58 protein-coding genes (1 of these 58 cut by a window edge) are annotated in these 54,901 nt (G+C 64.1%); 38 read left to right on the top strand and 20 right to left on the bottom strand.

The features are described 5' to 3' along the window. The first annotated feature begins 94 nt into the window (after positions 1–94). The 7 genes from UNPA324_RS16855 (at position 95) to UNPA324_RS16825 (ending at position 6,339) form a co-directional block, all read left to right on the top strand. Positions 95–580 carry a (2Fe-2S)-binding protein gene (locus UNPA324_RS16855; RefSeq protein WP_014494194.1) on the top strand — a complete coding sequence of 162 codons (486 nt, stop codon included), beginning with the start codon at positions 95–97 and terminating at the stop codon, positions 578–580. A gap of 27 nt (positions 581–607) precedes the next feature. Next, positions 608–1,414, top strand: coding sequence for an FAD binding domain-containing protein (locus tag UNPA324_RS16850; RefSeq protein ID WP_128920871.1), 807 nt, complete (start codon positions 608–610; stop codon positions 1,412–1,414). Positions 1,415–1,473: 59 nt separating this feature from the next. Continuing rightward, a complete protein-coding gene (locus UNPA324_RS16845) occupies positions 1,474–2,397 on the top strand; it encodes an AAA family ATPase (protein ID WP_128920872.1) in 924 nt (307 codons plus the stop codon). Between the two features lie 100 nt (positions 2,398–2,497). Then, the gene (locus UNPA324_RS16840; protein ID WP_128920873.1) at positions 2,498–3,700 is read left to right on the top strand and encodes a vWA domain-containing protein; all 1,203 of its coding nucleotides are present in this window, start codon (positions 2,498–2,500) and stop codon (positions 3,698–3,700) included. A 10-nt stretch (positions 3,701–3,710) separates the two neighbouring features. Beyond that, positions 3,711–4,034 (top strand): XdhC family protein, encoded by a 324-nt coding sequence (locus UNPA324_RS16835; protein WP_128920874.1) that lies wholly within the window; start codon positions 3,711–3,713, stop codon positions 4,032–4,034. Between the two features lie 2 nt (positions 4,035–4,036). Further along, on the top strand, positions 4,037–4,738 hold the full coding sequence (locus UNPA324_RS16830; RefSeq protein WP_128920875.1) for an XdhC family protein: 702 nt from the start codon (positions 4,037–4,039) through the stop codon (positions 4,736–4,738). Further along, positions 4,735–6,339, top strand: coding sequence for an NTP transferase domain-containing protein (locus UNPA324_RS16825; RefSeq protein ID WP_128920876.1), 1,605 nt, complete (start codon positions 4,735–4,737; stop codon positions 6,337–6,339). Before UNPA324_RS16830 ends, UNPA324_RS16825 begins: the two co-directional genes overlap by 4 nt. Before the next feature lie 138 nt (positions 6,340–6,477). Here the strand turns inward: UNPA324_RS16825 and UNPA324_RS16820 are convergent, their stop codons facing one another. Next, positions 6,478–6,972 (bottom strand): avidin/streptavidin family protein, encoded by a 495-nt coding sequence (locus UNPA324_RS16820; RefSeq protein ID WP_128920877.1) that lies wholly within the window; start codon positions 6,970–6,972, stop codon positions 6,478–6,480. Between the two features lie 185 nt (positions 6,973–7,157). Here UNPA324_RS16820 and UNPA324_RS16815 point away from each other — a divergent pair, with 185 nt between their 5' ends. The 3 genes from UNPA324_RS16815 to adhP all read left to right on the top strand — a co-directional run bounded on the left by UNPA324_RS16815 (position 7,158) and on the right by adhP (position 9,276). Continuing rightward, the gene (locus tag UNPA324_RS16815) at positions 7,158–7,547 is read left to right on the top strand and encodes a DUF4189 domain-containing protein (protein ID WP_128920878.1); all 390 of its coding nucleotides are present in this window, start codon (positions 7,158–7,160) and stop codon (positions 7,545–7,547) included. A 153-nt stretch (positions 7,548–7,700) separates the two neighbouring features. Next, positions 7,701–8,111, top strand: coding sequence for a DUF2000 family protein (locus UNPA324_RS16810; RefSeq protein WP_128920879.1), 411 nt, complete (start codon positions 7,701–7,703; stop codon positions 8,109–8,111). A gap of 139 nt (positions 8,112–8,250) precedes the next feature. Further along, positions 8,251–9,276 carry an alcohol dehydrogenase AdhP gene (gene adhP, locus UNPA324_RS16805; RefSeq protein ID WP_128920880.1) on the top strand — a complete coding sequence of 342 codons (1,026 nt, stop codon included), beginning with the start codon at positions 8,251–8,253 and terminating at the stop codon, positions 9,274–9,276. 4 nt (positions 9,277–9,280) lie between these two features. Here the strand turns inward: adhP and UNPA324_RS16800 are convergent, their stop codons facing one another. The 3 genes from UNPA324_RS16800 to UNPA324_RS16790 are packed head-to-tail and all read right to left on the bottom strand — an operon-like array spanning position 9,281 to position 10,503. Then, a complete protein-coding gene (locus UNPA324_RS16800; protein ID WP_128920881.1) occupies positions 9,281–9,694 on the bottom strand; it encodes a GFA family protein in 414 nt (137 codons plus the stop codon). Between the two features lie 12 nt (positions 9,695–9,706). Further along, positions 9,707–10,171 carry an SRPBCC family protein gene (locus UNPA324_RS16795; RefSeq protein WP_128920882.1) on the bottom strand — a complete coding sequence of 155 codons (465 nt, stop codon included), beginning with the start codon at positions 10,169–10,171 and terminating at the stop codon, positions 9,707–9,709. Next, the gene (locus tag UNPA324_RS16790; RefSeq protein ID WP_011088398.1) at positions 10,168–10,503 is read right to left on the bottom strand and encodes an ArsR/SmtB family transcription factor; all 336 of its coding nucleotides are present in this window, start codon (positions 10,501–10,503) and stop codon (positions 10,168–10,170) included. The genes UNPA324_RS16795 and UNPA324_RS16790 overlap by 4 nt, the downstream gene beginning before the upstream one ends. A 108-nt stretch (positions 10,504–10,611) precedes the next feature. Between UNPA324_RS16790 and UNPA324_RS16785 the strand changes: the two genes are divergently transcribed. The 10 genes from UNPA324_RS16785 (at position 10,612) to UNPA324_RS16740 (ending at position 19,960) form a co-directional block, all read left to right on the top strand. After that, entirely contained in the window at positions 10,612–11,298 is a 687-nt protein-coding gene (locus tag UNPA324_RS16785) for a TetR/AcrR family transcriptional regulator (RefSeq protein ID WP_430641894.1), read from the top strand. Continuing rightward, the gene (locus UNPA324_RS16780) at positions 11,295–12,083 is read left to right on the top strand and encodes an HlyD family secretion protein (protein WP_128920883.1); all 789 of its coding nucleotides are present in this window, start codon (positions 11,295–11,297) and stop codon (positions 12,081–12,083) included. Before UNPA324_RS16785 ends, UNPA324_RS16780 begins: the two co-directional genes overlap by 4 nt. Continuing rightward, complete coding sequence (locus UNPA324_RS16775; RefSeq protein ID WP_128920884.1) at positions 12,080–13,009, top strand: ABC transporter ATP-binding protein; 930 nt, start codon at positions 12,080–12,082, stop codon at positions 13,007–13,009. Before UNPA324_RS16780 ends, UNPA324_RS16775 begins: the two co-directional genes overlap by 4 nt. After that, on the top strand, positions 13,006–14,169 hold the full coding sequence (locus tag UNPA324_RS16770; protein ID WP_128920885.1) for an ABC transporter permease: 1,164 nt from the start codon (positions 13,006–13,008) through the stop codon (positions 14,167–14,169). Before UNPA324_RS16775 ends, UNPA324_RS16770 begins: the two co-directional genes overlap by 4 nt. 30 nt (positions 14,170–14,199) lie before the next feature. Next, a complete protein-coding gene (locus UNPA324_RS16765; protein WP_128920886.1) occupies positions 14,200–15,507 on the top strand; it encodes an adenylate/guanylate cyclase domain-containing protein in 1,308 nt (435 codons plus the stop codon). A 143-nt stretch (positions 15,508–15,650) separates the two neighbouring features. Further along, entirely contained in the window at positions 15,651–15,860 is a 210-nt protein-coding gene (locus UNPA324_RS16760; protein ID WP_128920887.1) for a hypothetical protein, read from the top strand. Positions 15,861–15,985: 125 nt separating this feature from the next. Beyond that, complete coding sequence (locus tag UNPA324_RS16755) at positions 15,986–16,717, top strand: GntR family transcriptional regulator (RefSeq protein WP_141935173.1); 732 nt, start codon at positions 15,986–15,988, stop codon at positions 16,715–16,717. Between the two features lie 49 nt (positions 16,718–16,766). Continuing rightward, a complete protein-coding gene (locus tag UNPA324_RS16750) occupies positions 16,767–18,008 on the top strand; it encodes an MFS transporter (RefSeq protein WP_128920889.1) in 1,242 nt (413 codons plus the stop codon). A gap of 22 nt (positions 18,009–18,030) precedes the next feature. Continuing rightward, entirely contained in the window at positions 18,031–18,924 is an 894-nt protein-coding gene (locus tag UNPA324_RS16745; protein WP_128920890.1) for an amidohydrolase family protein, read from the top strand. Between the two features lie 121 nt (positions 18,925–19,045). After that, positions 19,046–19,960, top strand: a complete 915-nt coding sequence (locus tag UNPA324_RS16740; protein WP_128920891.1) for a PhzF family phenazine biosynthesis protein — start codon at positions 19,046–19,048, stop codon at positions 19,958–19,960. Positions 19,961–20,114: 154 nt separating this feature from the next. Here UNPA324_RS16740 and UNPA324_RS16735 read toward each other — a convergent pair whose 3' ends face one another. Together UNPA324_RS16735 and UNPA324_RS16730 are read right to left on the bottom strand one after the other, a co-directional pair. Beyond that, positions 20,115–20,576 carry a DUF488 domain-containing protein gene (locus UNPA324_RS16735; protein WP_128920892.1) on the bottom strand — a complete coding sequence of 154 codons (462 nt, stop codon included), beginning with the start codon at positions 20,574–20,576 and terminating at the stop codon, positions 20,115–20,117. Between the two features lie 8 nt (positions 20,577–20,584). Further along, complete coding sequence (locus UNPA324_RS16730) at positions 20,585–21,421, bottom strand: DUF72 domain-containing protein (RefSeq protein ID WP_128920893.1); 837 nt, start codon at positions 21,419–21,421, stop codon at positions 20,585–20,587. Positions 21,422–21,523: 102 nt separating this feature from the next. Between UNPA324_RS16730 and UNPA324_RS16725 the strand changes: the two genes are divergently transcribed. From UNPA324_RS16725 to UNPA324_RS16710, 4 genes are all read left to right on the top strand, one after another. Beyond that, positions 21,524–21,904 carry a hypothetical protein gene (locus UNPA324_RS16725; protein WP_128920979.1) on the top strand — a complete coding sequence of 127 codons (381 nt, stop codon included), beginning with the start codon at positions 21,524–21,526 and terminating at the stop codon, positions 21,902–21,904. A 74-nt stretch (positions 21,905–21,978) separates the two neighbouring features. Beyond that, positions 21,979–22,182: a hypothetical protein gene (locus UNPA324_RS16720; RefSeq protein WP_128920894.1), complete on the top strand. Its 204-nt coding sequence runs from the start codon at positions 21,979–21,981 to the stop codon at positions 22,180–22,182. A 242-nt stretch (positions 22,183–22,424) separates the two neighbouring features. After that, on the top strand, positions 22,425–23,558 hold the full coding sequence (locus tag UNPA324_RS16715; RefSeq protein WP_128920895.1) for a glycosyltransferase family 2 protein: 1,134 nt from the start codon (positions 22,425–22,427) through the stop codon (positions 23,556–23,558). Positions 23,559–23,564: 6 nt separating this feature from the next. Further along, positions 23,565–25,067, top strand: a complete 1,503-nt coding sequence (locus UNPA324_RS16710) for a glycosyltransferase family 39 protein (protein ID WP_128920896.1) — start codon at positions 23,565–23,567, stop codon at positions 25,065–25,067. A gap of 6 nt (positions 25,068–25,073) precedes the next feature. Here UNPA324_RS16710 and UNPA324_RS16705 read toward each other — a convergent pair whose 3' ends face one another. Both UNPA324_RS16705 and UNPA324_RS16700 read right to left on the bottom strand, forming a co-directional pair. Continuing rightward, positions 25,074–26,960, bottom strand: coding sequence for a CHASE2 domain-containing protein (locus UNPA324_RS16705; protein ID WP_128920897.1), 1,887 nt, complete (start codon positions 26,958–26,960; stop codon positions 25,074–25,076). Between the two features lie 44 nt (positions 26,961–27,004). Beyond that, positions 27,005–27,529 (bottom strand): FecR domain-containing protein, encoded by a 525-nt coding sequence (locus tag UNPA324_RS16700; protein WP_164936442.1) that lies wholly within the window; start codon positions 27,527–27,529, stop codon positions 27,005–27,007. 653 nt (positions 27,530–28,182) lie between these two features. Between UNPA324_RS16700 and UNPA324_RS16695 the strand changes: the two genes are divergently transcribed. Beyond that, positions 28,183–29,262, top strand: a complete 1,080-nt coding sequence (locus UNPA324_RS16695) for a DUF2778 domain-containing protein (RefSeq protein ID WP_164936443.1) — start codon at positions 28,183–28,185, stop codon at positions 29,260–29,262. Between the two features lie 7 nt (positions 29,263–29,269). Here UNPA324_RS16695 and UNPA324_RS16690 read toward each other — a convergent pair whose 3' ends face one another. Next, the gene (locus UNPA324_RS16690) at positions 29,270–29,899 is read right to left on the bottom strand and encodes a glutathione binding-like protein (protein ID WP_128920900.1); all 630 of its coding nucleotides are present in this window, start codon (positions 29,897–29,899) and stop codon (positions 29,270–29,272) included. Between the two features lie 12 nt (positions 29,900–29,911). Continuing rightward, on the bottom strand, positions 29,912–30,505 hold the full coding sequence (locus UNPA324_RS16685; RefSeq protein WP_164936444.1) for a cysteine hydrolase family protein: 594 nt from the start codon (positions 30,503–30,505) through the stop codon (positions 29,912–29,914). Between the two features lie 128 nt (positions 30,506–30,633). On the opposite strand from UNPA324_RS16685, the gene UNPA324_RS16680 reads away from it, so the two are divergent. Next, positions 30,634–31,467 (top strand): LysR family transcriptional regulator, encoded by an 834-nt coding sequence (locus UNPA324_RS16680; RefSeq protein WP_128920902.1) that lies wholly within the window; start codon positions 30,634–30,636, stop codon positions 31,465–31,467. 131 nt (positions 31,468–31,598) lie between these two features. Next, complete coding sequence (lepB, locus tag UNPA324_RS16675; RefSeq protein WP_141935172.1) at positions 31,599–32,345, top strand: signal peptidase I; 747 nt, start codon at positions 31,599–31,601, stop codon at positions 32,343–32,345. A 121-nt stretch (positions 32,346–32,466) separates the two neighbouring features. On the opposite strand, the gene groL is transcribed toward lepB, so the two are convergent. After that, positions 32,467–34,107, bottom strand: coding sequence for a chaperonin GroEL (gene groL, locus UNPA324_RS16670; protein ID WP_141935171.1), 1,641 nt, complete (start codon positions 34,105–34,107; stop codon positions 32,467–32,469). Between the two features lie 72 nt (positions 34,108–34,179). Beyond that, positions 34,180–34,497 carry a co-chaperone GroES gene (locus tag UNPA324_RS16665; protein ID WP_141935170.1) on the bottom strand — a complete coding sequence of 106 codons (318 nt, stop codon included), beginning with the start codon at positions 34,495–34,497 and terminating at the stop codon, positions 34,180–34,182. A 777-nt stretch (positions 34,498–35,274) separates the two neighbouring features. On the opposite strand from UNPA324_RS16665, the gene UNPA324_RS16660 reads away from it, so the two are divergent. Continuing rightward, on the top strand, positions 35,275–36,552 hold the full coding sequence (locus tag UNPA324_RS16660) for an APC family permease (RefSeq protein ID WP_128919069.1): 1,278 nt from the start codon (positions 35,275–35,277) through the stop codon (positions 36,550–36,552). A gap of 42 nt (positions 36,553–36,594) precedes the next feature. On the opposite strand, the gene UNPA324_RS16655 is transcribed toward UNPA324_RS16660, so the two are convergent. Next, the gene (locus UNPA324_RS16655) at positions 36,595–37,656 is read right to left on the bottom strand and encodes a DUF3182 family protein (protein ID WP_181769417.1); all 1,062 of its coding nucleotides are present in this window, start codon (positions 37,654–37,656) and stop codon (positions 36,595–36,597) included. 265 nt (positions 37,657–37,921) lie between these two features. Between UNPA324_RS16655 and UNPA324_RS16650 the strand changes: the two genes are divergently transcribed. Together UNPA324_RS16650 and UNPA324_RS16645 are read left to right on the top strand one after the other, a co-directional pair. Beyond that, entirely contained in the window at positions 37,922–38,515 is a 594-nt protein-coding gene (locus UNPA324_RS16650) for an ABC transporter ATP-binding protein (protein ID WP_128919071.1), read from the top strand. Next, the gene (locus tag UNPA324_RS16645; RefSeq protein ID WP_141935168.1) at positions 38,512–39,312 is read left to right on the top strand and encodes an ABC transporter permease; all 801 of its coding nucleotides are present in this window, start codon (positions 38,512–38,514) and stop codon (positions 39,310–39,312) included. The genes UNPA324_RS16650 and UNPA324_RS16645 overlap by 4 nt, the downstream gene beginning before the upstream one ends. A gap of 6 nt (positions 39,313–39,318) precedes the next feature. On the opposite strand, the gene UNPA324_RS16640 is transcribed toward UNPA324_RS16645, so the two are convergent. From UNPA324_RS16640 to UNPA324_RS16625, 4 genes are all read right to left on the bottom strand, one after another. Continuing rightward, entirely contained in the window at positions 39,319–40,383 is a 1,065-nt protein-coding gene (locus UNPA324_RS16640) for a glutamate-cysteine ligase family protein (protein WP_141935167.1), read from the bottom strand. Positions 40,384–40,583: 200 nt separating this feature from the next. Beyond that, positions 40,584–41,648, bottom strand: a complete 1,065-nt coding sequence (locus UNPA324_RS16635) for a glycoside hydrolase family 3 N-terminal domain-containing protein (protein WP_246667181.1) — start codon at positions 41,646–41,648, stop codon at positions 40,584–40,586. 59 nt (positions 41,649–41,707) lie between these two features. Continuing rightward, a complete protein-coding gene (locus UNPA324_RS16630; RefSeq protein WP_210246762.1) occupies positions 41,708–41,977 on the bottom strand; it encodes a M12 family metallopeptidase in 270 nt (89 codons plus the stop codon). A 135-nt stretch (positions 41,978–42,112) separates the two neighbouring features. Then, positions 42,113–42,313 (bottom strand): hypothetical protein, encoded by a 201-nt coding sequence (locus tag UNPA324_RS16625; RefSeq protein ID WP_141935164.1) that lies wholly within the window; start codon positions 42,311–42,313, stop codon positions 42,113–42,115. 353 nt (positions 42,314–42,666) lie between these two features. Between UNPA324_RS16625 and UNPA324_RS16620 the strand changes: the two genes are divergently transcribed. From UNPA324_RS16620 to recQ, 5 genes are all read left to right on the top strand, one after another. Next, on the top strand, positions 42,667–44,229 hold the full coding sequence (locus tag UNPA324_RS16620) for an amidase family protein (RefSeq protein ID WP_141935163.1): 1,563 nt from the start codon (positions 42,667–42,669) through the stop codon (positions 44,227–44,229). Positions 44,230–44,485: 256 nt separating this feature from the next. Then, a complete protein-coding gene (locus UNPA324_RS16615) occupies positions 44,486–45,787 on the top strand; it encodes an O-acetylhomoserine aminocarboxypropyltransferase/cysteine synthase family protein (protein ID WP_141935162.1) in 1,302 nt (433 codons plus the stop codon). Positions 45,788–45,800: 13 nt separating this feature from the next. Next, entirely contained in the window at positions 45,801–46,829 is a 1,029-nt protein-coding gene (gene metA, locus UNPA324_RS16610) for a homoserine O-succinyltransferase MetA (protein ID WP_141935161.1), read from the top strand. Between the two features lie 64 nt (positions 46,830–46,893). Next, the gene (locus UNPA324_RS16605) at positions 46,894–47,637 is read left to right on the top strand and encodes a polysaccharide deacetylase family protein (RefSeq protein ID WP_141935160.1); all 744 of its coding nucleotides are present in this window, start codon (positions 46,894–46,896) and stop codon (positions 47,635–47,637) included. 334 nt (positions 47,638–47,971) lie between these two features. Next, complete coding sequence (recQ, locus tag UNPA324_RS16600; RefSeq protein ID WP_128919079.1) at positions 47,972–49,837, top strand: DNA helicase RecQ; 1,866 nt, start codon at positions 47,972–47,974, stop codon at positions 49,835–49,837. A gap of 224 nt (positions 49,838–50,061) precedes the next feature. On the opposite strand, the gene UNPA324_RS16595 is transcribed toward recQ, so the two are convergent. Beyond that, positions 50,062–51,078 carry a 1-aminocyclopropane-1-carboxylate deaminase gene (locus UNPA324_RS16595; RefSeq protein WP_141935159.1) on the bottom strand — a complete coding sequence of 339 codons (1,017 nt, stop codon included), beginning with the start codon at positions 51,076–51,078 and terminating at the stop codon, positions 50,062–50,064. A 158-nt stretch (positions 51,079–51,236) separates the two neighbouring features. On the opposite strand from UNPA324_RS16595, the gene UNPA324_RS16590 reads away from it, so the two are divergent. Beyond that, positions 51,237–51,701 carry an Lrp/AsnC family transcriptional regulator gene (locus UNPA324_RS16590; protein WP_141935158.1) on the top strand — a complete coding sequence of 155 codons (465 nt, stop codon included), beginning with the start codon at positions 51,237–51,239 and terminating at the stop codon, positions 51,699–51,701. A gap of 67 nt (positions 51,702–51,768) precedes the next feature. Next, the gene (locus UNPA324_RS16585; RefSeq protein ID WP_181769666.1) at positions 51,769–52,938 is read left to right on the top strand and encodes a PLP-dependent cysteine synthase family protein; all 1,170 of its coding nucleotides are present in this window, start codon (positions 51,769–51,771) and stop codon (positions 52,936–52,938) included. 84 nt (positions 52,939–53,022) lie between these two features. Here the strand turns inward: UNPA324_RS16585 and UNPA324_RS16580 are convergent, their stop codons facing one another. Next, positions 53,023–53,895: a hypothetical protein gene (locus tag UNPA324_RS16580; protein ID WP_141938896.1), complete on the bottom strand. Its 873-nt coding sequence runs from the start codon at positions 53,893–53,895 to the stop codon at positions 53,023–53,025. 213 nt (positions 53,896–54,108) lie between these two features. On the opposite strand from UNPA324_RS16580, the gene UNPA324_RS16575 reads away from it, so the two are divergent. Continuing rightward, positions 54,109–54,354, top strand: coding sequence for a hypothetical protein (locus UNPA324_RS16575; RefSeq protein WP_128919083.1), 246 nt, complete (start codon positions 54,109–54,111; stop codon positions 54,352–54,354). Positions 54,355–54,360: 6 nt separating this feature from the next. Here UNPA324_RS16575 and UNPA324_RS16570 read toward each other — a convergent pair whose 3' ends face one another. Continuing rightward, a protein-coding gene (locus tag UNPA324_RS16570; protein ID WP_141935156.1) for an alpha/beta hydrolase crosses the window boundary here: on the bottom strand, positions 54,361–54,901 show its 3' portion. Its footprint extends 395 nt past the window's final position; 541 of the gene's 936 nt are visible here — the last part of the coding sequence; the start codon falls outside the window, past its right edge; the stop codon is at positions 54,361–54,363.

Genomic DNA, 54,901 nt, shown 5'->3' with positions numbered 1-54,901 from the left:
TGTTGCCCCGGCGCATAATGGCCCATATGATGGGTTGGAATAATTATAAGAACCGCTTCGATGGGACCCGTCGGGGCGCTGATAGAGAGTGCTTATGGCAAAAATCTCCCTCATCGTGAACGGCAATCCTGTTACGGCCAACGTCGATCCTCGCACCCTGCTGGTGCAGTTCCTGCGCGAGAATCTGCGCCTGACCGGCACCCATGTCGGCTGTGATACCTCGCAGTGCGGCGCCTGTGTCGTGCATCTCGACGGCAAGGCCGTGAAGTCCTGCACCACGCTTGCGGTGATGGCCGATGGCCACGAAGTGAAGACGATCGAGGGACTGGCCGCGGACGGCGCGCCGCTGCATCCGATGCAGGAGGCCTTCCGCGAGCACCATGGCCTGCAGTGCGGTTTCTGCACGCCGGGCATGATCATGACTGCGATCGACATCGTGCACCGCAAGGGCCACGAGCTCGACGACCATACGATCCGGGAAGAACTAGAAGGCAATCTCTGCCGCTGCACCGGCTACCAGAACATCGTCGCCTCGATCTCCGCCGGCGCCAAGGCGATGGCGAAATCCGACCTCGCGTAACGCGCATCCCGCGATCAGGACATTCAGATGTACGAATTCAAATATCATCGCCCCGGGACCGTTCGGCAGGCCGCCAACCTCCTGGTGAAGAACGAAGACGCCAAGGTGATCGCCGGCGGCCACACGCTGATTCCCGTCATGAAGCAGCGTCTGGCGAGCCCCCCGCATCTGGTCGACCTCTCCCATATCGAGGGGCTCGACACGATCGAGATGAAGGGCCGTTCGCTGGTGATCGGCGCCACCGCCAAGCACGCCGAGGTCGCCAGCTCTGCGATCGTCGGCGAGGCGATCCCGGCGTTGGCCAATCTCGCGAGCCAGATCGGCGATCCGGCCGTGCGTCACAAGGGTACGATCGGCGGCTCGCTCGCCAACAACGATCCGACCGCGGACTATCCGGCTGCCGTGCTGGCGCTGGGCGCGACCATCGTCACCAACAAGCGCCGCCTCAAGGCCGAAGAGTATTTCCAGGGACTGTTCACGACGGCGCTCGAAGCCGACGAGATCATCACCAAGGTGATGTTCCCGCTGCCGAAGAAGGCGGCCTACATCAAGTTCCGCAACCAGGCCTCCCGTTATGCGCTGGTCGGCGTGTTCGTGGCGCGGCGTCCGTCGGACGTGCGGGTGGCCGTGACCGGCGCCGGCTCCGAAGGCGTGTTCCGGGTTACCGCGTTCGAGGAAGCGCTGAAGAAGCGCTTCTCGGCGAAGGCGCTTGATGGCATCAACGTGCCGGCGGAAGGCCTCAACAGCGACATCCACGGCAGTGCCGAATACCGCGCGCATCTCATCGGCGTGCTGACACGGCGCGCCGTCGATGCGGCCAACGCCAAGGAATGAGCGGGCCACCGACGGGCCCGATGCTTGCCCTGTGAGGGCGTAACAGAGACTGGCCTTTCATGACTTCAGTGGCCAATACTTCCGGTGCCATGCCGGCATCGGTCGATGCGATGCTCGAACTCTTGACCTCGCGCGGCTATCTCGCCGAGCGCTCGCTGGCGACGGTGACGTACCTGTCGCTGCGGATGGGCCGGCCGCTGTTCCTGGAAGGCGAAGCCGGCGTCGGCAAGACCGAGATCGCAAAGGTGCTGTCGGCGGCGCTGGGACGGAAGCTGATCCGCCTGCAGTGCTACGAAGGCCTCGACGTCTCCTCGGCGGTCTACGAGTGGAATAGCGCCGCGCAGATGATCGCGATCCGGATGGCGGAAGCCGCCGGCGACACCGATCGCGATCAGCTCTCCTCTGACATCTTCGCCGACCGCTACATGATCAAGCGGCCGCTGCTCCAGGCACTGGAGCCCGACGTCGCGGGGCCACCGGTGCTGTTGATCGACGAGCTCGACCGGGCCGACGAGGCATTCGAGGCGTACTTGCTCGAAATCCTCAGCGACTTCCAGGTGACCATCCCCGAATTCGGCACCGTGAAGGCGCCAAACCCGCCGATCGTCATCATCACCTCCAACCGCACCCGCGAGATTCACGACGCGCTGAAGCGGCGCTGCCTCTATCACTGGGTCGATTATCCCGCCGCCGAGCGCGAGCTTGCGATCGTCAAGTCGCGCGTGCCCGGCATCTCCGCAAAGCTGTCGCAGCAAGTCGTGCGCTTCGTGCAGGCGCTACGGGACCAGGACTTCTACAAGTCGCCAGGCGTCGCCGAGACCATCGACTGGGCCACCGCTTTGTCCGAGCTCGATGCCCGCTCGCTGACCCCGCAAGTGGTCGGCGACACGCTGGGCGCGTTACTCAAATATCAAGACGACATCACCCGGATGCAGGGCGACACCTTGCAGAAGGTGCTGAAGGACGCGACGAGCGAGAATTAGTTGGGTCGTTCCGGGGCGATGCGCAGCATCGAACCCGGAACCTCGAGATTCCGAGTTCACGCTTCGCGTGCCCCGGAATGACGGCAGGGCGACACACACCATGGCCATCAACCACCTGGCGCCCGACAAGACCGAGCAGTTCGCCGACAACATCGTCGGCTTCGCCCGCGCGCTGCGCGCTGCGGGCATGCCGGTCGGGCCGGGCGCGGTCATCGATGCCATGAGCGCGCTCCAGGCGATCGACATCGGCAACCGCGCCGACGTCTTCACCACGCTGGAGGCGATCTTCGTCAAGCGCCATGAGCATGCGCTGATTTTCAAGCAAGCCTTCAATTTGTTCTTCCGCGCCTCCGAGGAGTGGAAGCACATGCTGGATTCGGTACCGCTGCCGGACGAGGCCAAGAAGAAGCCGCAGGCAGGCTCCCGCCGCGTCCAGGAGGCGATGTCGCAGCCGCGCATGACAGAGACGCCGCAGCACCAGGAGCAGGATCTGCGCCTGTCGGTTTCCGACAGGGAAATCCTCCAGAAGAAGGATTTTGCGCAGATGAGTGCAGCCGAGATCACCGAGGCGCTGCGTGCCGTCGAGCGGATGAGGTTGCCGCAGGCCGAGCTTTTGACGCGCCGCTACCTGCCCGATTCGCGCGGGCTTCGCCTCGACCTGCGCCGCACGCTGCGCGCATCCTTACGCACCGGGGGCGACATCATCGACATCCATCGCCTCGGGCGGATCGAGAAGCCGGCGCCGATCGTGGCGCTGCTCGATATCTCGGGCTCGATGAGCGAGTACACCCGCCTGTTCCTGCATTTCCTCCATGCCATCGGAGATGCGCGCAAGCGCGTCTCGGTGTTCCTGTTCGGCACCCGTCTCACCAACGTCACCCGCGCGCTGCGCCAGCGCGATCCTGACGAGGCGCTGGCGAGCTGCTCGGCCTCGGTCGAGGACTGGGCCGGCGGTACGCGGATCTCGGCCTCGCTGCACAACTTCAACAAATTGTGGGCGCGCCGCGTTCTGAGCCAGGGTGCCATCGTGCTCTTGATCTCCGACGGGCTGGAGCGGGAGGCCGATTCCAGGCTTGCCTTCGAGATGGACCGGCTGCACCGCTCCTGCCGCCGGCTGATCTGGCTCAACCCGCTCTTGCGGTTCGGCGGCTTCGAGGCCAAGGCGCAGGGCATCAAAATGATGCTCCCGCACGTTGACGAATTCCGCCCCGTGCATAATTTGAGTTCGATCCAGGAGCTGATCACGACGCTCTCCCGGCCGCTGCCGCCGCATCACCGCAGCCTGATCCGCTCCGCAGCTTGAGAGGCTACCCATGCTCGATCGCGACGAGGATATCCTGAAGGCGGCGGAGGACTGGCAGAAGGCCGGCCATGGCGTCGCGCTGGCTACCGTGGTGGAGACCTGGGGCTCGGCGCCGCGCCCGGCGGGCTCGAGCCTCGTCATCAATGACGAGGGCACCTTCCTGGGCTCGGTCTCCGGCGGCTGCGTCGAGGGGGCCGTGGTCACCGAGGCCATGGATGTGATCCAGAGCGGCAAGCCCAGGATGCTGGAGTTCGGCGTCGCGGACGAAGCCGCCTGGAATGTCGGGCTGTCCTGCGGCGGCACCATCCGCGTCTTCGTCGAGAAGGTCGGCTAGCCGTGAAGCTCGAGATCCTGCACGAACTCAATGCCGAGCGGGCCGCCCGCCGGCCGGCGATCCTGGTGACGGACACCGAGAGCGGCGAGCAGCGCCTGGTGAAGGCGAAGGATTTTGCCAGAGATCCGCTGCGTGCGGAGCTGGAGAAACAGCTTCGCATGGGCAAGAGCGCCAGTGTCGAAGCCGGCGGCAAGAAGCTGTTCCTCAACGTCTACGCCCCGACCGCAAAGCTCGTCATCGTCGGCGCGGTCCATATCAGCCAGGCCCTCGCGCCGCTGGCGCGCTCGCTCGGCTACGACGTCACCGTGGTCGATCCGCGCACGGCGTTTGCCAGCCCCGAGCGCTTCCCCGATATTCCGCTGGTGGCCGAATGGCCTGATACCGCGCTGCCGCCGCTCAATGTCGATGCTTACACTGCGTTCGTCGCGGTGACGCACGATCCCAAGATCGACGACCCCGCGCTGCTGCACGCTTTCGAACGCGGCTGCTTCTATATCGGCGCGCTCGGCTCACGGAAAACGCACGCCAAGCGCGGCGACCGGCTGCGGGCGCAGGGTGCGAAGGAGAGCGACATCGCGCGCATTCACGCGCCGATCGGGCTCGCGATCGGCGCGGTCTCTCCGTCCGAGATCGCGGTCGCGATCATGGCGGAGATCACGGCGGTGCTCCGCCTGCCTCCCAAAGAAAAAGAAGAAGCCGCATGAAATTCGGACCGGCGAGCCCCAAGGATGCGATCGGCGGGGTGACCGTCCACACCCTGCGGCAGGGACCGTTGGTGCTGAAGAAAGGCACGACGATCGGCCCCGCCGAGGTCGAGCAGCTGACGCGCGCCGGCATCAAGGACATCGTCGTGGTGCGCATGGAGGCGGGTGACGTCTCCGAGGACGTCGCGGCCGCGAGCATCGCGCTTGCCGTCGGCGGCGAGGGCATCCATGTCGAGCGCGCCTTCACCGGCCGCGCCAACCTGTTCGCCGCGCGTCCGGGCGTGCTGGTGATCGACCGCGCCGCGGTCGACCGCATCAACAATGTCGACGAGGCCATCACCTTTGCGACGCTCTCCGCCTACAAGCCGGTGGTCGAGGGCGAGATGGTCGGCACCGTCAAGATCATTCCGTTCGGCATCGAAGGGAGCTTGCGCGATGCCGCCGTGAAGGCGGCGGGCAAGGACGTGCTGAAGATCGCGCCTTACGTGATCCAGCGCGTCGGCGTGGTCTCGACCCTGCTGCCGGGGCTGTCCTCCAAGGTGATCGACAAGACCCTGCGCGTCACCGCCGAGCGGCTCGCGCCCGCGGGCGCCAGCATCATCGCCGAGCGGCGTGTCCAGCACGATGAACGCGAGCTGTCGGCCGCGATCAAGGAATTGCTCGCGCTCGGGGCCGAACTCGTCATCGTGTTCGGGGCGTCCGCGATCGCCGATCGCCGCGACGTGATCCCCGCGGCCGTCACCGGGATCGGCGGCGAGATCGAGCATTTCGGCATGCCGGTCGATCCCGGCAATCTGTTGCTGATCGCGCGCGCCAGCGGCGTGCCGGTGCTGGGCGCACCGGGCTGCGCGCGTTCGCCGGTCGAGAACGGGTTCGACTGGGTCTTGATGCGGCTTCTCGCCGGCATCAAGGTGACGCGCACTGAGCTGATGGGCATGGGCGTCGGCGGCCTCCTGATGGAGATCGTCACGCGCCCGCAGCCGCGCGCAAAACCCGAGACCGAGGGCAACAGCCAGGTCGCGGCCATCGTGCTCGCGGCAGGCCGTTCGACCCGGATGGGCGGACCGAACAAGCTGCTCGCCGAACTCGATGGCAAGAAGCTGGTGCGCCTCGCGACCGAGCAGGCGCTGGCCTCCAAGGCGTCCGAGGTGATCGTCGTCACCGGGCATCAGGCCGAACTGGTCGAGCAGGCACTGCAAGGCCTGAAGGTGAAATTCGTGCGCAATCCGGACTTCGCAAGCGGCATCGCCAGCTCGGTCAAATCAGGCATCGCGGCCGTGCCGGAGAGCTGTGATGGCGCCGTGGTGTGTCTCGGCGACATGCCGCTGATCGATGCCGGCCTGATCGACCGTCTCATCGACAGTTTTGCGCCCGACCGCGGCAATCTCATCGTCGTGCCCGTCAGCGAGGGGCAACGCGGCAATCCCGTGCTGTGGTCGCGCCGATTCTTCAAGGAATTGATGACGCTCGACGGCGACGTCGGCGCGCGGCACCTGATCGCCAAGCACACCGAGGCGGTGGCCGAAGTGCCCGTCGACGGCGACAGCGCCTTCCTCGACATCGACACGCCGCAGGCGCTTGAAGCGGCCCGGCGGGGGTAGTGCCGTGGGGGCGGGTTAGCCGATCACATCGTAGGTGGCGCAACGAGCGCAAGTGAAAGGCGTAACCCACCATGCCGCGGGCGAGGTGGGTTACGCCTTCGGCTAACCCATTCCACGAAGCTACTCCCCGCCGCTCGCCTACTTCTTGGTATTCGACAGCTTCTCGACCCCGCCGGCTTTCAGCTCGACGCCTTGCTTCGTCAGCTGCGCCTTGTCGCCGCTGCTGAACGTGAATGTGTCTGCGCCGGCACTGATGCCGTTCCATGCGACGGCTTCGCCGAGGGATAGATACCACAGTCCCTGAAAGCCGGTTGAGGCGTTGAGCTGTCCGGTCCAGACCGTGGTCGAACCACAGCCGAGGAAATTCACCGAGAAGCTGATCGCAGTGCCCGTGTTGCCATAAGCCAGCCAGCCCGTCACAGGCAGCGGCTTGCCCTCATCGCAGCTGTTTGCTGCGTTGTTGGTGTAGGTCCCCGTCATCGCGCCCGTATTCTGGTTGAAGCTGGTGATGGCCAGGATCGAGCCGTACTGGTTGGTCCAGGTCCAGTTCACCGATTGCGCATGTGCCGGCAAGGGTCCGATCAGGGACGCCGACGCAATCATTGCCAGGAGCATTCCGTTGATTTGACGCATGGTCGTTTCCTCCGGCCCTCTGCGGGAGTCTACAGTTCAACTACTTTAAATAAAGCGATTAAAGAATACAACTAAAAGGTGTATACGGTCGTTTCGCCCGTACGGCTTTTCAACCACCCGTTCACCAAGTGGAAACGACCGCCGCTTAGAGTTCCTCCACCTGCCTTGGGGGGAGGGGTTTTTCCATGGCTTCGAACGTCGTCGCGCGCCGCTGCGCGATGTTTTGCTTTGTCTTGTCAGTTGCTGTCACCGGCGCCCGCTACATCACCGAAGCCCATGCCGCCGGCGCGTTCGCGGTCGGCAAATGCGGCGCGTATGGCCAGGCCTATGATTATGGCCATGAGCACGAGGCGCGCGCCGCGGCTCAGAAGCAGTGCAAGGGCGATTGCACGACCGTGACGATGAAGCGCGCCTGCGCGGCAATGTCGGTCGATATGGCGAACCCCTGCGGTGCTTATGGCTACGCCGTCAAGCCGAAGATCTCCGCCTCGCTCAACGCCGCCACGCGTGAATGCTACAAATACGGCGGCAAGGAATGCGTGATCCGCGCCTGGGCCTGCGACGCCAAGGGTTGATTCCGTCCATCTATCTTGCTGTCATTCCGGGGCGATGCGTAGCATCGAGCCCGGAATCCATAACCACCATCGTGAGTATGGATTCTCGATGCGCAATTGCGCATCAGAGCTCGCGCCAAGTGGCGCGCCCAGGAATGACAGTCGAGGAATTGCATGCAGTTCGATACCAAGATCGCAGTCGTGATCCGCACCGATCTTCAGGCCTGGCAGAAGCTCAACGTCGCGTCCTTTCTCACGAGCGGCATCGCCGCGGCCTTTCCCGAATGCATCGGCGAAGCCTATGAAGACGCCTCAGGCACGAAATATCATGCGCTGATCGGCCAGCCGATCCTGATCTATGGCGCCGACGGTCCGGCGTTGTCGCGCGCGCTGGACCGTGCGCTCGCGCGCAACGTCAAGCCGGCGGTCTATACCGAGGACATGTTCAGCACCACGCACGATGCCGCCAACCGCGAGGCGGTGAGGGCAGTGGCGCGTGCGGATCTCAATCTCGTCGGGATTGCCATGCGCGCCGAGCGCAAGGTGATCGACAAGATCCTCGACGGCCTGAAGTTCCATAGCTGACACCTCGACATTCCACGCGGCGTCATCGTGGTGTCATGATGGAGCTGGTGTTGCGCAAACTTTGTGCTGTTTGACCCCCGTCAAAGGTGCACCGGGCGGCGCCGCTATTCTGCTTCACAAAGTGCAAAGGAGCAGACAGATGCCGACCATGAAAGCCGCAATCGTCAAGCAATTCGGCAAGCCACTGGTGATCGAGGACGTGCCGGTGCCGCAGCCCGGTCCCGGCGAGGTTCTGGTCAAGGTGAAGGCTTGCGGCGTCTGTCACACCGATCTGCATGCGGCGTCCGGCGACTGGCCGGTGAAGCCGGTGCCGCCCTTCATTCCCGGCCACGAGGCTGCCGGCATTGTTGCTGCGCTCGGGTCCGGCGTGAAAAATCTGAAAGTCGGAGATGCCGTCGGCGTCGCCTGGCTGCATGACGCCTGCATGTCCTGCGAATATTGCGAGACCGGCTGGGAGACCCTGTGCGAGCACCAGCACAACACCGGCTACAGCGTCAACGGCGGCTTCGCCGAATATGTCATCGCCTCGGCCGCCTTCGCCGCAAAGCTGCCGGCGACGGTCGATTTTGCCGCCATCGCGCCGATCCTGTGCGCCGGTGTCACCACTTACAAGGGATTGAAGGAGACGGAAGCCAGGCCCGGCGAGTGGGTGGTGATCTCAGGCGTCGGCGGGCTTGGTCATGTCGCGATCCAGTACGCCAAGGCGATGGGACTCAAGGTCGCCGCCATCGACATCGCCGAGGACAAGCTCGCGTTGGCGCGTGAAACGGGCGCGGATCTCGCGGTCAACGCGCTCGCGGATGGCGCGGTGGACAAGGTGCTGAAGGCAACCGGCGGCGGGGCTCACGGCGTGCTGGTGACGGCGGTCTCGACCGCCGCCTTTGCGCAGGCGCTGAAGATGGTGCGCCGGAAGGGCACCGTCAGCCTCGTCGGCCTGCCTCCGGGTGAATTCCCGACGCCGATCTTCGACGTCGTCCTCAAGCGCATCACGGTGCGCGGCTCGATCGTCGGCACGCGGCGCGACCTCGACGAAGCCGTCGCGTTCGCCACGGATGGCAAGGTGAAGGCCGAAGTGACGAAGGTGCCGCTTGCGCAGATCAACGACGTCTTCGACCGGATGAAGGCCGGCAAGATCGACGGCCGCATGGTGCTGGATTTCGGCTAAAGCCTCATCCAGGCGGCATGCCCGCGAACTTTGGCAGGCTGGGATCGAGATGATCCCAGCCGTGCCCGCGCGCGGCGTAGGTAACAACTTGCGGCTGGTAGCGCGCGGGCTCGTCGAGGCTTGCGGCGCGGATGGTGAAGATGTCGGGCATGGCCGCGAAGGTCATATACACGGCCACGCCGCATCGCGTGCAGAATCCGCGCGTCTTCACGTTGCCGCTGTCACCGACCATGTCCCAATGCTTCGCCTCGCCGGTGACCGTAACGCCGGCCCGCGCGAACGTCGCGTACGAGCCGTGGCCGCTGCCGCTCTCCCGCTGACAGTCCCGGCACTGACAATGATTGCTGAACAGCGGCTCACCCAGAATCGAATAGCGGATCGCGCCGCAGGCGCAGCCGCCGGTATGGGGCTTGTCCATCGCGATGCGTCCTTACTTCTCTTCGCCCGAGATGGCATCGAGCCGCTGCAGCACCTTGACCCAGCCGTCGCTCATGTTGCGATAAGCAGTATCGTTCTTTGGTGTCACGAAGCCCGAATGCACCACGCGCACGCGCGTGCCTGCCTCGACCGGCGTGAGGAACCAGGTGACGACCGTATCAAGCGCTGAACCGTAACCGGTATTGCTCTCGTCACCGCCCTTCCAGGCATAAGCAAAACGCTGGTTCGGCACGACTTCCAGAACGCGACAATGGATCGTGCCATCCCAGGCGCCGGCCGGATTGGTCTTGAACGTGAAGGTGTTGCCCTCGACGGCCTCGAAACCGGTCGGCGGCATCAGCCAGCGCGCAATCAATTGGGCGCTGGTCAGCGCCTTCCAGATCGTCGCGATGGCGTGAGGGAAGACCTCGTCGATGACGATGTCTTGAGTTTGGACTTTGGAAGCAACTGCACTCACGGATCGATCTCCTTCAACAGGTCACGCAGGTTCTGGAAACGCTCGCGCCAGAACACGCCGTAATGGTCCATCCAGGTGACCAGGGGCTCGAGCCCTTGCGGCGCGGCGCGGTAGTAGACGTTGCGGCCCTCGGCGCGCTCGGCGACAAGGCCGGCCTGCTTGAGGGACTTCAGGTGCTGTGAGATCGCGCCCTGGGTCACGCCGCTGCCCCGCGTCAGCTCGGCGACGCTGATCTCCTTGCTCTCGAACACGCGCTCGAACACCGCCCGGCGCGTCGGGTCGGCCAGAGCGCGCATCACGGTGGTGACGGGGTTTGGGGCGGCTTCAATCATCTCGTCTAATTAGTCGATGCTAATGCATTAGTCAATACTAATTTGGTGGCTGAATCCAGCTTGACTCATCACTTGACCATGACTGACTAGTCAGTCATAAATGTCCTCATGCCGAGGAAGTCCACCAAACTCTCCAGGCCGCCTGCAGGAAGCGGGGACCATGTGTCCGCGGCCCGCGGAGAGATGCCCGCCTCGAACCGCGCCACGCGCGCGCTGGAGCGGCGCGCGGCGATCGTGGAGGCGGCGATGGAGGAATTCATCGGCCGCGGCTTTGCCGCAACGCGGCTCGACGATATCGCCAAGCGCGCCGGTGTCGCCAAGGGCACGATCTATCTGCACTTCAAGGACAAGGAATCGATGTTCGAGGAGCTGGTGCGCATCGTGATCGTGCCGGTCGTGGCGCGGCTGACTGCGCTGCCGCCGCCGACGGGCTCAGTGCGCGACCTCATCGAGGCCTTTGCCGGCAACTTCCTCAAAGAGGTCATCGGCACCAGGCGCGGCGACCTGGTGCGGCTGATCGTGGCTGAGGGGCCGCGCTTTCCGGCCGTCGCCGACTTCTACTACCGCGAGGTCGTCTCGCGCGGCATCGCCGCCATGCGCGGGCTGATCGAGCTCGGCATCGCCCGCGGCGAGATCCGCCAGAAGGACCTCGCGCGCTATCCGCAGATACTGGTCGCGCCGGCGATGATCGCGGTGATCTGGCAGAGCTTATTTGCGCGGCACGCGCCGCTCGACGCGCAGGACATGCTGCGGGTCCATCTCGATTTGATTTTTGGCGAACGGAGGACGACATGAGGTCGTCGCAAGCAATTCTCGGTATTGCACTGGCTATCCTGCTCGCAACCTCGCTTGCCGGGTGCAACGAGAAGCGCGATCCGGGCTTTCAGGGCTGGGTCGAGGCCGACATGATCTTCGTCAGTCCGGACGAAGCGGGGCGGGTGACGAAGCTCAATGTCCGCGAGGGCGATGAAGTCAAGGTCGGCGAGGCCCTCTATTCCGTCGACGACGACCTTCAGCTTGCCGATCTGAACCAGCAAAAGGCGACGCTGGCGAACGCGCAGCAGACCTATGATCGCGCGGCCTCACTGAGCAAGACCGGCTCGGGCACGCAGGCCAATCTCGATTCCGCCGTCTCTGCGTTGCGTGTCGCGGAAGCGCGGGTGGCGACGTCGGAAACGCGGATGGCGCGGCGCAAGGGCTTTGCGCCCGTGGCAGGCACTATCCAGCAGATCTATTTCCGCGAGGGGGAGATGGTGGCGGCGCAGCGGCCGGTGCTGTCGATCATGCCGCCCGGCAACATGAAGGTGCGCTTCTTCGTGCCGGAAACGGCGCTGCCGAAGCTTGCGATCGGCGATACGGTGCGCGTCTCCTGCGACAATTGCGCGGCCGATCTCACCGCGAAGATCTATTTCATCGCGACCTCGGCCGAATACACCCCGCCCGTCATCTACAGCCTCGATGAGCGCAACAAGCTGGTCTATTTGATCCAGGCGCGGCCCTCGCGTCCCGACGCGCTGCGGGTCGGACAGCCGATCAACGTCTATCTCAATCCCAAGACTCCAGTGGCGGACAAGCGATGAACGGCGGCAACGGCATCGCGATCGACGTCAAGGGCCTGAGCAAATCGTTCGGCGGCCGCGAGGTCGTGCACGATCTGTCGATGCAGGTGAGGCGCGGTTCGATTTACGGCTTCCTCGGCCCCAACGGCTCGGGCAAGACCACGACCATCCGCATCCTCTGCGGGCTGCTCACGCCGGATAGCGGCGAGGGCACCTGCCTCGGCTACGACATCCGCCGCGATGCCGAGAAGATCAAGCGCCAGGTCGGCTATATGACCCAGCGCTTCAGCCTGTATCAGGATCTCTCCGTGCGCGAGAACCTCGAATTCGTCGCGCGGCTCTATGGTTTGGCCGATGCGCGCGGCGCCGCGCGCGACATGGTCAAGCGGCTCGGGCTCTCAGGGCGCGAGGGGCAGCTTGCGGGCGAGCTCTCCGGCGGCTGGAAACAGCGGCTGGCTCTCGGAGCCTGCACGCTGCCCAACCCACAACTGTTGCTGCTCGACGAGCCCACCGCCGGCGTCGACCCCAAGGCGCGGCGCGATTTCTGGAACGAGATCCACGCACTCGCCGCCGAGGGCCTCACCGTGCTGGTCTCGACCCATTACATGGACGAGGCCGAGCGGTGCCACGAGATCGCTTATATCGCCTACGGTCACCTGCTGGCGCGCGGGACCGTGGACGAGGTGATCGCGAAGTCCGCGCTGACGACCTACACCGTCACCGGCGAGTTGGGCGGGCTCGCGGCCGAGCTCGACGGCAAGCCCGGAGTGGACATGGTGGCCCCGTTCGGCACCTCGCTGCACGTCTCTGGCCGCGACGTTGCGGCGCTCGAAGCCAGCATCGCGCCGTGGCGTGAGACGAGTGGCCTGCACTGGCAGAAATCGCATCCATCGCTGGAAGATGTATTCATCGAATTGATGAACCGCTCCAGGGACAATTTCCAATGAGCACCATCCAAGCAACCGGCCCCGAGCGGGAAATCCGCGACCGCTTCGGCTTCTGGCGCCGCACCTATGCCATGATGGCGAAGGAGTTCATTCAGCTTCGGCGGGACCGCGTCTCGTTCGCGATGATCGTGGCGATCCCGGTGATGCAGCTTCTGCTGTTCGGCTATGCCATCAACACCACGCCGCACCATCTGCCGAGCGCGGTGCTAATTCAGGAGGAATCTGATCTCGCCCGCTCGGTCCTGAAAGCGTTGGAGAATACCGCCTATTTCCGCTTCGTCTACGAAGTGCACGACGTGGACGATTTCGACAACCTGCTCAAGTCCGGCAAGGTGCTGTTCGGCGTCGAGATCCCGCGCGGCTTCGAACGGGCGGTGCGGCGTGGCGACAAGCCGGCGCTGCTGGTCGCAGCCGACGCCACCGATCCGGTCGCCGCAAGCTCCGCACTCGGCTCGCTCGGGATGCTCGTGCAGACCGCTCTCCAGCACGATCTCTATATCGGCGATGCGCCGGCGCTGCCGTTCGAGATCCGGGCTCATGCCCGCTATAATCCGGCTGCGGAGTCACGCCTCAACATCGTGCCGGGACTGGTCGGCACCATCCTTACCATGACCATGTTGATCTTCACGGCACTATCGGTGACGCGCGAGATTGAACGCGGCACCATGGAAAGCCTGTTGTCGATGCCGATCAAGCCGGTCGAGGTCATGCTCGGCAAGATCATTCCCTACATCCTGGTGGGCTTCATTCAAGCCTTCCTGATCGTCAATATCGGAGTGTTCCTGTTCGGCGTGCCCGTGCTCGGCAATCTGCTCCTGTTGGCGACACTCTCGACCCTCTTTATCGCCGCAAATCTCGCGATTGGTTACACGTTCTCCACCATTGCGCAGAACCAGCTGCAGGCGATACAGATGTCGTTCATGTTCTTTCTGCCGAGCATCCTGCTGTCCGGCTTCATGTTCCCGTTCGCAGGGATGCCGGCCTGGGCGCAATATGTCGGTGAATGCCTGCCGCTGACCCATTATCTGCGCATCGTCCGCGCCATCATGCTGAAGGGCGCGACCATGCAGAATGTGCGCTTCGACACGTTGGCGCTGGCGGCCCTGATGCTGCTCGCCATGACCATCGCCGTGACGCGCTTCCGCCGCACGCTGGATTGAGGCACAATGCCGCCGGAATCGAGGGGCGGCATGGTCAGGTTTGCGAGCAGGAGGACACGGCAGCATGCCGTGCTATCGGAGGATTTCGAGCGCGAGCTGACGCGGGAGGTGCTGCGCACCGAGCTGCTCCGGGTGCGGGCGCTGATCGCGACGGGCTGCGTCATGATGTTGCTGCTCACCGCACTCTATTTGGTCGACCCCAGTGTGGTGAACCGGGTGTGGCGCGGAACGGAGGGGCTTGTCGAAGTCTACGGCCTTCTCGGCGGCTTTATTCTCTTCGAGGTCTGGGTTCACACCCAGATCAGGAAGAACCTCCGGCTCGATCGCGACCTGCCGGTGATCCGGCGCTATATCGGCACGCTGATCGAGACCTCGCTGCCCACGGTGATCCTGGTCCTGCAGACCCGGACCATGGGCGCAAGCCAGGCCCTCGGCTTCGCGGTGCCGCTGATGTACTTCATCTTCGTCATCCTTTCGACCCTGCGGCTCGACTTCTGGCTCTCTGCCTTCACGGGTTTCGTGGCCGCAGCCGGGCTTCTGTCCGTCGCGCTGCACTACAACGCGGCCGACGAGGCTGGCGACCCGCTGATCTATTTCCACGCCGTGCGCAGCGTCGTCATCCTGATCTGTGGCGTGCTGGCGGGTGCCGTCGGCGCTCAGCTGCGCCGCCAGTTTGCCGCGAGCATTGCGGCGGCGACCGCGCGCGACCGGGTGACGAACCTGTTCGGTCAGCACGTCTCTCCGCAAGTTGTGGAGCAGTTGATGGCGGCGGGCACCAGCGGAGGCGGTGACGTCCGCCGCGTCGCGGTGATGTTCGTCGATTTCCGCGGCTTCACCGCCGGTGCGCAGTCGCGCACCCCGCAGGAGGTGGTCGACCGCCTCGACGGCGCCTTTGCGGTGCTGGTGGACATTCTCGACCGTCACGGCGGCATTGTGAACAAGTTCCTCGGCGATGGCTTTCTCGCCCTGTTCGGCGCGCCGCTGGAGGCCTCCGACGCGGCGCAGCGTGCCGTTGCCGCAGGCCGCGAGATGCTGAGCGCGATGGACCGCATCAACGCGCAGACGAGCTGGCCGCTGCGCATCGGTATCGGCATTCATTTCGGCGAGGTCGTCGCCGGCAATATCGGCTCGCCCCGGCGCAAGGAATATACGGTTATCGGCGACACCGTGAACCTGGCCTCGCGGCTGGAGGCGTTGAACAAGGAGTTCGGCTCGCAGCTGCTGATTTCGGCGACCGTGCGCGAGGCTTTGGGTGACGACGGCGGCGATGCGGTCGCGCTCGGCGAGGTCGAGGTGCGCGGCTACGAGCAGAAGGTTCCGGTGTTTCAGCTGGGGTAGCGCGCCTTCACATGTGAGTCGCGCTTCCTTGAAGCGGGTCGCGCTGGCTTGAAGACGCGTGATGAAATATCCCCGGTAGCTTTCGGGTCCTGCACTGTGGAAGCCGAAATGTCTCGGCTTTCACTTGTCACCGGAGAAAACCAATGACCCGACTGACCCTTGTTGCGGCCGCACTGATCGCCGCAGCTGCCGCCCAGACCCAGGCCGCAACGGTGCGCCACGCTGCCCCGCCGCGCGCTGCGTTTACTCAGGCGGCGACCGACTCCTGCGTCAGGGCTCCGGCGGAAGGCGCGTATGCCTCTGCGCCGTACACGCAGCCGCCGTGCCAGCCGAACACGATGACGATGCACTGACGACGGCAGGCGACCAGGCCGGGCTGGCGACATCCGCCAGCCCGGTTCGTGATGTCGATGGATTGGGCCCGGCGGTATCAACGTAGCGCTTGACTCATTCTTCATCTAATCATCTATATGACTATATGAATTCATCGCCTCTCGACGACCGCCTGCCGCGCTACCAGCGCCTGCGCGACGATCTCGCCGCGCGGATCAATCGCAGCGAATGGCGGCCGGGTGAACCGATCCCGTCGGAAGCCGAGCTTGGCGCCCATTACGGCGTCGCCATTGGCACGGTGCGCAAGGCGATTGATCAGCTCGTCGCGGATGCCGTGCTGGAACGGCAGCAGGGCCGCGGTACTTTCGTGCGCCGTGCGCGCTTCAACTCCTCGCTGTTCCGTTTCTTCCGCTTCCAGTCCGAAACTGGCGAGCGGCGCGTGCCCAAGAGTCGCATCATCAGGCGCAAGAGCGTGCCGGCCAATTCGGCCGTCGCGTCCGCGTTGCGCATTCCCGTGGGCGAGCCCGTGATCAGCCTGTCGCGCCTGCGCCTGATCGACGATGTGCCGCTGCTCGCCGAAGAGATCTGGCTCCAGCAATCGCGCTTCGCGCCGATCCTTACGCTCGACACCGCCGAATTCGGCGATCTCCTGTATCCGCTCTACGAGGAGCGTTGCGGCGAGGTGGTGGTCACGGCCGAGGAAATCCTCACCGTTGAGACCGCCAACGAGATGCAGGCGCGCCTGCTCAGGCTCGAGGCCCACGCGCCGCTGATCGTGATCGAACGCCTCGCGCTCGATCTCGAGCGCCGGCCGATCGAATGGCGCAGATCGCGCGGACCGGCCGACCGCTTCCGCTACCACGCCGAAATCCGGTGACGCGGCCTTTCAACGACATCAAGCAATAACGAGTACAGGGGTAGGAAACATGTCGAACTGGTACAGCGAGAGCTCGCCGCTGGAGCGGCGCACGTTCTGGGCAAGTTTTGGTGGCTGGGCGCTGGATGCGCTCGACGTTCAGATGTTCGGCCTTGCCATCCCCGCGCTGATCGCGGCCTTCGGCATCAGCAAGGCCGATGCCGGCCTGCTTGGCTCGATCACGCTGTTCTTCGGCGCGTTCGGCGGCTGGTTCGGCGGTGCGCTCGGCGATCGCTTCGGCCGCGTCAAGGCACTCCAGATCACCGTCGGCACCTTTGCGCTCGCGACCTTCGCCTGCGCGTTCGCGATGACCTACACCCAGCTCCTGGTCCTGAAGGCGATCCAGGGCCTCGGTTTCGGTGCCGAATGGGCCTGCGGTGCGGTGCTGATGGCCGAGATCATCCGGCCCGAACATCGCGGCAAGGCACTGGGCTCGGTGCAGAGTGCCTGGGCCGTCGGCTGGGGCGCCGCGGTGCTGCTCTCGGCGCTGGTCTTCACCTATGCGCCGGCCGACATCGGCTGGCGGCTCTTGTTCGCGCTCGGGCTGTTGCCCGCGCTCCTCATCATCTTCATCCGCCGCGGATTGAAGGAGCCGCCGCGTGCGCTAGCCGCCGAGAAGACGCCGTTCTTTGCTACGCTCTCCGGCATCTTCCATCGGGACGTGCTGCGCTCGACCCTGATCGGCGGTCTGTTCGGCATCGGCGCTCACGGCGGTTATGCCGCGCTCACGACCTTCCTGCCGACCTATTTGCGGGAGGTGCGGCATTTGTCGGTGCTCGGCTCCAGCGGCTATCTCGCCGTCATCATCATCGCGTTCTTCTGTGGCTGCGTCACCAGCGGCATCATCAGCGATCGCATCGGGCGGAGAGCCAACGTCGCGTTGTTCGCCAGCGCCTGCATCGTCACCGTGCTGATCTATATCTTCGCGCCGCTGACGAACGGGCAGATGCTGGTGCTCGGCTTCCCCCTCGGCTTCTTCTCCGCCGGCATCCCTGCCAGCATGGCGGCGCTGTTCAGCGAGCTTTATCCTGCCGGCGTGCGCGGCACCGGCGTCGGCTTCTGCTACAATTTCGGTCGCATCGTCTCCGCCGCGTTTCCCTTCCTTGTCGGCTTTCTCAGTGACCGTATCGGGCTCGGGCCCGCGATTGGCATCGACGCGGCCTTTGCCTATTCGCTGGTCCTGATCGCGGTGCTGCTGCTGCCGGAAACGCGCGGCAAGGTGTTCGAACAAGCCGCCGCGACGCGCGCCTGACGCAGGATGGGGAGTCATCACCATGATATCCGCTCGGAACGGTCTGACGCGCCGCCAATTTGCCGTGGGTCTCGCATCGCTGGTGATGGCGGGCGCGACCACAGCCAGGAGTGAGGCGGCCTTGCCGACGATCGATACTCACGCTCACGTCTTCCACCGCGGCCTCGAACTCGCGCCGGGCCGACGCTACGCGCCCGACTACGACGCGCCGTCGGCGCTCTATCTAGAGCAGCTCGATCGCAACGGCATGACCAATGGCGTACTGGTGCAGCCGAGCTTTCTCGGCACCGACAATTCCTATCTGGTCGCGTGCCTGAAACAGGCGAGCGGCCGCCTGCGCGGCATCGCCGTGGTCGATCCGGGGGTAGCCGCGGACGATCTGCGCGCACTCGATCGCGCCGGCGTGACAGGCATTCGCCTCAATCTCGTGGGTCAGCCCTTGCCCGATCTCGCTGCCGGCGAATGGAAGGCGCTTCTGGGACGCGTGAAAGACATGGCCTGGCAGGTCGAGGTCCAGCGCAACGCGTCCGATCTTGCCACGCTCGCGCCGCAGCTGCTCGATCGCGGTGTCACCGTCGTGCTCGATCACTACGCGCTGCCCGATCCAAAGCTCGGTGTTGCCGATCCCGGTTTCCAGTCCCTGCTGAAGCTAGGGGCGACGAGAAACGTCTGGGTCAAGATATCGGCGCCTTATCGCAACGGTACGGCCGGCGAGGAGTTTGCGAAGCAGGCCTATCCGCTGCTGCGCGACGCGTACGGCCTCGATCGCCTGTTGTGGGGCAGCGACTGGCCGCACACGCAGTTCGAGGCGACGCAGAGCTACGCGAAGAACCGCCAGTTTCTCGATACGCTGATCGTCGATCAAGCTGAGCGCGCGCAAGTGCTGGCATCGCCGTATCGGCTCTTCCGCTTCTGACTCTCCCTTTTGCAATTGCTCCGATTGCTCCGAATTTTGGGGCATGACGAGCGATGTCGCCGGCCTGTAGACTGAAGGCGATGCGGCCGGTTGCGGCCGCGACTTGCATGGGGAAGTGACGATGCAGCGCCGCTACATCACCGTCGACGTGTTCACCGACCGCGCCTTCGGCGGCAACCAGCTTGCCGTGGTGCTCGACGCCGGAGGGCTCACGACGGCGCAGATGCAGGCGATCGCCACCGAGTTCAACTATTCCGAGACCACCTTCGTGCTGCCACCGCGCGACAAGGCCAATGATGCGGAGGTGCGCATCTTCACGCCGGTGCAGGAGATTGCCTTTGCGGGCCACCCCAATGTCGGCACTGCCTTTGTGCTCGCCTCGATGGCGAAGGAGCCGAAGCTGCGTCTGCTGTTCGAGGAGAAGGCCGGGCTCGTGCCGGTCGACATCGTGAGAGAGCAGGGCCGGGTGATCAGAACCGAGCTCACCGCGCCGCAGCCGCTGGAGCGGCTCTCACGGCTGTCGGCTGCCGAAGCCGCGAGCTGCATCTCGCTCGTTGCAGACGACATCAAGACGGACAATCACGAGCCGCAGATTGTCACCGTCGGAAACGCGTTTCTGGTGATGGAGCTGCATTCGCGCGGGGCGCTGAAGCGCGCGCGGCCGAATGCGGCAGCCTACGGCGAGGTCTTGCCGCGCGACGGCGCCCGCTCGGTGTGGTTCTATACGCGCGATGTGCCTGCGACGGAAGCGCCCTGCGATCGGCAGGCGCGCATGTTCATGCGTGGCGCGAGCGGTCTCGTCGAGGATCCCGCCACGGGCAGCGCCACGGTCGCCGCGGCCGCGCTGTTCGCCGATCTTGATGCCGCGCGCGATGGCGAGTTGAAGCTGACCGTCGGCCAGGGCTTTGACATGGGCCGGCCGAGCATCCTCTTCACGCGCGTGCGCAAGCAGGACGGCAAGATCGTCTCCGCCCATGTCGGCGGACAATGCGTGCAGATGATGGAGGGGACATTTAGGCTCGCGGGAGAGGGGTAGGTGTTCTTTCCCGTCATCCTGAGGTGCGAGCTCTTGCGAGCCTCGAAGGATGCACGGCCGAGGTGCAACCTTGGGTCACGCCGTCGTCCTTCGAGGCCTCCGCTTCGCTCCGGCACCTCGGGATGACGGCTACGGCTCACGCCGATGTTCTTGGCTACACCTGCCGCCCCGCCAGATTCCTCACCGTCACCCCATCGCGCTCCTCGATGATCTCCGCGATCATCTGGCGGTGGCAATGGGTATGGTCGCGCTCGTAGCAGAGCAGGCACACCGGGCCTGCCTTCTTCACCAGCGCCGAGAGCTCGTCCATTGCTTCCCTGGCTTCGGGCGCCTTCAGGTGCTTTGAAAAGATCTTCTCGAGCACGTCGTACTGTCCGCTGCGTGCGGCGAGGCGGCCTTCCTTCGGGGTGCCGAGCGCGGCGAGGTGGACATAGGCGATGCCGCGTTCGTCGAGCCCCGCCGCAAGCTGCTTCTTGGAAAAGCCCGGGCGGCGCGACGACGTCACCGCGCGCACGTCGACCACGAGCTTGACGCCGGCCTCTTCCAATTCGTCCAGCACGGCCTTGGGCGGCGTCTGCTCGTAGCCGATGGTGAACAGCTCTTTCGCCTTTGCCATGGACCCCCTCAGCTTACCCGCGCGATCAGTTCCATGGCGCCGGCCGGTGCTCGCACCTTGCCCTCGTGGATGACGTAGGCGAACACGTCGCGCGGCGCCTTCTTCGGCTTGGCCTTGTCAACTTTCGGCAGGTCGTCCGGTTCGCCGCCCGAGGCCCAGGCCTGCAAGCGCTCGGCCCAGGCATCGAGCTGCTTCGGCGGGTAGCAGGTCTTGATCTCGTCATTGCCCTTCTGAAGCCGGGCATAGACGAAATCGCCGGCGACGTCGGCGATGGCAGGGTATTTGCCGTGCTCGGCGAACACGACAGGCGTTTCGAACTCGCGGATCAGCGCCACGAAATCCGGCGTGCAGAAACTGTCGTGGCGGACTTCGACGACGTGGCGCAGTGCGCGTCCCTCGATCTTGCGCGGCAACAGCTCCAGGAACTTGCCGAAATCGGCGCCGTCGAATTTCTTAGTCGGCGCGAACTGCCACAGCGCCGGCCCAAGATGGTCGCCGAGTTCCAGCACGCCGGAATCATAGAACCGCTTGATGGAATCGCCTGCTTCCGCCAGCACGCGGCGGTTGGTGGCAAAGCGCGGTCCCTTCACCGAGAATACGAAGCCGTCGGGCACCTCGCTCGCCCATTTGCGAAAGCTCTCCGGCTTCTGCGAGCCGTAATAGGTGCCGTTGATCTCGATCGAGGTCAGCTTCGAGGCCGCGTAGGACAGTTCCTTCGCCTGCGCCAGCTTCTCCGGATAGAACACGCCGCGCCACGGCTCGAAGGTCCAGCCGCCGATGCCGATGAAGATGTTGCCATTTTTTTTGGACGCGGTTTTTGCTTTGGCCACGGGAGGATCTCGCATCGACGAGGAAGGGGGACTTCATCCTAGTCAAACGAGTTGTGATTGGCCAGTTCTCGCCTCCAGTCTAAGCTCGGCAGCGCGATCTGCGAGAAGGAGAACAAGATGCGGATGCCAATGCTGGGAGCGGCGCTCGTCATGATGACATCTGCTGCCATGATGTCTTCAGTCATGGCGGGTGACGACGATGCCAAGGGTGCGCAGAAGCACGCCCAGCTGGGCCGCGACGATTACTGGCATTGCCTGGCGCGGGAATATTCCCGCGAGGCCAATCAGGGAATGACGGAACAGGATTTTGGCCGTTCGGTCGCGACCGCCTGTCCGTCGGAGCGGCAATATTACCGGGTGGCGCTGCTCGACTATCTCACCACGCAATATCCTGACATCGATGCCGGCGCCCATCTCGCGACCGCGAACAGGGCGGTGGAGTCCGCGCAGAAGGACATCGTGACGGCCTTCGTCAAGCACAGGCCGCCGACGAAGTAAGGACGTGGTGGCCCTTCCGGCGCCTCGCGCATCCGTGGTATCACAGGGCGCATCTGGGACAGGGATGGGTTTCCATGGCGTCTGAGTCGGTGGGGGGCATTTTGGGCGCGATCGTTGCCGCAATCGTGCTTGCAGTCGCCGTCGTGTTCGGGCCGATTGGCCAGTACGGCAAGCCGCCCAAACCGGCAAAGGTCGAGCCGGCCCCGACTGCGGCACCCGCAGCCCCCGCCGCGCCGGCGCCGCGGGGCCCGATCATCCGGGAAGTGCCCAACCAATAGGGCACAAGAATTCCGGTTTCCGGCCCCTTGCGGAGCGGTCTTGCCGTTCCTATCTAGCCCCTAACGGCGACGTTGAGCAAAAACTCCGGCGCTGGGACGACCTTGGAATAGCTTGGGCTTGCGCCGGATGTACGCGCGGCCCGCCGTTCCGGGGTCGTTGGCATTTTGGGGCCCCTTTTGGGGCGTTTCCCACAGACCCCCCGGCTTGGCAGCGCAGGATGCGGCAGATATACGCTGCCGTCATGAATGAAGCGATCAGACCGGGCTCCGACATTCCGCAGCAGGCTCAAGAGGGCCCGGAACTGTCGGTCATCGTCCCGACCTTCAACGAGCGCGACAATGTCACGGTGCTGTACCGGCGCCTCGAGGCAACGCTCGCCAACGTCGCTTGGGAGGTCGTGTTCGTCGACGACAATTCGCCCGACGGCACCTGGGACGTCGTGCGCGCGCTGGGGCAGCAGGATAGCCGCGTGCGCTGTATCCGCCGCATCGGCCGCCGCGGTCTGTCAGGCGCCTGCATCGAGGGTATCCTGGCGTCCAGCGCGCCCTTTGTCGCCGTGATCGATGCCGATCTCCAGCACGACGAGACGCAGCTGCCGAAGATGCTGTTGCTGCTCGCGAGCGACCAGGCCGACCTTGTGGTCGGCAGCCGCTACATCGAGGGCTACAAGAGCGAAGGCTTCAACAAGCAGCGCGCCGGCGCCAGCGCGCTGGCAACCGAGGTCGCCAGGAAGATGCTCCGGGTCGAGATCGCCGATCCCATGAGCGGCTTCTTCATGATCCGACGCGATCGGTTCGAACAGCTCGCGCCAAAGCTTTCCGTGCACGGCTTCAAGATCCTGCTCGACGTCGTCGCGACCGCGCATGGCACCTTGCGGGCGGTCGAGATTCCCTACACCTTCGGCGCCCGCCAGCACGGCGAGAGCAAGCTCGATTCCATGGTTGCGCTCGACTTCCTCGGCCTTGTGCTCGCCAAGCTGAGCAATGACATCGTCTCGCTGCGCTTCATCCTGTTCGCGATGGTCGGCGGCATCGGCCTCGTCGTGCACTTGACCACGCTGTTCATCGCGCTTCAGTTGTTCAAGGTGCCGTTTGCGGAGGCGCAGGCCGCCGGCGCCATCGTCGCCATGACCAGCAATTTCATCCTCAACAACTTCCTCACCTATCGCGACCAGCGGCTGAAGGGTTTTGCGCTGCTGCGCGGCCTGATCGCCTTCTACATCGTCTGCAGCGTCGGACTGCTCGCCAATGTCGGCGTCGCCTTCTCGGTCTACGACCAGGAGCCGATCTGGTGGCTGGCCGGCATGGCCGGTGCGCTGATGGGCGTGGTGTGGAACTACGCGATGTCCGGCCTGTTCGTCTGGCGCAAGAAATAGCGCGATATGGGCGGGGCTGACGCGCGGATCGTCCGCAATACCGCGCTGCTGATTCTCGCGCTGGTCGGCTTACGGCTCGTCGCGGCCGCCTTCACGCCGATCACCTTCGACGAAGCCTATTACTGGATGTGGTCGAAGAACCTGGCCGGGGGTTATTACGACCACCCGCCGATGGTGGCTTACGTGATCCGCGCCGGCACCATGATCGCCGGCGATACCGAGCTCGGCGTCCGTCTCGTCTCGATCCTGCTGGCGCTGCCGATGAGCTATGCGATCTACCGCTCCGCGGCGATCCTGTTCGGCGGGGTACGTGTCGCCGCGACCAGCGCCATCCTGCTCAACGTGACGCTGCTGGCCTCCGTCGGCACGCTGATCGTGACGCCGGATGCGCCGCTGCTGGTTGCCTCCAGCTTCGTGCTGTTCTTCCTTGCCAAGGTGCTGGAGACCGGCCGCGGCGTCTGGTGGCTCGCGGTCGGCGCGGCCGTCGGCGCGGCGCTGCTGTCGAAATACACCGCGATGTTCTTTGGCGCAGCGATCCTGATCTGGCTCGCTTTCGTGCCGAAGCTGCGGCGCTGGTTTCTCTCGCCCTGGCCCTATCTCGGCGGCCTCGTTGCGCTCGCGCTGTTCGCGCCCGTGATCCTCTGGAATGCGGACCATCAATGGGTCTCGTTCGCAAAGCAGCTCGGCCGTGCGAAGATCGAGGACTTCCGCCCGGTCTTCATCGCCGAGCTGATCCCGACCCAGATCGCGTTCGCAACCCCGCTGGTCTTCATTCTCGGCGCGATGGGTCTGCATGCGCTGACTTGGCAGCGCGCCGGCGCGCTGGCCTCGCGCGTGCTGATCGAAGCGATGTTCTGGACCATCGTCGTCTATTTCGTCTGGCATTCGCTGCATGCCCGCGTCGAGGCCAATTGGTTCGCGCCGGTCTATCCGCCCTTCGTGATTGCTGCTGCGGTCGCCGCCGATCTCGTGCAGTGGAAGCCGCGTGCGCGGCGCCTGGTGGATTTCTGCCTGCGCTGGGCCGCGCCTGCGGGCATCGTGATGTTTGCTGCGCTCATCGTGCAGGCCAACACCGGCTGGCTGTCGGGCTATCGCCGCGATGCGACCGTGCGCAGCGTCGGCGTCGGCTGGCGCGAGCTCGCTGCGGGGATCGAGGCCGAGCGCGCGCGCCATGGCGCGAGCTGCGTGCTCGCGCAGGACTACGGCACCACGGGCTGGCTCGCCTTCTATTTGCCGCGTGGCACCTGCGTGCTGCAGCAGAACCAGCGCATCCGCTGGGTCAACATGGGCGAACCCGATCCAAAATTGCTTGCGGGCAAGCTGCTCTATGTCGACGAGTTGCGTCCCGACGGTCACCCCCTCCTTAACGAGCTCTTTGCGAACGTCACGCAGGTCGCGCAATTGCAGCGCAAGCGCGGCCCGCTCGTGGTCGAGACCTACGGCATCGACCTGCTGGAGGGCGCCAAGGGCGACGTGCTCGACCGCTCACCGCCGCCGGAAGCAAGGTAATCCATCTCAGTCGATCGCCTCGGCCTCGGCCGCGGCCTGCGTGGGCCTGTCCTGATCGCGCCAGAACCACACGGTCACGACGCCTGAGCGGCCGCGGACCTGGGCGAGCAGGGGGCCCGACAGAACGCCGTCGGGAGCCCCGTGGAAGTCGGCCGTATCCAGCAGCGTATCGCTCAGCGCGAGCCGCGCTCCGTTCTGGACGGCCACCTCCATCAGCCGGCTTGCGACGTTGACGGTGTCGCCGGTCGCGGTGATGTGCTGGTGGCTTTCGCCAAGGCGCGAGGCGACGATCTCGCCGAAATGGGCGCCGATCTTGAAACCGAGCCGATCGCCGATGGCCGATGGCAGCGAGGCGATCCAGCGTTCGACGCTGCGATGCAGGTCGATCGCGCATTTCAGCGCGCGCGCCGAATCATCGGGCCTCGCGCCCGGAAGCCCGAACAGGATCATGGCGCCGTCGCCGAGAAAGCCGGTGATGGTGCCGCCGCAATCGACCGCAATCTTGTCGATCAGCGCGTGAAATGCCTTCAGGATCTCCTGGATCGCGTCCGGATCGGTCTGTTCGCTCACGCCCGTGAAGCCGGAGAGATCGATGAAAACCACGGCTGCGTTTTGCCGGACGGGCTTGGACAGGAAATTGGGATCGCGCGCCAGCCACTCCTGCACCGCGGGTGCCTGGAACTGGGCGAGCGACCTGCTCTTGGCGGCGAGATATTGCGTGCGGCGGCCTCCGGCCCACAGCTGGACACCGGCAAAGATCGCAACCGGGGGCACTGCGGCGGCGAGCGTGGTTGCCGCATTCAGCCAGAGGCCATGCGTGAACGCGAACGCATTGAGGCCGGCCCAGGCGATCATCAGAGCGGCCGCCGCCACGATGCCGAGCGCGCTGCGCCGCCAGGCGAGCAGGCCGACCAGCAGCATCGGCAACAGGATCGCAGCGAGCGCGTCGGCGATACGAACCCTGTGATCGCGCACGATACCGTCGCCGGCCACGAGATGCGTGATCGCAGTCGAGACCACCTCGACGCCGGGCATCAGGGAATCGAACGGTGTGGGATAAAAGTCGCCACCGCCGGCGACCGAGGCGCCGATCACGACGATCCGGTTCTCGATCGCCGCGCGATCGAGCGTGCCGTCGAAGATGCTCTGTGCGCTGACGGTGCGGATGGTGCGCCGCGGACCGTAATAGGTGATCGGCAGCGCGAATTCGCTGTCGGTCGGCACCGCACGGTCCCCGAGCATGAGATGATCCGAGGTGATCGTCAGCGGCTTGTCGAGCGCGCGGCTGGCGACGCGCAGGGGGAACGACAGTTCGACCTTGTCCTGCGTCCGGAACAGCATCGGCACCGAGAGCGGCGAGCCCGACTGTCCCGTCGCGACATTGACGACGCCGACCTCAGCGTGGTCAGCGAACGGCGGCAACGGCAGCAGGAAGCGTTCGGCCTGCGGCAGCATGGCGAGGGGACCCGCGCTGCTCGGCTCCACGGTCTCGCTGGCGGACGGGAAGATCGCTGCGGCGGCCAGAACCATGGGGCCGGTGGCAAGCGTGTTGGCGAGCGTCGCGTCACCGATCGCGGCGCTGCGGTCGACGAGCAGGAGATCGATCGCGACGACCTTCGGCTTGAACTGCACGATGGTGTCGACGACGCGGGCGAGGTCGGCACGCGGCAGCGGATAGCTGCCGCCGCGCTTCACCACGGTATCGTCGATCGCGACGATGGTGACGAGATCGGGCGGACGCTGCACGCCGCGGACCTGGGTCCGCCAATCGGTCAGCGTTGCCTCGAGGCGGTCGAGAAAACGGAGATGGCCGGTGGCATGCGCGGCATAGATGCCCGCCCCCCACAGCGCGGTGAGGACGAGGGCCACCAGGATCTGAACGCGTCTAGTCACTAGGTACTGCAATCTTCTTTGTTCTACGTCTTACCGGCGAAACCTTATTGACCAAGCCTTCTCATGAGCGTGTCGACGCGCGGCTGGCCCCATGTCTTGACGGTCAATGGGCCGGTCGCTTCCACGTCGACGCCTTCGCCGGGGCCAAGAACGACGCCGCGCCCGCGGCTCCTGCGATTGACGCCGACACGGCCGTCAGCGACGAAGACGGAGGTCTTGGCCTCAGCGACATCGACGGCCCATCTGGTGCCGCGCACCGCGGCGATCGCCTGCGGCGTCAGCACCTTGAAGGGGTTGCCGCCCGCCTTTTTGGGCACTTCGACCAGCAGCGCTCTGCTGCTCAACTCGACGGAGTCTATATGTCCGTCGCGGTTGGCGTCCTTTAGTTCAAATCTGGCGCCGTTTTCTGCGACAATGGTGATCCCGTTGTCGCACCGCCACACTTGTGTCCCTGCGGTGGATGGCGATGCCGTGCAGCCCGCATTGGCAGCGGGCTGTGCACTTGCAGAGCCGATCAACAGAAACGACCATGCGAGAGCGTAAAACCCGGCGCGCGCGACCCCATTCATGCCAGCCTCCGTTTGCGTGCTTGGCACAGTTCGAGGCAATGTTGATACGGTACCGTATCACACGCAGAGGCTGCTGAAAAGTGCCGTCCTCGCAGCTATTTCGCCGCTGCGGCATTTGCCAGTCCGGTGCGATCAACTTTCGGTCAGGGGGCCGTACCACGTTGAGGACACCGCGCCGCGTGCGACGCGGGAGCGTCTACCGCCGGCGCCGAGAGAGGGGAAGGGACCCATCGCAACGCCAGCCTCGCGCAACGCTTCCCCGTTATCGTCCGGGCATTGAAGACCACGAAAAGGACTTGGTTGGATGCGCTTAAGAAGGCGGCTAGAGACGTCTGCTGAATGCGCCGATCCGGCCGAGAATGATGGTTAACAGACGCGCCTAAGTCCGTAGTTCTGCGGGCTTTTTTCTCAGAATGAGACAGCGTTGACGAGCCGCCCCACATCTGCCCGAACTTAATCCGCATTTAACTAAAAGTCGCCTTAATGACGCTCCGACCCTCTGCGAGATGCTGTTCCCGGATCGTGACCAGCGGCACTTTGAAGGGGGACTGAGTGACACCGTCCTGGACGCAAGGCGAATGAGTACGAGTATCGCTGCGCATAGTTACGCGGCACGGAAGTCCAAGAATTCTCTTCGGAAGCCTTCCCGGAAAATGACCACGACCAATTGGCTCGGCGCCGCGGCGATCGGCTGCGCCATGATGGGCGCCGGCTGGACCATCTACAGCAACGTCTTTGGCGCGAGCGTCTACCCGACCGTCGGCAGCATTGGCTACGACGAGCCCGTGATCAAGCGGGCGCCCAAGGTCGCGCTACGCGAGGCGGGCGACGCCATCAAGGAAGCTTTTGCGCTCCTGCCTGACCGGTTGCAGGTCGCCGCCCCGATCTCGCGCGAGATGTTCAACGAGCGCTTTGCCGCAGCTGCGACCCAAGGTGTGGCCTCGAACGCGGCCAGCGCGGCGCCGGCGACCCAGGTTGCGGTAGCCAAGGATCCGCCGAAGCAGAGCGTGATCGCCAAGGTTGCGGAAGCGCTGAAGCCGTCGGCCCCGGCCAAGATTGCTGACAAGACCGCGGACAAGACCAAGCGCGCTCCGGATGCTCAGATCCAGCTTGCGTCGGCCGATCCGGCCCAGATCGTGCCGGCACCCGAAGCGAAGAAGTCGTTCGCGGACCGCGCCAAGGCCGCGGTGATGTCGATCACCGGTCCGCGCCAGTCGATGGTCGAAAAACTCTGGGGCAAGCGCGAGCCGTCCGGCGGGCTCCTGGCCTATGCCTCGGCCGATGCCAGCATCACCGCGTCTATCGCTCCGAAGGAGCAGAACCCGATGTTCGGCGGCGCGCCGCCCTATGAGCGCGACACTGCCGTCTACGACATCACCGCCAAGACGGTTTATCTGCCTGACGGCACCAAGCTCGAGGCGCATTCCGGCCTCGGCTCGAATCTCGACGATCCGCGCTCGCAGCGCACCCGCATGCGCGGCGTGACACCGCCGCACATCTACACGCTGAAGCCGCGCGAGGCGCTGTTCCACGGCGTGCCGGCGCTGCGCCTGACCCCGATCGGCGGCGAGAGCGCGATCTACGGCCGCGACGGCCTGCTCGCCCATACCTTCATGCTCGGGCCGAACGGCGATTCCAACGGCTGCGTGTCGTTCAAGGACTATTACGCGTTCCTCGACGCCTACCGTAACAAGGGCATCCGCAAGCTCGCGGTGCTGGCGCGGGTGGAGTGAGGCGCGCTCACGCTGCCATCGCCTTGCGCAGCGCCATCTCGGTCGCGATCGCGCTCCGCACTGCCGGCCGCGTCTGCATGCGCTCGAGATAGGCCGACAAGGATGGCCATCGCGCGATGTCGATTCCCGCGGGACGGAGCAGCAGCAGGGCCCAGGTGAGGTGTGCGTCCGCGACGGTGAAGCTGTTGCCGACGAGGAATTCGCGCTCCGCCAGATGCTCCGCCGGCACCGACAATGTCTGTGCGATCCTTGCCCGCGGCTTGGCCAGCGAGCCGTCGTCCTTGTACCAGAAGGTCGGAAACAGGAATGCCTTGTGGATCTCTGAGCCGATGAAGCTCAGCCATTCCTGCAAGCGGTAGCGATCGACATCGCCCGGCCGAGGCGCGAGGCCGCTCTTGGGGTTCAAATCGGCGATGTATTGCAGCACCGCCGCGCTTTCCGTCAGGCGTTCGCCGTTGTCCAGCACCAGCACCGGTACCGCGCCCTTAGGGCTGATGCCGCGAAAATCACCGTCGTCGTCCACGATTTTCTTGGTCCAGAGATGCACCTGATGATAGCTCGCATCCAGACCTGCTTCCATCAGCGCGATGCGGCTCGAGAGCGAGCAGGCCATCGGCGAGAAGTAGAGTTGCAGCATCGCTTTGCTCCCTTATGTCAGCGCATCGCCGCGCGCGATGATCGCGAAGCGGTCGGATAGTTCGGCGAGCGCAACCTCGTGAATGGTCCGGGCGTCCAGCGTGCCGCCGCGCCCGTTGGGCAGGTCGCGCGTGGCGCAGGCATCGGCATCGATCGTCGCGCGAAAGCCGAGGTCGAGCGCGGCACGTGCAGTGGAGCTAACGCACATATGGGTCATGAAGCCGGCCAGCACGATGTTTTTCCTGTCGATCGCGTCAAGACGCGCCTTCAGATCGGTGCCGGCAAACGAGTTGGGCAGCTCCTTTTCGATCACGAGCTCGCCGGCTTGCGGCGTCAGCTCGGCGACAATGGCACCGCGGTCGGCGCTGCGATCGAACAGACCACCCGCCTTGCCGCGATGGGCGATGTGAATGATCGCGGCATTGGCCGCGCGGGCCTTTGCCAGCAGGGCAGCCGCGCGCGCAATCGCGGGCCTGGCGTCCGGCAAGGCGAGGGGGCCTGCGAGATATTCGTTCTGAATGTCGATCAGCACCAGCGCAGCGTCGGTAAGACGCGGCGGGGTAAGATCGGCGCCGGCGAGCTGCAGCAGGGTCTTTGCGGTCGTCATGATCTTGGAATCTCCGGGAGCGAATGGCAGGGCCAACATAGCCCCGGGGCTGCCTGCCGATATGCAGGGAGATTGCAGCGGGTGGCTGCGATATTGCAGGCTCGTCGCGGTCGATGTAACCTCACCCGATGAACTGGGACGATCTGCGCATCATCGCCGCCGTCAGGGACGAGGGCACCTATGCCGGCGCCAGCGCACGCCTGCGCATCGACGAGACCACGGTCGGGCGTCGGCTGTCGCGCATCGAGCGTGCGTTGGGCTTGCGCCTGTTCGAGGCTGCCGACGGCGTTCGCAAACCGACGCGGCAATGTGAGGCGGTGCTGGCGCATGTCGAGGCGATGGCCGCGCATGCCGCCGAGATCGGTCGTCTTGGTGAGAGCGTGGAAGGTCCCGTGGGGCGCCTGCGCATTGCATCCACCAACACGGTCGCCGAGCAGGTGCTGTCGCCGCGCGCGAGCGATTTCCTGCGCGCCAATCCCGGCTTGATGCTGCAGTTCCTCACCTCGAGTGAGAACGTCAAGTTCTCGCGGTGGGAAGCCGATCTCGCGATCCGCCTGCGCAAGCCCGACAAGGGCGACTTTGCAATCTCGAGGCTCGGCGACATCAAGCTCTATTATTTCGAGCCTGTTGCCACCGAAGGCGAGCCGATGCTCTGCGCCTATCCGGACGAGCTGGGTGCCATTCCCGAGATGCAATTCCTGCGCACCAGGAAAATCCGCGCCCGTTGCGTCACCGACAACGTGCGGGTCATCCGCAATTTGGTCCGCGCGCATCAGGCCGCCGGCGTGTTGCCGGAGTATAGTTGTGCGGATCTGCTCGGCGATCGCCGCCTGCGCGCCACGCTGCTGCCGAAGCGACGCGACGTCTGGCTCCTGGTGCAGAACCATCTCAAGCGCGACGCAGCGACGCGCGTGACGATCGACTGGGTCCGGCAGTGCTTCAAGGACCTCCCACAGGACTGACTGCCGGCGACGTTCGTGGCCTTCGCATTGAACGCCGTCAGCGCGACGTGCGACCAAGTTTGACGTTCGGCGGGATTGCGCGCGCGCCAAGGTTGCGTAATCTCGCGACGAGACTTGACCGGGGTGAGCGCATGACCAGTCTTTCGCAAACGATCCGGCCCTCGCGGGCGCAATCGCGCGAATGGAAGGCAATTCTCATCCTGATCCTGCTGGTCCCGTTGCTATGGTCGCCGCTGATCCTGTTTCGCTTCGTCCTGTATCAGCCGTTCAGCATCCCCTCCAGTTCGATGGCGCCGACGCTCATGGTCGGCGACTACGTCTTCGCCGTGAAATATGCCTACGGCTACGGGCGCTATTCCGTCCCCTTCGCGCCGTCCTGGATCTCGGGCCGCATCCTCGCCGCCGACCCAGAATACGGCGACATCGTCGTGTTCCGGACGGCGAAGGACAATTCGGCCGACTATGTCAAGCGCGTGGTCGGGCTGCCCGGCGACCGCATTCAGATGCGGCAGGGCCGGCTCGTCCTCAACGACCGTCCGGTGACGCGCGTCGCGCTGGAGGCGAAGCGGGCCGGTACCAGCTGCGGAGGCGATGACGAGGCGAAGGTCAAGCGCTGGCGCGAGACGCTGCCGAACGGCGCGTCCTACGTCACCAACGACTGCATCGACAGCGGCTATCTCGATAACACCAACGTCTTCACGGTGCCGCCGGGCCATGTCTTCGTGCTCGGCGACAACCGCGACAATTCCACCGACAGCCGCATGCCGACGTTCGGTTTCGTGCCGATGGACAATCTGGTCGGCAAGGTGACGCGGATCTTCTGGTCGCTGGACGAAGACGGCGAGCCGCGCATGGAGCGGCTGGGCAAGGTGCGGTGAGGCAAGGGCCTCTCCTCTCGTCATTCCAGGGCGCGACTTCGTCGCGCCCCGGAATGACGGTCCTCAAAACAAAAACCCCGGCATCGCTGCCGGGGTTTCGTAGTCTTTGAGGTAGCTGGACTTAGAAGTCCATGCCGCCCATGCCGCCGCCGGGGGGCATTGCCGGGCCGGCGCCGCCCTTCTTGGGCAGCTCGGCGACCATGGCTTCCGTGGTGATCAGGAGCGCGGCCACCGAGGCTGCGTTCTGGATCGCGGTGCGGACCACCTTGGTCGGGTCGATGATGCCCTTCTTGACGAGGTCGGCATATTCGCCGGTCTGGGAGTCGAAGCCGTAATTGTAGGCCTTGTTCTCCAGGATCTTGCCGACGATCACCGAGCCGTCTTCACCGGCGTTGATCGCGATCTGGCGAGCGGGAGCCGACAGCGCCTTGCGCACGATCTCGACGCCGGTCTTTTGGTCGTCGTTCTTGGTGCGCAGGCCCTTGAGCTGCTCGGAGGCACGGAGCAGGGCGACGCCGCCGCCCGGGACGATGCCTTCCTCGACCGCCGCGCGGGTCGCATGCATCGCGTCATCAACGCGATCCTTGCGCTCCTTCACCTCGACCTCGGTCGCGCCGCCGACGCGAATCACCGCGACGCCGCCTGCGAGCTTGGCAAGACGCTCCTGGAGCTTCTCACGGTCGTAGTCCGAGGTGGTCTCCTCGATCTGCGCCTTGATCTGGGAGACCCGCGCCTCGATGTCGGCCTTCTTGCCGGCGCCGCTGACGATCGTGGTGTTCTCCTTGTCGATCATGACCTTCTTGGCGCGACCGAGCATGTTGAGCGTGACGTTCTCGAGCTTAATGCCAAGGTCTTCCGAGATCGCCTGGCCGCCGGTCAGGATCGCGATGTCCTGCAGCATGGCCTTGCGGCGATCGCCGAAGCCCGGCGCCTTGACGGCGGCGACCTTCAGGCCGCCGCGGAGACGGTTGACAACGAGGGTGGCGAGCGCTTCGCCTTCGACGTCTTCGGCGATAATCACAAGCGGCTTGCCGCTCTGCACCACCGCTTCCAACAAGGGAAGTAGTTCATTCAACTGAGATAGCTTCTTCTCATTAATGAGGACGTAGGCATCATCCATTTCAACGCGCATCTTATCGGGGTTGGTGACGAAGTAGGGCGAGATGTAGCCACGGTCGAACTGCATGCCCTCGACAACTTCGAGTTCGGTCTCGAGCGACTTGGCTTCTTCAACGGTGATGACACCCTCGTTGCCCACCTTCTTCATCGCGTCGGCGATGAACTTGCCGATCTCCGCATCGCCATTGGCTGAAATCGTGCCGACCTGGGCGATTTCCTCGTTCGAGGTGACCTTCTTGGAGTTTTTGACGAGATCGGAGACCACGGCTTCCACGGCCATGTCGATACCGCGCTTCAGATCCATCGGGTTCATGCCGGCGGCAACCGACTTGGCGCCTTCACGGACGATCGCAGCGGCGAGCACGGTCGCGGTGGTGGTGCCGTCGCCAGCCGCGTCTGCGGACTTGGAGGCGACTTCGCGCACCATCTGGGCGCCCATGTTCTCGAACTTGTCCTCGAGCTCGATCTCCTTGGCGACGGTGACGCCATCCTTGGTAATACGGGGAGCGCCGAACGACTTGTCGAGCACGACGTTGCGTCCCTTCGGACCGAGCGTCACTTTTACCGCATTGTGGAGGATGTCGACACCGCGCAGCATGCGGTCGCGGGCCTCGACTCCGAATTTGACTTCTTTGGCTGACATAGTGGGTTTCCCTGAGTTTTTGACTTAGTCATCACCCTTGATGAGGCGCTCGACAGGCGCTTGAGCGACGGATTAGGCGGCCTTCTTATTCTTGGAAGACACGTCGGTGAGAACGCCCATGATGTCGCTCTCCTTCATGATCAACAGCTCCTGGATGCCGATCTTGATCTCGGTGCCCGACCACTTGCCGAACAACACGTGGTCACCGACCTTGACGTCGATCGGGATCAGCTTGCCGTTTTCGTCACGACCGCCGGGGCCAACGGCGATGACTTCACCCTGGGAGGGTTTTTCTTTGACCGTGTCGGGAATGATGATGCCACCGGCGGTCTTCTCTTCCGCGTCGATGCGCTTGACCACGACCCGGTCGTGAAGCGGACGGAATTTCATGCTCTCCTCCTATCTTCTAGTCGCTTTTTGAAATAGCAGTCGAAGGTAGCGAGTGCTGGCCGCTCCGAAAATAAGCCGGCTTGGTCGGCAAACAAGACAAAGCCGCGCAGGATTTCGAAAATCCGTCGCCCTCACCGGTCCGCGGAGCCCATTGAGGGGCCACCTAAAGGAGCCCCTGGAATCAAGTCTTGGCTGGTTGGAGGAAGCCGCTGGGGGAACTCTAGGCGGGCTTGTACCGCCTGCCCAGGTGTTGTTTGGCTTTGCCATCCAATGGCTAGCCGGGCAGGGTTGCGCGCGTCTGGATTAGCCTGTGCAGGTACAACGATGCCGCGTCCAACGGCAGTCTAGACCCGCGGCGGTACGCGGAGAGGCCGGGAAATCCCATCCCTCTCGCCTAGCGAGAGGATCTGAGCAGCAGCAGTCGAGCAAGTTTTTTTATAGATTCTCTCCCTCCGCCATTTGCACGATTTTGTACGCCAAACTACGATGTTCTGCGATTTTGCGCTCCTGATGGCAGCGGTCGGTGCTCGCTAGCGATTGTGCTGGCCGCGGAAGCTCCCGGCGATGTAGCGCCGCAACGGCAATGTTCCGGCGAGGAACTGACCAAGGGTTCGATTCGTTTTTTACATTCTGCATGAGAAGGTCCACTGACTTTCCTGGCAGGTAGTGAACGGCCGGAGCGTTAGCGCTATGCGACGCGCCTGGACATTAGAAGGATTGCGTTCGCGCTGCGCTGCATGAACTCCCGAAGCCGCGAGCCCGTCCGGACAAACTCGCATGGGCAAGAATGCACGACAACAGAGCTTAAGGCGCGAGCTTGGGCCGATCACGGCTACACTCTTCACAGCCGGGATGATGGTTGGCATCGGTATCTTTGCCACCATCGGTGCTGCCACCGCAGCCGCGGGGAGCGGCATCCTGATTGCCATACTCCTCGGCGGCAGTGTTGCCCTTGCGACCGGCATCAGCGCCGCACAATTGGGTGCGAACAATCCGACCGAAGGCGGCGCTTTCACATGGGCACGCGATGTCCACCAGCCTACGCTCGGCTTCATTGCGGGCTGCGGATATCTCGGCAAAAATCTGATCTCGGTCAGTGTCATCGCACTCGCCTTCGCCACTTACCTGGGGCAGGTCATTCCGGCGATTCCCGTTCACTTCGTCGCGGCGGCTGCGGTCGTGACTATCACCATTCTGAACCTGTTTGGGATCCAGCTGACCTCGCGGGTGCTCATCAGTCTCCTGCTGTTCGTCATCGCTGTGCTGTCGATATATGGAGCGTTCTCGCTGCACGGGATCGAGCAGGGTCACTTCGTTCCAGTCTTAGGGGCCAATGGACTGATGGGCATCGCCAGTGGCGCGGCTATCTTTTTTTGGACCTGGGACGGCTTTATGCGAATGGCCATCATGGCCGGGGAGGTCAAAGATCCGCGTCGCACTATTCCGATCGCCATCATTGGAGGTGTAGCAATCGCGGCGGTCATGTTTGTCGGTGCGGCCGCGATTACCCTCGGCGTGCTCGGGCCCGACGACGTCGGGGCGCAGGATACCCCGCTGCTCGCAGCGGCGCTAAAGGCAATCGGCCCGTGGGGCAAATGGGTCATCTTGGCAGGCGCGATCGCTGCCGCGCTTGCGGAGATCTTGGGCGATCTCCTGAGTGCTTCGCGCGTCGTGCTGCCGATGGCAGAGGCCCACGAGCTTCCCAGTTGGTTGGGAAAAATTCACCAGCGATCGCGGACGCCGCGTCATGCGGTCATCTGCCTTGGCGTGCTCAGCGCAAGCGCCGCCTTCATCTTTGATCTTCGGCCCCTCATCGAAGTCGGCGGCTCCTTTATGCTCGTGTGGTATTTCATCACGCATTTTGCTGCGTTGAATCTACCGGTTCGGAAGCGCCTCTATCCCTCGATCATCTCGTGGTACGGAATCGTGGGATGCATTGGCCTGACGATAGCAATGCCTCATTTCGCGGTCATCGCTGCGGTAGGAACCCTGGCTATATTAACGCTGGCCCGCCTTGTCCTGCATCGTATGCACCCGCGATGGCGGGCCGCGTGACGCGGCAGGTGCTAGAGGTACTTCCGGCATCGTTTGACAAGCTTACGCCACTTGGCACAGCGCCCGTATCGCCGTCGTGTATCTGACCAGTGGTCCCTCCTCCGGATCGTCACCGTGGAAATGGATGGCGGCGCCAACCGGGATTTTGCGCGGCTTTCCATATTCCTTGACGGACGCAGTCTCGACCACCTGTAGGCCCGGATCATTGGCGAAGGCAGTCAGAGCGGCGAGTTCCGCAGTGCTTGCGCCACCCGAACGCCAGGAGGCCTCGAACACGCCGGATCGCCACTGTCCGTGCTCGTCAATGCCTTGTCCGACGTCGTAGTTGCGGCGTGAGGCCAGGAAACCGGGAAATTTGGCAGCGTTGCGGTCGTATATTCGAGCTTGTTTCACGGCGAGCCTAGCTTCGGCTTCCATGGGAAGACCCTCAAGTGCTGACCAGCCGCCTCGAACACAAATGAGATGCGAGCCTCCGTAGACCGAGAGTCCGTGATTGTTCGTAACCGTACGCTGTGTGCCATGGTAGGCGATCGACCGATTTCCGATGGTGGTGGAGCCGACGCTTCGGGTCATGACGCGACGCAGGTTGGTCTCGAGCACCAGGCCATGAGAGGCGAGCTTCTCAGCGGGGAAATTCTCTAAATACGCTTCCAGTTCACCCAGGCTCCTGACAACGGCTTGCCCGTGACCGCCGTCGCCCAGCGGCTCCTTCAGGTGAACTGTCCCCAGCGTCAAGATTCGTTCGGCGGCCAATCTTGCATCGTCAGCGGAAAATGCCGTGAACCCCGGAAGAACCGCACTATGGACACCATCCGCGAATGCTGATGACCAGCCAGAGGGGCATGCCGCGTGCGTGGCAACCAGGCGATGCGTGATCGCTTTGGTCTTGACGAAGGGGTAGGGCACCACCGCGCCATAGAGCTGATGTGAAGAATGAATACCAAGATCCTGAGCTTCATCGCGCATCAGCGTGTCGCTGGGAACGAAGAAAAAATGACCGGCGACATGTGCTCTTGGATCAAATTCCCCTACAAAAGGGTGTTCAATTAGGCGCGCGATGCTCTTCGCGACCACGGATAGCGTGACCTTCTCGTGGGTGTACATGGGGGCGCTTAGTCCGGCGAAATGGACAGCGACCGCCTCCACAGCGTGCTGTTCACGCCGAATGCGGCGAGGCGCTGACGCCCCTGCAGGGTCAAATCTATGATGGGAAGTTAGACTGGGTCGGTCCATGAACAACCATCTCAACAAGTGAGCATTGGTCAGTGCTTGGACGGAACCCGTCTGACGGGGAGACTGGAAGTCCCCGTTTCAATAACCTAGGTAGGGAACCAGGTCATAGCAAGGCGCCTTCTAAGGTCATTTAACGATGCTCATCGTCGACACCCTGAAGCGCCTGCATGTCTCGGTTTCCTTCAAGTTGGCCGACGGAGAATGCATTGCGCTGCAAGGCCCGTCCGGGGTCGGCAAGAGCCTTCTGCTGCGCGCCATTGCCGATCTCGATCCGAATGAAGGCTCCATCCAGCTCGACGGCACGCCGAGAGAAGCCATGCCGGCTCCCGTTTGGCGAAAAGCGGTGACTTACGTCGCCGCTGAGCCAGGCTGGTGGGCGGACACGGTGCAGGAGCACTTCGTCGCCTGGGATGACGCGCTAAATCTCGCCGAAAGGCTGGGGCTGCCGCCCGATTGCGGGACCTGGCCGATCCGCCGGCTCTCGACCGGCGAAAAGCAGCGGCTCGGGCTCGTGCGTGCGCTCCTGTTGCAGTCGCGCGTGCTGTTGCTGGATGAACCCACTTCGGCACTCGACGCGGTGTCGACCGCGTCCGTCGAAGCCATTGTCGCCGAGCGTGTGTCGACCGGCACAAGTGTTCTGTGGAGCACCCACGATAGCGCCCAGGCGCGGCGCGTCGGATCGCGCTTGTTCATGATGTCCAGTGGTCGGGTCGAGGAGCATCTGCTTTGAGCTATATCCAGCTCGGCTACAACGACTTGATCCTGCCGGCACTCCTCGTGGTCATGAATGGCGCACTTTCCCTAGCGCTGCATCTCAGGCTCGAAGGGCAACTTGCTGTCGCGAGCGTGCGAATGGTCGTTCAGCTCGTGCTCGTCGGTTACGTGCTGACGTTTCTGTTCGCTGCTGTCTCGCCATTGTGGACTGCGCTCGCGGCGTTCATCATGGTCATGTTTGCATCGCGCGAGATCGTCGTTCGTCAGAAACGACGGTTACTGGGTCTTTGGACCTATGGCCTGGGTGCAGGGTGCACTTTGCTCGCTGCCGGTACAGTCACGATGTTTTCGCTCCTTACGCAGCTACGTCCCGACCCCTGGTATCATCCGCGCTACGCGCTGCCGCTATTGGGAATGATCCTCGGCAACACCATGACCGGGGTTAGCCTGGGCCTGGACGTGCTCGTCAATGGCGTGATGCGCGAACGGGCCGCGGTCGAGTCCTGCCTCGCGCTGGGAGGCACGCGCTATCAGGCGCTTCTCCCCGTGATCCGCGACGCGCTGCGAAGCGGCTTTATGCCGACCATCAACGGCATGGCGGCGATTGGCCTTGTTTCTCTCCCCGGGATGATGACCGGCCAGATCCTCGCGGGCGTCGAACCGGTCGACGCCGTCAAATATCAACTGCTGATCATGTTCCTGATTGCAGGCGGCACGGGCCTGGGAACGCTTGCGGCAGTCCTCGGAGGTGGACGTCTGCTCACCGACCACCGGCATCGGTTGCGCCTGGACCGGATCGCGAGCGAAAAATAGCAGAAATCACCGCAAGTCGAGCAGATCGCGCAGTACGCTGGGGATCGATTGTTCGCGCTCGTAGCGGTCAATGATGTCGTCCGCGGGGACGCGACCGGTCTCCAGCCGTACATGGAAGTGATCCAGCGCCTGGCAGTCGAAGTCCCAGGCGCCCAACGCATTCGGTGCCTTCGACAGGACTTCATGGGCGCGCTCGCGGGCACCTTCGGCACGAAGGCCGAACCGGGCAACCTGTCCCATGTCGTAGATCCGCGTTTGCTCGGTCGCGCGCCCGAGCAAGCTCTCATCGAGGATCAGCGCGAGCCACAGCAGAAAATAGCCGTGATAGTCGACGCGATATGGCGTCATTTCGAGCGGCTTGAATTCGAGACGAAGGTGTTCCTTGGGGTGGATGGAAATCGCCGGCGCAATGGTGCTGCGGTGATAGGTGCGCACAGACTTTCCAACGCCGCCGCGGATGCGCCAAAGGTCACCACGATAGAGCGGCGAGGCAACGGTGAGTGCGGTGAGGGCAGGGGCGTAATAGTTCACCTTGCCATGGAGTTCGTGCAAGTCCAGTCGTTCCGCCACATCAGATGGGACGCTGACGTTGATATCGGGCCCGTAGGTGGTCATCGCCTCCATCGCCCACTGCCAATGATCGTATCGTCGCTTGTTCTGCGGTCCCTCAAAATGGTCTTCGATCGGGTGAAAGGAGAGCGTTGCGGCGCGATATCCGCGTTCGGAAAGAGATCGTTGCATCCGCCCGTGCAGTGTGGCGAATGCGTCGACGCACGCCTCAATTGAGTTACATATCGGGGTGCGAATCTCTACGCCCTTCGGCAACAACGCCGTCGGCTTCAGGTCCGGGCCGGGGAGCTGATAGCCTTCGACAACGAAGGGCATTCTCTTGCGATGAAGCGGGATCAGATCCAGCCCCTCGTGATCGAAATCGCAGACATCGATTCCCTCCAGAATGAGGTTGAGTTCCTCAAACCGAAGCTCGGGATGCCATAAGGGTCGGCATGAGGCGGCATCGACCAGCAGAAATTCTGCTTCCAAGCCGAAACGGAAATCCGAACTGCGGCTCATGGTCGATGTATTCCAATCGTGAACGCCGGTAGCGGGCACAGGACGTCCTGTGCGTATTTCGATAACGGCGACCTCACGCCAGTCTCCCTGATTGTCTCGATCAACTGGCTGTGAAGGTTCTTTGGCCGACCTACATTGCTACGCACAACGACGCGTTCGACTTGTGCGCAAGGGGGATCAAACAACAAGGTGGGCACTGATCAAGGCCCGGGTGCGGATTCGTTCTTTTCGGCCGAGCCATCCAGCTCGCATCGGTGCCGATGTTCATCCCGGCAGGGAGGCAAGAGCACTCTGGAGTGTGGCCGCCGAAGGAGATGGCTTGGTCGGCGGCCGCATCCAGGTCGACCGCGCACGCGCTTGCCCGACGCCGCGATCACGGCCGCATCGAGGCCGCCCGAATCGACGCCATCGACGATGGACCGAGCGAGCCCGCGAGCGCGCTTGGTGTCGGTCCAGTGCGCGCAGATCATCAGCATGTCGTTTCCGGCCGCCATGAAGCGCGCGCCGGCGTCCGGCGTGTCCAGCCGTCCAGTCATCGCACGCATGCCGACGTCGTCAGGCACGATCACGCCGCCGAATTTCATCGCCTCACGCAGGAGTCCGGTCGTGATTGGGCGCGACAGCGTGACGGGATTCCTGGAGTCGAGCTGCCGGAACAGGACGTGCGACGTCATGATCATCTCGATGCCGCCATCGATCGCGGCGGCAAGCGGGAGCAGCTCGCGTGATTTCAGCTGGTCGAGATCGAGATCGACGACCGGCAATTCGTGGTGCGAATCGACCTGGGTGTCGCCGTGTCCCGGAAAATGCTTGCCGCAGGCCCGGACGCCCTGACGTTCCATGGCCTTGGTGAACGGAAGCATCGACTTGACCACGTCCTCGGCCGTACGGCCGAAGGCGCGCTCCCCGATCACCGGGTTGGCGGGATTGCTGTGAATGTCGAGCACCGGCGCGAAGTTCAGGTTGAAGCCGAGCGAGGCGAGCTCGGAGCCCATGGCCTCGCCGACCTGTTCCGCGGTACCGGCCCATCGCGCGGCATAGGAAAAGCGTGCCATCGGGGGCGGCGTGCGGCACACGCGGCCGCCTTCATGATCGATGGCGATGAATTGCTTCTCGCGCTGCGAGGCGTCGCGGATCGAGGCGATCAGATCTTTGTGGCTCAACAGCCATTCCCGGCAGGGAACGTCGTGACGAAAATTGCTCTTGTAGAGGATGACGCCGGCCGGCTGGAGATCGCTCAGCAGCGCACGATCGCGTTCGTCCAAAATGGTTCCAGGCCGAAGGCCGACGAAGAAATGGTCGCCAACCGTTGAAAGGAGGGGAATCATGCATCCGCCAACGCCGCCACATTGCCGCCTTGCGCCCGGTTTGCACATTCCCCGGGGGTATCAGGTCGATTCCGTTCGTGCGCAAACCCGAGCGCGTGTCCAAATTCATGAACGGCGGTGCTGGCCACGCACTTCTCGTACATGCTCGCGTCCTTGCAAGCAGTGCTCCAATTTTCGAAGGTGAAGTTTAGGACCATCCCTGCGGGCTTTTTATCAATTTGCGTTCCAAGCCCCTTTGCGTGAGGACCTTCGTCAGAAATCTTCATTCTGAGTCCGACACTTTCATCGGCGCAAGTTCGATTCCAACCGTCGAATATCAACGCTGAATTAGCTTGCCATGTCTGCGTTACGGCCATTTGGACCGCGTTCATCTGGGTGGCAGAAGTGGGCTGCGGATTTTCCTAACACACGTAAATAATCTTCGATTCAAGAGGCCCCCACGGCCATTTGGTGGCGTTGAGGATGTAGCCGAACTCGGACATGTCTCGGGCAACCGGAGCGAACTCGATGTTCTGGGCTCTGACGTCGCTCGACCCGCGAAACAAGATGAAGCTTGCCGCAAGCAAAGCGGTCATGCCTGAGTGCCAGCCGTTTTCGCGCATCTCGTCCTCCATAGTTGGCGTCGATTGCGGTCATCACTGAGTCAGGTCGTTAGCTCCTCGCGGCAGGGCGCGAAATTTGGTGCAAGTAATAGTTGTGCAGTCAGCTTATATGAGCCGTGGTGGAAGCACGTTGAGGAAGGGCAAGCCGACTACGGCCTCCTCTGTCTCGGACGATGAGCAGGGAGCGCTCGTAGAAGGTCTGGCGCGCCTTGTCCCGCGGAGTAGGGCGAAGCCGTGGGGCCTGCTGACGATCGGTCGCATCGATGCTCACGGCAATGCGCCATGCGGGAACGTACCTGTACAGGGCCGCATGTTGTCCGTAACCTCGCCGCGCGATTTAGGGAGATGCTGGCGTGGCTAAGAAGACGGCGATCAAAAAGAGAAGTGTCTTGAAGAGACCGGCGAAGGCTTCGAGCAAGGCTAGCTCCGGCCGCAAGGGGGCCGCCGCGAAGCCGGCCAGCAAAGCCGCCACCGGCAAATCGACGAAGCCGCGGCGCCCGTCTGGACCGGCCTGGCAATGGTCGGCGGTGGAGACCGCGGCCGCAATCCGCTCCGGCGCGATCTCCGCGGTCGAGACGGTCGAAGCGCATCTCGAGCGGATGCGCGCGGTCAATCCGAAGCTGAACGCCGTGGTCGTCGATCTCTCGGAGGGAGCGCTGAAGGCTGCGCACGGCGCGGACAAGCAGCGGGCCAAGGGTGGTGCGCTCGGCCTTCTGCACGGCGTGCCGATCACGATCAAGGAGAACGTCGACTACGAGGGCCGGCCGAATTTCAACGGCGTGCCCGCCAACAAGGGCCTGATCGCGCCGTCGGATGCGCCCGTGGTACGCAACCTGAAGAAGGCCGGCGCGATCGTCATTGGGCTCACCAACACGCCGGAATTCTCCTTTCGCGGCTTCACCGACAATCCCCTGCACGGGTTGACGCTCAATCCCTGGGACCCGGATATCACCTGCGGCGGCTCGTCGGGCGGTGCGGGTTCGGCGGTCGCCGCCGGCATCGGCACCATCGCCCACGGCAATGACATCGGCGGCTCGCTGCGCTGGCCTGCGCATTGCAACGGCGTTGCCACCATCAAGCCGACCCAAGGACGCATTCCCGCGTTCAACGCGAGCGCAGCGGCCGAGCGGCCGATGCTGGCGCATCTGATGTCGGCGCAGGGGCCGCTCGCGCGCCACGTCGCGGACGTTCGTCTTGCGCTCGAGGCGATGAGCCAGCGCGATCCGCGCGATCCCTGGTGGGTGCCGGCGCCGCTGGTCGGCGAGAAGCCGAAGAGGCCGATCAAGGTGGCGCTCGCCAAAATCCCCGACGATATGGACGTCGATCCGGCCGTCGCGGCGGCGCTGCGCCAGGCTGCGGACCATCTCGAACGTTCCGGCTACCGCGTCAGCGAGGTCGAGGTGCCCGACATCAACGGTGTCTGGCAGACCTGGTGCGACATCATCACCAACGAGACCGTGGTGATGCAGGAAGCCGGCATGCTGAAGGTTACCTCGGAGGATTTTCACAGGGCCTGGGGCGGCATGAAGGCCAAGGCCAACGTGCTTGATCTCAAGGGCTGGATGCAGGCGACTGCCGCGCGCAACGGCCACATTCGTGCCTGGCAATTGTTCTTCGAGGACTATCCGGTCGTGCTGGCGCCGACCACGGTGAAGCCGACGCCGGGCCCGCGCGAGGACACGGTCAGCGCCGAGCGCGTGCGCGAGATCTTCTGGGGCGAGATTCGTTTCATCTCCGCGATCAACGTGCTGGGCCTGCCCGGCGCGGTGGTGCCGGTGGCCCTCCATGACGGCAAGCCGATCGGCGTGCAGCTCATTGCCGGTCGCTATCGCGAGGATCTCGCGCTCGATGCCGCGGCCGCGATCGAGAAGCGCGCCGGCGTGCTCACGCATCGACTGTGGCAGAGGATGGGCTGAGACTGCGAGCGATCGCGGCGTCGGCGGTGCACCCTCGCTCCTTGCGGGGAGAGGGTGTCTTCGCTGCGCAGTGATTGATCGATCCAATTTAACTCGAATTTTAGCTAATTCGCCAACAACCGTTAGGGTTACTTCCTCGATCTCTAAGCGAATTATTGTACGCTTTACCACCCGCCTCTAACAGAGGGACGGCGGACAACGCACATGCCTCATTCTAGGCCAATAAGTGCGGACCGCTCCACGCGGAGGTGGCACGATGCGCAACGAGACGATCGCTATTCACGCCGGCTACGAGCCCGAAGCGACCACGCACGCGGTCGCGGTGCCGATCTACCAGACCGCGGCCTACGCCTTCGACAGCGCCGATCATGGCGCGGCGCTCTTCAATCTCGAAGCCGAGGGCTTTCGCTATAGCCGCATCGCCAATCCGACCAGCGCGGTGCTGGAGAAGCGCATTGCCCAGCTTGAAGGCGGCGTCGGCGCGCTCGCGGTCGCGACCGGCCAGGCGGCCTTGCATTTTGCCTTCGTCAACGTCGCCGATCACGGCGGCAACATCGTTTCCGTGCCGCAGCTCTACGGCACCACGCACACGCTGCTCTCGCACATCCTGCCCCGGCAGGGCATCATCGGCCGCTTCGCCGAGAGCGACAGGCCTGACGCGATCGAGAAGCTGATCGACGAGAACACCCGTGCCGTGTTCGCCGAGACCATCGGCAATCCCGCCGGCAATGTCTGCGACATCGAGGCGCTGGCCAGGATCGCGCATGCGCATGGCGTGCCGCTGATCGTCGACAACACGGTCGCAACCCCGATCCTGCTCAAGCCGTTCGACTATGGCGCGGACATCGCCGTGCATTCGCTGACCAAGTTCCTGGGCGGTCACGGCACCACGCTCGGCGGTGCCATCGTCGATTCCGGAAACTTCCCCTGGGCCAAGTATGCCGATCGTTTCCCGGCCTACAACAAGCCCGACGCCTCCTATCACGGCCTCGTCTATGCCGAACGGTTCGGCCGCACCGCCTATATCGAGCGCGCGCGCAGCGTCTATCAGCGCACCATGGGCTCGGTGCTGTCGCCGTTCAACGCCTTCCTGCTGCTGCAGGGCGTCGAGACCGTGGCGCTGCGGATGGAGCGCCATGTCGAGAACGCCCGCAAGGTCGCCGAATTCCTTCGCCAGGATTCGCGCGTTGCCTGGGTCAATTACACCGGCTTTCCCGACAGTCCCTATTATCCGCTGGTGCAGAAATATCTCGATGGCAACGCCTCCTCGCTGTTCACCTTCGGTATCAAGGGCGGCATGGAGGCCGGCAAGACCTTCTATGATGCGCTGAAGCTGATCACGCGCCTCGTCAATATCGGCGATGCCAAGTCGCTGGCCTGCCATCCGGCCTCGACCACCCACCGCCAGATGTCGGCGGAGCAGCAGCGCCTTGCCGGCGTGCTGCCGGAGACCATCCGGCTCTCGATCGGTATCGAGCACGTCTCCGACATCATCGAGGACATCGACCAGGCGCTGGAGAAGGCCTGCCGCTCGGCGCGCCTCGAGGCCGCGGAGTAGGGCCGGGCCGCCAATGACTATCTTGATCGACAGGGATCAAGTCATCTCGGGCCCGGGATTGGTGCCGAGCGAGCGCGATCTCGCGCGAGATCTCACGATCGGGCTCGTCAACAACATGCCGGATCCGGCGCTGAAGGCGACCGAGCGGCAGTTCATGAAGCTGCTCCAGGCCGCAGCAGGCCCGTGCCGCATCCGCTTCCACTGCTTCTCGCTTCCCAGCGTGAAGCGTTCGCCGGAAGCGAAGTGGCATGTGGAGAGCGAGTATTCCGACCTGTCCGACCTCAAGCGCCAGAAATTCGACGGGCTGATCGTAACAGGCGCAGAACCCGTCGCGCCCGAACTCGACCAGGAGCCGTACTGGCGCGACCTCACCGGGCTCATCGACTGGGCCAAGGCCAACACGCGCTCGACGATCTGGTCGTGCCTTGCCGCGCACGCGGCGGTGCTGCACCTCGACGGCATCGCGCGGCGACCGCTGCCGGCCAAATGCCACGGCATCTTCGATTGCGACGTGGTGACGAGCGATCCGCTGACGAGTGCAGCGCCGGCGCCGTTGAAGGTCTCGCATTCGCGGCTGAACGAGATCGTGGAGAGCGACCTGGTGCAGGCCGGTTATCAGGTGCTGACACGCTCGGAAGAGGCCGGTGTCGACGTTTTCGTCCGCCAATATGCCAGCCGCTTCGTGTTCTTCCAGGGCCACCCGGAATACGACGCGCTGTCGCTCCAGCGCGAATATCTGCGCGATATCGGCCGCTATCTCGCGCGGGAGCGCGAGACTTATCCGCGTCCGCCCGTGAGCTATTTTGACGCAGCGACGGAAGAGAAATTGCTCCGCTTCGAGAAGAAGGCGGTGCACCAACGCCATCCGGCGCTCACCAACGAGCTGCCTGGGCTGAATTTGCGCGCTGATATCGGCGCCGGCAGTGCGGCGGCAGCGCTCTTTCGCAATTGGCTGCAATATCTCAGCGTGGAAGCCGATGCGTCGGTCCCAGCGTGCCAGCCAAAGGATATTGGTCCCGCGTTAGGATTACCCAAGCGTTAGGCTTGCCTCAACCGGCGCGCGAATGTTTCAGTACAGAAGTACGCAAATCACGGGAAACGCAGTCGTGTGGTCGGCACTCCAGGGACGCGTGAGCAATCGGCTGGCCCGGCATTTCCGCGCCGCGCCGCACCGGCTGCCTGCGCACGCGCCGATCGTGAGCTTCACCTTCGACGACGCCCCCGCCAGCGCCGCAGGTGAGGGTGCCGAGCTTCTAGAGAAGCATGGCGGCCGGGGCACGTTCTATCTCGCCGGCAGCCTGATCGATCGGCCGTCGGACCACTGGCATGGCTTGTCGGATGACGCGATCGTCCGGCTTCACCGCGCCGGCCACGAGATTGCCTGCCATACCTTCTCGCACCAGAGCTCGGCCAATCTCGACGAGGCCGCCATGGCGCGCGAGATCGAGCGGAACCGCTGCTGTTTTCGTGCGATCGATTCTTCGATCGCGCTGCAGAATTTCGCCTATCCCTATGGGATTGCCTCGGTCTGGCGCAAGCCGCAGCTCGCCAAGGCCTTCCGTTCGGCGCGCGGCATCCTGCCCGGCGTCAATAGCGGCGTCATCGACCTCCAGTTCCTGCGCGCTTCGCCCTTGGTCGATCGTGAGATCGATAGAGCAGGCGTCGATCGCTATTTCGACGAGGCCGTCGCGAGCGGCGGCTGGCTCATCTTCTATGGCCATGACGTTGCGAACGCGCCCAGTCCCTATGGCTGCACGCCGGACTTGATGCGTCACGCGCTGGAGGCCGCCGGAAAGCGCAGCATGCCGATCGTGACGGTCGCAGAGGCCTTGCGGAGGATTGGGGCGTAGCTCTTCACCTCTCCCGGCTCGCGTCATGGTGATCGCACGTCGGATCGATTTCCCCTGTGGCCATCCTTCGAGACGCCCGCCGTTGGCGGGCCCTCAGGATGAGGATCGAGTGCGCGGCTGTGATCTTCAACGAGTACCGATGCTGCTTAGCCTCATCCTGAGGAGACCGCGAAGCGGTCGTCTCGAAGGACGAGGCGTGCCCTCAGGTCGTGCAAATTGCCATATGCGTTTCCCCCTGCCGCGGGTGGGGAGAGGGAGAAGATGGACTTGCCACGCCCGCGCCAGCATGCGACTGGCCTTGAGACGAATCTCACGGCCTGGTTCCATCCCGCTCATGAATGCCCCCTCCACCGCCCCGCTGCCTGCGCCGGCCGACGGCCGCGATGCGCTGTCGGTGCTGCACTCGGTGTTTGGTCTGCCGGGTTTTCGCGGCGCGCAGGGCGAGATCATCCGCCACGTCACGGGCGGCGGCAATTGCCTGGTGCTGATGCCGACCGGCGGCGGCAAGTCGCTGTGCTATCAACTTCCCTCATTGCTGCGCGAAGGCTGCGGCATCGTGGTGTCGCCGCTGATCGCGTTGATGCGCGATCAGGTCGCCGGACTGATCGAGGCCGGCGTCAACGCTGCCGCGCTGAACTCGTCGCTGACGCCGCAGGAAGCATCCGATATCGAGCGCCGCCTGCTCGCGGGCGATCTCGATCTGCTCTATGTCGCGCCGGAACGCCTGGTCACGCCGCGCTGCCTGTCGCTGCTGGCGCAGGCGAAGGTGGCGCTGTTCGCGATTGACGAGGCGCATTGCGTCTCGCAATGGGGCCATGACTTCCGCCCCGAATATGTCGGCCTCTCCATCATCGCCGAGCGCTTTCCCGAGGTGCCGCGCATCGCGCTGACCGCGACCGCCGACGAGCTGACGCGCAAGGAGATCGTTGCGCGGCTGCAGCTCGCGGATGCGCCGCAATTCGTCTCGAGTTTCGACCGGCCCAACATCCGCTACGAGATCGTCGACAAGCGCAATGCGGTATCGCAGCTGAAGGAGTTCATCCGGGAGCGGCATGCGGGCGATGCCGGCGTGGTCTATTGCCTGTCCCGCAACCGTGTCGAGGAGGTCGCCGCCGCGCTTCAAGACGCCGGCATTGCGGCGCTGCCCTACCATGCCGGGCTCGACGGCAGCGTGCGCTCGCGCAACCAGGATCGCTTTCTCAACGAGGACGGCATCGTCATCGTCGCGACCGTCGCGTTCGGCATGGGCATCGACAAGCCCGATGTGCGCTTCGTCGCCCATCTCGACCTGCCCAAGAGCATCGAGGCTTATTATCAGGAGACGGGCCGCGCCGGCCGCGATGGCGAGCCGTCTGCGGCCTGGATGGCCTATGGGCTCTCGGACATCGTGCAGCAGCGTCGCATGATCGACGAGTCCAGCGCCTCCGACGAATTCAAGCGGGTCTCGATCGGCAAGCTCGATGCGCTGGTTGGCCTTGCCGAAACGCCGCACTGCCGGCGCCGGCGGCTGCTCGCCTATTTCGGCGAGATCGTGATGGGCGAGACCTGCGGCAATTGCGACAATTGCCTGACGCCTCCGAAGATGCGCGACGGCAAGGTGCTGGCGCAGAAGCTGTTGTCCTGCGTCTATCGCACCGGACAGCGTTTTGGCGCGATGCACCTGATCGACGTGCTGGTTGGACGGCTGACCGAGAAGGTGACGCAGTTCGGCCACGACAAATTGTCTGTGTTCGGCATCGGCCGCGAGCTCAACGAAAAGCAGTGGCGCACCGTGCTGCGGCAGCTGGTGGCGATGGGCCATTTGCAGAGCGACAGCGAAGCCTATGGTGCGCTGAAGCTGACGGAGACGGCGCGCGGCGTGCTGCGCGGCGAGACGGACGTGTGGCTGCGCGAGGAAGCGCCCGGCACGCGCATTCGCGCAAGCCGCGGCAAATCCCTCCGCGGCGACCTCGCGCCGGCCGCCGGCGCCCCGCAAGGCGATGTCGATCCCGAACTGCGCGCGCGGCTGCGCTCGTGGCGCTCGGAGATCGCGCGCGAGCGCGGCGTGCCGGCCTATGTGGTACTGCACGATGCCACCATCGACGGCATCGTCCGGGCCTGGCCGACGACGCTCGACGAACTTCGCAACGTGCCCGGCATCGGCGACAAGAAGCTTGAGCATTACGGCGACGAGCTGCTGCAGATCGTCAGGACGCGGTAGGGGCTGGGGGTGCTGCTGCGCCTACCTCTCTCAACACGTCATCCCGGACAAGCACGCCCAAAGCGCGCGCAGATCCGGGATCCATAACCACAGGACGAAGTTGCTGCGTCACGCCGGCAACCACGAGTCTTCGCAAAACTATCGCTGCGGCGTATGGGTCCCGGATCTGCGCTGACGCTTGTCCGGGAAGACACCGATGTGTCAGGCGAGAGCTATGTCCTCACTCACCCATTCCTGAATGCATACGCGTAGCCGTTGAGAGCGGGCGCGCCGCCGAGATGGGCGTAGAGGATCTTTGCGTCCTTCTCGAAATAGCCCTTCTTCGCAAGGTCGATCAGGCCCTGCATCGACTTGCCCTCGTAGACGGGGTCGGTGATCATGCCTTCGAGGCGCGCGCTGAGGCGGATGGCCTCCTTGGTCTCTTCCGACGGCACGCCATAGGCGGGATAGGCGTAGTCCTCGATCAGCACGACGTCGTCGGCGACGAGCTCCTTGCCGAGCTCGACGAGTTCAGCCGTGTTCTGCGCGATCTCGAGCACCTGCGCTTTCGTCTGCGCCGGCGTGAAGGAGGCGTCGATACCGATCACTTTTCGGGCGCGGCCATCGGCGGCGAAGCCGACCAGCATGCCTGCATGGGTGGAGCCGGTCACCGTGCAGACGATGATGTAGTCGAACTTGAAGCCGAGCTCGGCTTCCTGCTTGCGCACCTCCTCGGCGAAGCCGACATAGCCGAGGCCGCCATATTTGTGCACCGAGGCGCCGGCGGGAATGGCGTAAGGCTTGCCGCCCGCGGCCTTCACTTCCTCGATCGCCTGCTCCCAGCTCTTGCGGATGCCGATGTCGAAACCGTCGTCGACCAGGCGCACGTCGGCGCCCATGATGCGCGAGAGCATGATGTTGCCGACGCGGTCATAGACCGCGTCCTCGTGCGGCACCCAGGCTTCCTGCACCAGGCGGCACTTCATGCCGATCTTGGCCGCGACGGCGGCGATCATACGGGTGTGGTTCGACTGCACGCCGCCGATCGAGACCAGCGTGTCGGCGTTGGAGGCGATCGCATCGGGGATGATGTATTCGAGCTTGCGCAGCTTGTTGCCGCCATAGGCGAGGCCGGAATTGCAGTCCTCGCGCTTGGCATAGACCTCGACATTGCCGCCGAGATGTTTCGACAGCCGCTCCAGCTTCTCGATGGGCGTCGGGCCGAAGGTCAGCGGATAGCGCGGAAATTTGTCGAGCTTCATGGGTCATCCCGATTGGTGTTGGTGCCGGCAGCTGCCTAGCATCATGCGAAAGAAATGTGCTCTCGAATGTTGCCCGAATATTGCGCCGTATCTTGCACTAATGGCGTGAGAGGCTGATAATTCTTCCATAATAGTAGCTTGGAATGAAAGTTTCTTTCATGACGTCTCGTCTCGACCGGATCGACCTTAAAATATTGAGATTGCTGCAGAATAACGGCCGGCTCAGCAATGCCGAGCTGGCTGAAACCGTTGCAATCAGCCCCGCCACCTGCCATCGCCGGACCCAGCGCTTGTTCGAGGACGGGTTCATCGCCGCCGTTCGCGCCATGGTGGCGCCGAAGAAAGTAGCGAAGGGCACGCTGGTGATGGTCGGCGTCGTGCTCGACCGCTCGACACCGGAGAGCTTTGCCACCTTCGAGCAGGCGATCGCCAGGCTGAAATTCGTGCTCGATTGCCACCTCGTCGCCGGCGATTTCGACTATTTCCTGAAGATCCGCGTCGGCGACATGGAGGATTTCAACCGCATCCACGGCGAGCAACTCATCGCGCTGCCCGGCGTGCGCCAGACCCGCACCTTCTTCGTGATGAAGGAGGTCATCGACAACGCACCGCTGGAATTTTGAGCGCGGTACACCAAGCGCCCTCGTGCTAGATGGACGTCAGTTTTCAAGGAATCGCCGGATCATGCCGATGGAGCCGCTTCCCTTCCGCCACTCCAATCCGGCCGGGCCGGCCTATCGGCGCGGCTGGGTCAACGAGGCCGTGGCCGCCATCGAGGCCGACCAGTGCCGAACCGCCGACACGCATCTGATCCGGCTGATCGTGCCGGCGCTGTCAGGCATCGACATCTATCTGAAGGATGAATCCACCCATCCGACCGGCAGCCTGAAGCATCGCCTCGCGCGCTCGTTGTTCCTCTACGCGCTCTGCAACGGCCAGATTGCCGAAGGCACACCCGTCATCGAAGCGTCATCGGGATCGACGGCGGTCTCGGAAGCCTATTTCGCAGAGATGATCGGCGTGCCCTTCTATGCCGTGATGCCGCGCACGACCTCGGCGGAGAAGATCGCCGCGATCGAGCATTATGGCGGCAATTGCCACCTGATCGACGATGGCCGCGCGCTCTATGCGGAAGCGGCCGCGCTCGCCGCTCGCCTGAACGGCCATTACATGGATCAGTTCACGTTCGCTGAGCGCGCCACCGATTGGCGCGGCAACAACAACATCGCCGAATCGATCTTCAGCCAATTGCAGGGCGAGCCGCGCCCGCTGCCGGACTGGATCGTGATGGGCGCGGGCACCGGCGGCACCTCGGCCACCATCGGACGATATTTGCGCTATCGCCAGTATCCGACCCGGCTGTGCGTCGCCGATGTCGAGCATTCCGCCTTCTTCGATTGTTTCCGCTCGCAGGACCGCTCCCATGTTTGCGACCACCCGTCGCTGATCGAGGGTGTCGGCCGGCCGCGTTGCGAGCCCTCTTTCGTGCCAGGTGTGGTCGACCGCATGATGAAGATCCCGGATGCGGCCACGATCGCGGCGATGAACGTGTTGTCGCGGCGGCTGCGTCGTCCGGTGGGCGGATCCACCGGCACCAATTTTCTGGCGCTGTGCCGGCTCGCCTCGGAGATGCGCCAGGCGAACGCGATGGGATCGCTGGTGACGCTGATCTGCGATTCCGGCGAGCGCTACCGGCAGACCTATTATGAGCCCGAGTGGCTGAAGGCGCGCGGCCTCGATCCGGCGCCGTTCGAGGCCATCTTGTCGTCGTTCCTTGCGACGGGCGAGCCGCTGACGCTCGCCATCGACGACGTCGCAAATCCCAAAGGCGCGTTCGACGCGCGGGTGCCGCCGCAATAGCTGCGTCCTTCGATCAATCCGCCGACCTGCTTGCCGGTGACGATCTGCGCGCTCATCACGCGTTTGCGGATGCGATCGGCTACCTCAATTGCGCACGGCGTAGAGCGGCGTTCGCACCGTCACCTGATAGGACGGCTTCGGCGTCCAGGCGATCTGTGCGGTGATGCCGAACAGGCGGTTGTCGTTGTCGTCCATGCGATCGAGGTCGAGCCGCAGGATCGGCTGCGTGAAGGACTCGGCCAGCGTCCGGCCCGCCAGCTGCGCCCCGCCGAACGACTGCACGCCGAGGCGCCCGGTGAACTTCCAGTTGCTCGGCCATTGGTAATAGCCGCCGGCATAGAGGATCGTGTTCGACCGGATGCTGGCGAACGGGCTGGCGATGGCGGTGTAGGTATGTTGCAAGCCGGCCAGCCAGCCCCGCGTCTCGTCCTCGTCGAGCGCGTAGTCGAATTCCAGGATGTCGTTGAGCGAATTCGTCATGCCCTGATCGTTCGGCACCGATTGCGTCAGGGTCGATTGCAACGTGATGGTCGGGATCGCGCCGCCATCCTGCCGGTGGAGGTCGGCCTGCACGCCAATATTCCAGCTCGTGATGTCGAACGTCGACCAGCCGCCGCCAATGTCGGTCGTCGTGCCCGTTACGCCGCCATAGAGCGAGACGCGGTCGTTGACGTCGACGGTCAGCGGCAAGTCGACGGCAATCGATTTCGCGGCGGGCAGACCGTTCGACGGCGTTGCGCCTCTGCGCACCGCCAGGGCTTCGAGCGCGGCCGACAGCGACGTCGTGCCGAAACCGAGCCCGAGCGCTCCCGCCGGAACCGACGCATAGGTCGTGCGCAGATCGAGATAGAGGTTCGGGGCCGCAGGCTTCGCCGGTGTGTCCTCCTCATCGTCGGCGGAGAAAGCGGCGCTGGCCGAAATCGTCAGGCAGGTCAGTCCCATCGCGACAGCGCGCAAGGTCGGACGATGCGATGTGCTGTGGGGGGACACGTGACAATCCGACGCGTGGGCCGTGGTGGGCGAAATCGGGTGCTAGATGGAACGTGACCGCTACCGCGGTCAAGCGCTATCCGCAAACCATGGACTGCTTCGAGATGCACGGCTACCTTGTCGTGACTGAACCGACACGCTCGCCGGCCGGAGCAGGCCGGACAATGGAGGACGACAGCCATGACCACGTCACGCCGCATCCTGCTCGCCGGAATGGCAGGGCTCGCCGTCGCTCCGACCGCGGTAGCCGCCGCACCAGCGCCAGTGCGCGATGACACGACGGTTGCCGAAGAACGCTTTGCGCGCATGATTGCCGCCGCGCATGCGCCAGACGTCACCTGCGCCGGCCAGGCCGAACGCTATGCGGACGCACATTGGCCTGACTATGTGATGGCAGCCAGGGCCGTGCTCGACGCGCGCGTGTGATTCGCTCTACTTCTCCACCGCTCGCCGCACCTGTTCGCCGATCTGCGACAGCACGAGCTGCGCCTGCGGCAGGATCGCACCCATGGCGTGGAAATTGTGAACCATGCCGTCGTGGCAGACATGCTCGACGGCGACGCCTGCGGCGAGCAGCTTGCGGGCATAAGCGTTGCCTTCATCGCGCATCGGATCGTACTCAGCTGTGTGGATGATCGCGGTCGGCAGACCGGTGAGCCGTGTGGCGCGCAGAGGAGACACGCGGGGGTCGGCCGTGTCGACGCCGTCAGGCAGATAGTCGGAGAGATCGGCCTCGATCGTGACGCGATCGATCAGATGACCCTCGGCAAAGGCCTCCCGTGAAGGCGAGGTTTCCTCGAAGTCCAGCACCGGGCAGATCAGGCATTGCGCGGCGATGGCGAGCCCGGCGGCCTGCGCCGCCTCCTGGCATACGATCGCAGCGAGCGTTGCACCGGCGGAATCGCCGCCGACCACGAGGCGGTCCGCATCGATGCCGAGCGAGGCGGCCTCGCGCGCAACCCATTCGGTGGCG

The sequence above is a fragment of the Bradyrhizobium sp. UNPA324 genome (assembly GCF_006658635.1).
Lineage (GTDB): Bacteria > Pseudomonadota > Alphaproteobacteria > Rhizobiales > Xanthobacteraceae > Bradyrhizobium > Bradyrhizobium nanningense.
This window is presented reverse-complemented; position numbering and strand designations above follow the sequence as displayed.

Coding starts and splice junctions, on each gene's coding strand:
- UNPA324_RS16710 (WP_128920896.1), top strand. CDS start 23,565: ATGGGCGGGGCTGACGCGCGGATCGTCCGCAATACCGCGCTGCTGATT.
- groL (WP_141935171.1), bottom strand. CDS start 34,107: ATGTCAGCCAAAGAAGTCAAATTCGGAGTCGAGGCCCGCGACCGCATG.
- UNPA324_RS16835 (WP_128920874.1), top strand. CDS start 3,711: ATGCTCGATCGCGACGAGGATATCCTGAAGGCGGCGGAGGACTGGCAG.
- UNPA324_RS16655 (WP_181769417.1), bottom strand. CDS start 37,656: ATGTACACCCACGAGAAGGTCACGCTATCCGTGGTCGCGAAGAGCATC.
- UNPA324_RS16765 (WP_128920886.1), top strand. CDS start 14,200: ATGGTCAGGTTTGCGAGCAGGAGGACACGGCAGCATGCCGTGCTATCG.
- UNPA324_RS16695 (WP_164936443.1), top strand. CDS start 28,183: ATGACCACGACCAATTGGCTCGGCGCCGCGGCGATCGGCTGCGCCATG.
- UNPA324_RS16785 (WP_430641894.1), top strand. CDS start 10,612: ATGCCGAGGAAGTCCACCAAACTCTCCAGGCCGCCTGCAGGAAGCGGG.
- UNPA324_RS16820 (WP_128920877.1), bottom strand. CDS start 6,972: ATGCGTCAAATCAACGGAATGCTCCTGGCAATGATTGCGTCGGCGTCC.
- UNPA324_RS16665 (WP_141935170.1), bottom strand. CDS start 34,497: ATGAAATTCCGTCCGCTTCACGACCGGGTCGTGGTCAAGCGCATCGAC.
- UNPA324_RS16770 (WP_128920885.1), top strand. CDS start 13,006: ATGAGCACCATCCAAGCAACCGGCCCCGAGCGGGAAATCCGCGACCGC.
- UNPA324_RS16715 (WP_128920895.1), top strand. CDS start 22,425: ATGAATGAAGCGATCAGACCGGGCTCCGACATTCCGCAGCAGGCTCAA.
- UNPA324_RS16590 (WP_141935158.1), top strand. CDS start 51,237: ATGACGTCTCGTCTCGACCGGATCGACCTTAAAATATTGAGATTGCTG.
- UNPA324_RS16840 (WP_128920873.1), top strand. CDS start 2,498: ATGGCCATCAACCACCTGGCGCCCGACAAGACCGAGCAGTTCGCCGAC.
- UNPA324_RS16855 (WP_014494194.1), top strand. CDS start 95: ATGGCAAAAATCTCCCTCATCGTGAACGGCAATCCTGTTACGGCCAAC.
- UNPA324_RS16845 (WP_128920872.1), top strand. CDS start 1,474: ATGACTTCAGTGGCCAATACTTCCGGTGCCATGCCGGCATCGGTCGAT.
- UNPA324_RS16760 (WP_128920887.1), top strand. CDS start 15,651: ATGACCCGACTGACCCTTGTTGCGGCCGCACTGATCGCCGCAGCTGCC.
- UNPA324_RS16700 (WP_164936442.1), bottom strand. CDS start 27,529: ATGAATGGGGTCGCGCGCGCCGGGTTTTACGCTCTCGCATGGTCGTTT.
- UNPA324_RS16660 (WP_128919069.1), top strand. CDS start 35,275: ATGGGCAAGAATGCACGACAACAGAGCTTAAGGCGCGAGCTTGGGCCG.
- adhP (WP_128920880.1), top strand. CDS start 8,251: ATGCCGACCATGAAAGCCGCAATCGTCAAGCAATTCGGCAAGCCACTG.
- UNPA324_RS16690 (WP_128920900.1), bottom strand. CDS start 29,899: ATGCTGCAACTCTACTTCTCGCCGATGGCCTGCTCGCTCTCGAGCCGC.
- UNPA324_RS16755 (WP_141935173.1), top strand. CDS start 15,986: ATGAATTCATCGCCTCTCGACGACCGCCTGCCGCGCTACCAGCGCCTG.
- recQ (WP_128919079.1), top strand. CDS start 47,972: ATGAATGCCCCCTCCACCGCCCCGCTGCCTGCGCCGGCCGACGGCCGC.
- UNPA324_RS16720 (WP_128920894.1), top strand. CDS start 21,979: ATGGCGTCTGAGTCGGTGGGGGGCATTTTGGGCGCGATCGTTGCCGCA.
- UNPA324_RS16740 (WP_128920891.1), top strand. CDS start 19,046: ATGCAGCGCCGCTACATCACCGTCGACGTGTTCACCGACCGCGCCTTC.
- UNPA324_RS16775 (WP_128920884.1), top strand. CDS start 12,080: ATGAACGGCGGCAACGGCATCGCGATCGACGTCAAGGGCCTGAGCAAA.
- UNPA324_RS16615 (WP_141935162.1), top strand. CDS start 44,486: ATGCGCAACGAGACGATCGCTATTCACGCCGGCTACGAGCCCGAAGCG.
- UNPA324_RS16725 (WP_128920979.1), top strand. CDS start 21,524: ATGCGGATGCCAATGCTGGGAGCGGCGCTCGTCATGATGACATCTGCT.
- UNPA324_RS16640 (WP_141935167.1), bottom strand. CDS start 40,383: ATGAGCCGCAGTTCGGATTTCCGTTTCGGCTTGGAAGCAGAATTTCTG.
- UNPA324_RS16825 (WP_128920876.1), top strand. CDS start 4,735: ATGAAATTCGGACCGGCGAGCCCCAAGGATGCGATCGGCGGGGTGACC.
- UNPA324_RS16800 (WP_128920881.1), bottom strand. CDS start 9,694: ATGGACAAGCCCCATACCGGCGGCTGCGCCTGCGGCGCGATCCGCTAT.
- UNPA324_RS16790 (WP_011088398.1), bottom strand. CDS start 10,503: ATGATTGAAGCCGCCCCAAACCCCGTCACCACCGTGATGCGCGCTCTG.
- UNPA324_RS16730 (WP_128920893.1), bottom strand. CDS start 21,421: ATGCGAGATCCTCCCGTGGCCAAAGCAAAAACCGCGTCCAAAAAAAAT.
- UNPA324_RS16680 (WP_128920902.1), top strand. CDS start 30,634: ATGAACTGGGACGATCTGCGCATCATCGCCGCCGTCAGGGACGAGGGC.
- UNPA324_RS16650 (WP_128919071.1), top strand. CDS start 37,922: ATGCTCATCGTCGACACCCTGAAGCGCCTGCATGTCTCGGTTTCCTTC.
- UNPA324_RS16810 (WP_128920879.1), top strand. CDS start 7,701: ATGCAGTTCGATACCAAGATCGCAGTCGTGATCCGCACCGATCTTCAG.
- UNPA324_RS16780 (WP_128920883.1), top strand. CDS start 11,295: ATGAGGTCGTCGCAAGCAATTCTCGGTATTGCACTGGCTATCCTGCTC.
- lepB (WP_141935172.1), top strand. CDS start 31,599: ATGACCAGTCTTTCGCAAACGATCCGGCCCTCGCGGGCGCAATCGCGC.
- UNPA324_RS16630 (WP_210246762.1), bottom strand. CDS start 41,977: ATGAAGATTTCTGACGAAGGTCCTCACGCAAAGGGGCTTGGAACGCAA.
- UNPA324_RS16815 (WP_128920878.1), top strand. CDS start 7,158: ATGGCTTCGAACGTCGTCGCGCGCCGCTGCGCGATGTTTTGCTTTGTC.
- UNPA324_RS16745 (WP_128920890.1), top strand. CDS start 18,031: ATGATATCCGCTCGGAACGGTCTGACGCGCCGCCAATTTGCCGTGGGT.
- UNPA324_RS16595 (WP_141935159.1), bottom strand. CDS start 51,078: ATGAAGCTCGACAAATTTCCGCGCTATCCGCTGACCTTCGGCCCGACG.
- UNPA324_RS16750 (WP_128920889.1), top strand. CDS start 16,767: ATGTCGAACTGGTACAGCGAGAGCTCGCCGCTGGAGCGGCGCACGTTC.
- UNPA324_RS16625 (WP_141935164.1), bottom strand. CDS start 42,313: ATGCGCGAAAACGGCTGGCACTCAGGCATGACCGCTTTGCTTGCGGCA.
- UNPA324_RS16685 (WP_164936444.1), bottom strand. CDS start 30,505: ATGACGACCGCAAAGACCCTGCTGCAGCTCGCCGGCGCCGATCTTACC.
- UNPA324_RS16735 (WP_128920892.1), bottom strand. CDS start 20,576: ATGGCAAAGGCGAAAGAGCTGTTCACCATCGGCTACGAGCAGACGCCG.
- UNPA324_RS16575 (WP_128919083.1), top strand. CDS start 54,109: ATGACCACGTCACGCCGCATCCTGCTCGCCGGAATGGCAGGGCTCGCC.
- metA (WP_141935161.1), top strand. CDS start 45,801: ATGACTATCTTGATCGACAGGGATCAAGTCATCTCGGGCCCGGGATTG.
- UNPA324_RS16850 (WP_128920871.1), top strand. CDS start 608: ATGTACGAATTCAAATATCATCGCCCCGGGACCGTTCGGCAGGCCGCC.
- UNPA324_RS16585 (WP_181769666.1), top strand. CDS start 51,769: ATGGAGCCGCTTCCCTTCCGCCACTCCAATCCGGCCGGGCCGGCCTAT.